The following is a 55,871-nucleotide window of genomic DNA, read 5'->3' on the forward strand; positions in this document are numbered from 1 at the left end:
ACCTTTCCTGCCAGCGGCAAGCGGTACTTCGCGAGTTGGCCGAGTCCGATGTTCCGGTATTCGGGCCTTGGTTTTTTCAATGCTTCAGCCACGTTAGACCCCTTCCCAATCTGATTGACGATTCGCGCGTCGTCGATACACGACACGGGCGGCACTCGTCCAGCCTGATCCGCCTCGAAAGCGCCCGGCGATGTAATTGGGGAAAAGTTTTTAGCCCGCGCACTGCGCGATAGCGGTATTTTGTCGCGCGATTGATATACTGTCCAATATCTATCTCGTCTTTCTGAAATATCTTTGACAGATATCGCATGGAACTGCGCCATATCCGTTACTTTCTGGCCGTAGCCGAGGAGCGCAACGTGACGCGCGCGGCGGAACGGCTCGGCATCGGCCAGCCACCGCTCAGCCAGCAGATTCATGCGCTGGAGGACGAACTCGGCGTACGGCTCTTCCGGCGCACCGGCCACGGCGTCGTGCTGACCGAAGCCGGCGAGGCGTTCGCCATCGATGCCAAGCGCCTGATGAACGACGCACGCCTCGCCGTCGAAAAGGCGCAGAGTGCGGGGCGCGGCGAGATCGGCCAGCTCAATATCGGGTTCACGGGGTCGGCCGCGTTCAATCCGGTCGTGTCGAAGCTGATCCGCTCTTATCGGCAGGCTTATCCGAACGTCACACTCACGCTTACGGAAGGTAATACGGCGCAACTGCTCGCTCATCTCGACGCGGGCCGTGTCGATGTCGCCTTCGTTCGTCTCGGCAGCCAGTCGCCCGCGGGCGTGCAGATCAATCACATCGCGATCGAGCCGATGAAAATCGTGTTGCCCGCCACGCATAAGCTCGCGAAGAAACGCAAGGTGCCGCTCGCGGCGCTGGCGGATGATCCCTTCGTGATGCTGCCGCGCGAGGCGAGCCCGACCTTGCACGACGTCATCATCGGCGCTTGCCGTGAAGCGGGGTTCGAGCCGGTCCCCGGGCAGCAGGCGCCGCAGCTTTCGTCAGTCGTGAATCTGGTCGCGGCCGAATTCGGTGTCTCGCTGGTGCCCGCGTCCGTCTGTCAGATTCAGGTCGACGGCGTCGCCTACACCGATGCGCTCGGCAGCGCGATCACGATCCGCCTCGCACTGGCCTCGCGCATCGACGCGACAGCCGCCAAGACCGCCAACTTTCTCGACATCGCGCGGCAGGTCGTTACGTCATCGACGTGACATTGTCATCAGAACAAGCGCGCATTGCATTCGACGCATTTTCGTCCAACACTTCAGTTCGCAAGAGAAGCGTCAAGAAGGCCCAATCCTTTGACATCGAGGAGCAAGGTCATGCGCGAAGAGGTAAAGCATCCGCTGCAATGCACGCCCGCGTGCCGCCGGGGTTTCCTCAGATCAGTTGCATCCGCAACTATCGCCGGGCTTGCCGGCCCGTCGCTTCTCATGACCTCGGCTCACGCCGATGCATTGACGCACGCGCAGCGCGACAGCATGACGCCCGAGCAGATCATCGCGTTGATGAAGCAAGGCAACGAGCGGTTTCGGAGAGGCGAGCGCAAGGACCGGAATTATCTGCGCGAGCAAAAGGCCAGCGCGAAAGGACAGTATCCCGCGGCCGTGCTGCTCAGTTGCATCGACTCGCGCGCGCCCGCGGAAGTCATCATGGACCTGGGCATCGGGGATATCTTCAATTGCCGCATCGCCGGCAATATCGAAAACGACGATATCCTCGGCAGCATGGAGTTCGCGTGCAAGCTGATGGGCGCGAAAGTAGTGCTCGTCATGGGGCACACGTCGTGCGGGGCGATCAAAGGCGCGATCGCCAATGCCGAGCTGGGCCATCTCACGGGTCTGCTTGCGCGCATCAAGCCCGCTGTCGATGCAACGCAGTACGACGGCGAGCGCACGGCGACCAACTACGCGTTCGTCGATAAAGTGGCGCGCAAGAATGTCGAACTGACCATTGCACAGATTCGCCGCGATAGCGCCGTGCTCAGCGAGATGGAAAGCCAGCATGGAATCAAGATTGCCGGGGCGATGTATAACTTGAGCACGGGGGCGGTCGAGTTTTTCGGCTCTTAAACTTCGACACGCTCTCGAACGCCTTCCTTTTGCTTCACGACATCGCGCCGCGCCGTCCAATACTCCGTCCGCACGCCGATATCCTCGGAAACAAACGCCCCGCCGCGCGTCGACCGATAGTTCGCAAGCGCCTTATATACGAGGCGTTGCCCGATCAGCAAAATCGGCACATCGAGCAGCACCATCACGATGTTCATCAGATCGGACAGCGCCCAGAGGTTCGGCAACTCGAGGCCGGCAAGCACTGTGAGCGCACCGAACGGCACGAACACGAGCGAGCCCACGACGCGGATACCAGTGATGAAGCCGCGACTACGCGAGATGAAGTCCGCCGATATCTCCGCGAACGAGATCATGCCGAGCAACGTCGTAAACGCGAAAAGCCCGTAACACACGCACATCACGATCTTGACGACGTGAGCGACGGAAACCGGCACGAGCGTTTCGACCGATGCGAGATAGACCGTGATCTTCGATGCCCTCACCGATTCCCACGCTTGCCCATCGACGGTGCCGGTCCAGACGTGCGCCATCACCACGATGAACCCCGTCATCGTGCAGATGACCATCGTGTCGAAGAACACGCCGAGACTCTGCACGAAGCCCTGTTCACAGGGGTGATCGTTGTCGGCGATCGCGGCGGCCATCGTGATGGTGCCCTGGCCCGCTTCGTTCGACATCAACCCGCGCTTGACGCCCTGCGCGAGCGCGGTGCCGATCGCTCCGCCGAAGAGCGCATGCGGTGCGAATGCGCCGACGAACACCTCGTGAAAGAAGTACGGAATCAGCGGCAGATTGATCAGGATGATGACGAACGACATCAGGCAGAACAGCGTCGCCTTGATCGGGACGAGGAGATCGGTATAGGCGGTCACGCGGCGAATGCCGCCCATGATGATGAACGAGCACGCAGCGATCAGCACGACCGCGATGACGTAATACACCGTCGACTGACGTGCGAGATGCGTACCGGTGACAGTATCGGCGATGGTGCCGATCGCAGTGAACACGTTGAACGTTTGCGGCGGCACGTTGAAAAGCGCATAGACGATGAACACGAGCGAAAGAAACGTGCCGACGATGCGCCTGTCGCCGAGAACGCGCCGCCCATAGAACGGCAGGCCGCCGACGAACTCATCGTGCTTCTTCTCCTTGAAAAGCTGCGCGAGCGTCGATTCCATGAATGCAGTAGCCATGCCGAAGAATGCGGCCACCCACATCCAGAACAATGCACCCGGCCCGCCGACCGAAATCGCACCCGTGATGCCGACGATATTGCCCGGCCCCGCGCGCATCGCGAGTCCGAGCATGAACGACGCAAGCGCACTGACGCCGGTCTTCGACGACTGTTTGCGCAACATGATGCGCACGATCTTGCCGACGTTCATCGTCTGGATGAAGCGCGTGCGGATCGTGAAATGGATGCCCACGCCGACGAGTAAAAGAATCGCGAACGAGAACTGCCCGAGCACGGGAATTCGCGAATATGCCTTGAAATTGGTGGGGAAATCCCACAAGAAATCCGACACGGGTGCAATGAAGGCAAACAATGCATTCACGGATTGGAAGAGACTTTCCACGCGAGGCGTTCCTTTCGTGCTTCGACCTGCTTCAAACAGGGGTTCGGAATGTTGATAAACCAGCGATGTTCGAAGCTGGCGGACGTGCCGGCGCGGGCACGCAATCTTTTGAGGCAGCGATTATACGGTTCGGGGACCCACCTTCCTCTTGATGGCCGATGGCGAAGCCGGGAAACGGATCGGGCCGATAGGACAGTTAGTTGCGACGTTGCGTCGTGCTTATCTCATTCTTCTGTTGGAGAGCGTCTCAGGAGAACACGAGGACCGGACGACTGCGAAGCCCTGCTCGCCTCGCTTGTCAGCTTCGGCAAACTGACGGACCATGGCAGCAACCACCTGGCAGGTCTGCTCCATGACGACCGGCGGCGAATGGTTCGGGATGTGGCGGTCGTAGCAATGGAACGGCCGGGAGAGCGCGTTTCGACTGCTTTACATTCAATTCATCGCCACCGCAGCAGCCGCCCCCACCGGCGAGCCTTCGATCGCCACCGACCTCTGCCCGTCCGGCCCGACCGGCACATCGCCGACGAGCGTCGTGCGATACAACTGGCGATCGAAGTCGAGATCGAAGATATCCGTGGGCGCGAGATGCGCGGTCGTGCGGTTGTCCCAGAACGCGATGCTGCCCGGCTCCCACTTGAAGCGCACCGTGAATTCCGGCCGCGTCACATGCTCCCAGAGCAATTCGAGCAACACCTGGCTTTCACGCGGCGCCAGTCCCGCGATGTGCTTGAGAAAGCCCGGGCTCACATACAGCGCGCGCTCGCCGGTCTCCGGATGCACGCGCACGAGCGGATGCTCGCTCACGAGCGTGTGGTCCGTCACGGCCTTCGTGAAAGCATCGGTGCCGCTCGCGCCTTGCGGCGGCGCAAAGCGATGCACGCCGCGCAAGCCATCGACGAAAGTACGCAGCGGCGCCGAGAGCTTCTCATATGCGATCACGAGATTGGTCCATTGCGTGTCGCCGCCATAGGGCGGAATCGTCACGCCACGCAGAATCGATGCAAACGGCGGATTCACCGCGGCCGTGACATCGGTGTGCCAGCCGGTCCAAGGGCGCAAGAGCGAAGGCCCTTCGAAGCGCGTCGCCTTGCGGAACTTCGAGATCGAATAGATCTCGGGGTGTCCATCGACATGCCCGAACACCGGATGCCCTACCGTAAGCTCGCCAAACTGCGCCGAGAATGCGATGTGCTGCTCATGACTCAAGAATTGCTCGCGAAAGAAAATCACGCGCCATTTGAGCAGCGCGGCGCGGATTCCGTCGACCTGTGCGGAAGACAGCGGACGCGTGAGATCGACGCCGCCGATCTCCGCGCCGATGTGCGCCGAGAGCGGACTGACGGTCAATTCTGCTTCTTTCTCGATGGCAGCGGCATTCATTTCGAATTCCTTTGTACGTGGGATTCATTGACGAGGCACTCAACTGCCTTGCGCGTTCGCATCGTCGGCGAAAAAGTAATCGCGCCACGACTTCGGCTCATGACGAATCACGCCGACCTTGTGCAGGAACGCGCCCAGTTGCAGCGTGTTTTGCGGCGTCGTGGCGAAGCTCGCTTCCTTGTCGCTCAAAATGCCTTCGACGAATGCGGGCGATAGCTTCGACCCGTCCTGACGAATGTAAATGGCCGCCGCCTGCGCCTTGTCCCTGTCGACGAGTTTCGCCGCATCGTCGAGCGCCGCGCGCACGGCCGCATACGTCTTCGGATTGTCCTTGCGCCATGCGCCGGAGGTGACGACGACACTGCCCGTAGAAGGACCGCCGAGAATGTCGGTGGAACTCGTCACCTTGTGAATCTTCGGATCTTCGAGCTCCTGATATTGATACGGCGCATTGGAGAAATGCAGATTGACGACCGAGTTGCCCGATAACATTGCGGTCGTCGCATCGGCGTGCGGCATGTTGACCTCGAAGCGATCCAGACGCGCATAGTCGGCATCGCCGAAAGCCTTGGCCGATGCCATCTGAAGAAGCCGCCCCTGCTGCGACACGGCGGCGGATACCACCGCGATGCGATCCCTCTCGCCGATATCCCGAATGCTGCGAATGCGCGGATCGTTCGTCACGAGATATACCGGCACCGCGCTTTGCGCAGCCATGGCGCGAAAGTCCTGACGCCCGCGCGTGCGGTCCCAGATCGTCATCAAAGGCCCGATGCCGATGGTCGCAATATCCGCCGCGCCCGACAGCAACGCCTCGTTCACGGCCGCGCCGCCCGAGAGCGTGCTCCATTGCACGTCGATAGCGAGTCCCGCGCGCGCGCCTGCTTTCTCGATGAGCTTCTGATCCTTCGCTACTTTCAGCAGCAACGAGCCGATGCCATATTGATCGACGATCTTCACGTTCCCTTCGGCGTGCGCGCGATGAATCGGCAAGGCGAGCATTGCCATCGACGCGAACACGGCGAAGAGACGCTGCAATGAAAATGTCGTCATGCGGGATATCGTGGAAGAGCGGCGAGCGATCAATGTACTCGCCGCTTAATCGCACGCGAACGAAGAAATCCCGATACGGATAGCTTCGTTCGCGATAAGCGCCAGGGCGGCGCTTAACGACAATTCGATGCAGCGCGCCCTCCGGAAGGCGCGGTGCGGTGAAGCGTGCTTACCAGTGATAGTTCATGCCGGCGAACACCTGACGCCCGTAGCCGAACGCGCACCAGCTGCCGTAGTAGCACGATGCGACATATTCCTTGTTGAAGAGGTTCTGCGCGTTCACGTAAAGCTCCGCACCCTTCAACTGCGTTGCGGCGCGTCCGAGGTCGTAGCGCAGCGTGGCATCGACGAGGAAGAAGCTCGACACCTTGAAGCTGTTGTCGCTGCTGTACGTCGTGCCGGTATAGCGTCCGCCCGCGCCCATCGAGAGACCGGCGAGCGGTCCGCGATTGATCGTGTAATAGCCCCACAAAGAGGCCTGATTCTGCGGAATGGCAGGAAGGAACTTCCCTTCGAGTCCGCTGTTGTCCTTCGTGTACTTCGTGTTGAGATATGTGTAGCTCGCGGTGACGTTCAATGAATCAGTGAGGCTCGCCTTCGCTTCGAGTTCGACGCCGAGCGATCTCGCCTCACCGACCGCCGACTGGAAGGCCGGGTTGTCCGCGTTGACGGTCAACAGGTTCTTGCGCGTCAGATCGAACAGCGCAGCCGAGAAGAACGCGTTATAGCCCTTCGGCTGGAACTTCACGCCGAGCTCGTATTGACGCCCGCGCTCGGGCGAAAACTGATTGCCGCTGATGTCCACGCCCGCTTGCGGCGTGAACGATTCGGTATAGCTGAAGTACGGCGCGATGCCGCTGCCGAACACGTACGTCAGACCGCCGCGGAACGTGAACGCGCGATCGAACTGATGCGACACGATGCCGTAAGTCGTGTTGTTCGAATCGCTGCTGGCCCAGTCCTCGCGTCCGCCGAGCGTGAGGATCACGTTGCCCCAGCGCGCCTGATCCTGCGCATAAACGCCATACTGCGTGCCGCTCAGCACCTGGTGATAGCGGTCAGGCGGCGTGATCGCCTGGTTGTAGTTCGGGGCGAACATGTCGAGCGTCGGTGCCGTGCCGAAGCCCGCGTCGAAGTTGCTCGCGTAGTGCTGATAGTCGAATCCGAACAGCACCGTATGATCGATCTGACCGGTCGAGAAATTGCCTTCGAGCTGATTGTCGAGCGAGACCGTATTCAGGTTGTCCTTCGAAGCCGCCGTGCCGCGATCGAGCGTGCGCAGGTCGTCCTCGAGCATGCTCGCATAGACGCTCTTGTAGTCCTGCGCGAGATGCAGCAAGCGGCCGTTCGAACGGAACGTCCACGCGTTGTTGAGCTTGCGGTCGAACCTGTAGCCGATCGCTTCTTCCACGCGATTGAAGCTCTCGAAATTGTGATCGCCGTCGTAGAAGTCGCTCGGCAGCTTGCCGTTCGGGTTGTAGAGGACCGTGCCTTGCGGCGGCACGCTGCCGTACGACGTGCTGCGCGGATCATGCTGGTACAGACCGTACAGCGTGAGCGAAGTCTTGTTGTCCGGGCGCCATGTGAACGACGGCGCAATCGCGATGCGCTTGTTGTAGGTCGACTGCACCTGCCCGTCTTCCGAGCGCGCGATGCCGGTGATGCGATACAGATAGCGGTCATCGCCCGCGATCGGGCCGGAGAAATCGAACTTGGCCTGCTTGTGCGCGTAGTTGCCGAATTCGATGCCCACTTCGTGCAGCGGCACGACCGTCGGCATCTTGCTTTCCTGATCGAGCAGGCCGCCCGCCGCCGCCTGGCCGTAGAGCACGGACACGGGACCCTTGAGCACTTCGATGCGTTCCATCATGTACGGGTCGATCTGCGGCACCGCGTACCACGCGTTATCGAGCAGCTTGAGGCCGTTCCAGTACTTGTCCGCATCGAAGCCGCGCACCTTCAGCATGTCATAGCGCGTCGCGATGCCGCCGCGCGTTTCAGGCGTTACGCCCGAGACATAGCGCACGGCCGCGTTGAGCGTCTGCGCGTTCTGCTGATCCATCTGCTCGCGCGTGACGACGGAGACGGACTGCGGCGTTTCGAGCAGAGACGGCGTGCCCTTCATCGCCGCCGACTCCTTCGCGACATAGCCTTTCGTCGGACCATACGGCTGGTCGACGGTTTGCGCGGTGACCTTTACCGCCGGCAGCGTGCTTTCTTCAGGCGCGGACGAAGCCGGCTCCGTCGACTGTGCATAGGCGAGCGGCGCCGCCGCAAACAGCAGCAGCGCCGCCACTTTCAGGGGCCGCATCGCGACCGGGCTCGTCTTACCAGATTTCATGCTCATTTTTCGTCGATACCGTTGCGTGTGTGAATGCGAATCGTTATTATTTGCGGCCGCATTGTCACCGAACGTTTTGTATTTGTAAAGAACTCATTCGAGCGTTTTTGTCGGGAGACAACGCGATCGGCGGAACGTATTCTGAAATTTTTGGGGTGCGAGTGGCTTTCAGCGCACAGCCGCTACCATGAATGCGCGGCCGTTGCCGCGATCACGCACATGCGAGGTCACGCCCATGAACCTTTCCCTCTCTTGCGCCGGCACCTACGTGCTCGGCCATTCGGATCCGGAAGTGCAGCGCCTCGAAAATCAGGCGCGTTTCGTCGCCGATCTGACTGAAGATGTCCTGCGCCGCGCGGGCCTCGCGTCCGGCAGGGCGTGCTCGACCTGGGCTGCGGCGCGGGCGATGTCTCGTTTCTGGCGGCATCGCTCGTGGGGCCGAACGGGTCGGTGCTCGGCATCGATCAGGCGCCCGGCGTGATCGGAAAAGCGCGCGAACGGGCGCGGCACGCGGACCTCGATAACGTGCGCTTCGACGTCGCGAGCGTGGCGGATTTCGATCTTGCGGAGCCCGTCGACGCCATCGTCGGCCGTCTCATCCTGCTGCATCTGCCCGATCCCGCCGCGACCTTGCGCCGCCTCGCCGAGCGCGCAGGCGCGGGCACGCTCTTCGTCTTCCACGAGATGGACATGAGCACCGCGCGCTCGATGCCCGAATCGCCGCTATGCGCGCAAGGCTTGCACTGGATCATGGAGACGTTTCGACGGGCGGGCGTCGAGACCGACATGGGATCGAAGCTCTATTCGACGTTTCGTCGCGCCGGCCTCCCCGGGCCGCAGATGCTGCTTTCGGCGCGCGTCGAAGGCGGTCCCGACTCGTTCGCGTATGAGTATCTGGCCGAGGTTATGCGCACGCTGTTGCCGCTTGCCGAGCGCTTCGGCATTGCAAGCGCGGATGCGGTCGGTATCGACACGCTGGCCGCGCGTCTGCGCGATGAAATCGTCGCGCTCGATGGCGTCATGCAGCCGCCGGCTTTCATCGGCGCGTGGACGCGCGTAGCTTAGCCCGCCGCTTTCTTCGTCGATTTCGATTGATTGAATTCGATCGCCGCGCGCACGAGATTTTTCAACGCACGCGCGTTGATCTTGTCGCCCTCGAAGAAATCGATCGCACGCCGCGCATTGCCTTCGAGACCCGCGTTGAAGAGCTTGTCGGGATCGGGAAGGCTCGCGCCGTTGGCGAACGTGAGCTTCACTTTGCCCTTATGTGCGTTAGCAACCGCGATCATGCCGTCGCGATACCACACCGGGCTGCCCATGTACTTCCACTCCTCGACGATCCCGCCATCCACCGCGAGAATGATCTTGCGCACATTGGCGAATGTCTCGCCGCGCCAGTCGGTGATGCCGGCAATCAGCGCGTCGATTCGTCCCGATGAATTCATGCGTGTCTCCGTGATTCTGCGTTCAAGTTATGGTTCTATCTCGGCGCCGATCATTCCAAGGTAGCGCCGTCAGCGTATGAGGCCCGGACTGCCGATCGTAATCTGCAACCGTTGAGCCTGATCGAGATGAAAGATGAACGACGGACGCGAGCGGATCAGGAGCGTGCGCACCTCCGCGCTGCGCGCCATGCGGATATAGCCATCTACGGTATTGACGAGCTTTTGCAGAAACGCCACTTCGCGATCGAGATACGCTTCATCGAAATCGTAAGTGCTCGTCTGGTCGAGATCCGCGATGTCGTCGATGCTTTGCTTCGTCAAAGCGTCGCTCGTCGCGCTGCGTTGCGGCTGCGTGCCGTATCGTTGCATCAGCGTGGCGATCTCCTGATTGACCTGCGCATGCTCGGACACGATCCGCTTCGCGAAGACCTGCAGGCTACTGGAACGCGTCCTGCGCAAGGCCAGACTGGCCGCGGCGATCTCCGCCTGATTCGCGACGAAAATGACGCCGAGCATTTGCTCATCGGAAAGCGGCTGCTCCTGCGCTTTTACGCAGACGGTCCACGTCAGCAGCAGCATCAACAGCGCCGCGATGCGTTTGCCGTTCATCGGAGCCTCCGGGTTATATCGACACCGATGACTCTACCTTGAAAAGCGCGCGTGTCCGTCCGTCGCTTGAAAGCCTTGCCGCAGCGCGAGACGGCATGAGCCTGCTTCACACCGTCAGCGTATTGCGACCCGCGAGTTTCGCACGATACAGCGCGACGTCCGCGCGTTGCAGCGCTTCCTGAAAGCCCGCATCGTTCGCACCGATCTGCGATACGCCGATGCTCGTCGTCCATTCCGGCATGCCTTCGGTGTATTTGCGACACGCAGCGTGGATCTGGTTCGCGCAGGCCTGCGCACCCGATGCGCGCGATGCCGGCACGATCGCGACGAACTCGTCGCCGCCGAGCCGCCCGAACTCGCCGCCCAGCGACGCGACTTCCGCGCCCGCCAGCCGTGCCAGTTCGATCAGCACGTTGTCGCCCGCAAGGTGACCATGCCGGTCGTTGATCTGCTTGAAATGATCGAGGTCGATGGCGAGCACCGTCGCACCGGGCGCGGCAAGGCGCTTCGCGTGGGCATCGAATCCGGCGCGGTTCCAGACGCCCGTCAGCGGATCGCGCAACGCGGCGTCGCGCAGGCGTTGCTGCGCGCGTTCGGCGGGAATCGCCAGCAGGCCGAGATTGAGCACGCCGAGGAGCAACTGGTCCGAGAGCATCGGAATCAGCGCGAGGTAATTGATGCCCGGTCCCGACCACGCATAAGCGGCGAGCGTCACTGCATAACCTGGCAGGTAGCCAAGCATCGCGAGACCGGCAATGCGGCGCGCGCGGCTCTCCTCGCGCCGCCCGCTCGACCAGAGGATGAGGCCGGTAGTCGCCGCCGAAATCGCGACGCTGATCGTGTCGGCCGCATGCGTCAGCATCGACGCTGCCGGACCATGACCGCCGATCCATCCCGGCAGGACATGCGCCGCGAAGCAGCCGAGGATCGGTGCGAGCATCCACGCGCGAAACGGCGGCTTGCCGTCGAAAGCGCGCAAGCCTGAAATGATCAGCATGTTGGTCGCCGCGAGTGCGCCCAGCAGCAGGCCGATCACAGCCGCATTGCCGCGGGCGGGCTCGAAACCGGTCAGCACGGCCGCGTAGAGGAACGAGCTCGCCGACCAGTGCACGAACTGCGGTTCGACTTTGCGGCCGAAGCGCACCAGCGCGAAGACAAGTCCGAACGCCGTGCTCGCAAGCACGCTGCAAAGGCGCAGTGTTTCTGTATCAGGTGTGTGGAACATGGAATAGCCCGCCACGTGCGATTGACCGGGACATCGGGCGTCATGGACGGCAGACCGCGCATCGCGACAAAACGGCCGAATCATACCTTTCGCCTTCGACCGCTGCGAACACGGCACTGTCGAATCAACGGCACGCGCTCAGCAAACTTTAGTGCCGCGCGGCGCTTGCGGCATAAGCCTTGCTCGCCGGATAACGTTCCCGCATCGCCATCACAGCAAGGAGACGCACATATGAAACTGTATTACGCACCCGGCGCATGTAGTCTCGCCGATCACATTGCGATGCATGAAGCAGGCCTGAATTTCGACCGCGTGGAGGTCGACCTCAAGGCGAAGGTCACCGAGGACGGCACGCCGTTCGCCGAAATCAATCCGAAGGGTTACGTGCCCGTTGTCGAGTTCGACGACGGCAAGCGGCTCACCGAGAACGTCGCGATTCTATGGTGGATCGCGCAGGAAGCCCCATCGCTCGCGCCTTCCGGCGACGACGGCGCACTGCGCCTCGTGGAAACGCTCGCGTTCATTTTGACGGAGATCCACAAGCAATTCGCCCGCGTGTTCCGGCCGTCGTCCGATGCGGAAGCCACTGCTGCACGCGAGAAAATCGCGCAACGCTTCGCCCTCGTCGCGAAGACGATGCGTGGCGAGTATCTCTTCGGCGACAAGGTGAGCGTCGCAGATGCCTATCTTTTCACGATGCTTACGTGGGCGCAGAAGATGAGCGTGGAACTGCCTCCCGAACTCCAGGCGTTCTACAAGCGCATGCGCGAGCGCCCGGCCCTGAATCTCGCGTTCGAGCACGAAGGGCTCGAATGATCTATCGCGCATGATGCATTGCGAAAACGCGCGCGTCATGCGGGCGGGTCCGGCCTTTGCTAAACGTAGTGAGGGCGCGCATCGCGCGGCCATCTCAATCTCGGAGGCCATCATGGAGCCAGGCAAGCCTGTGCCGCACGCCACCGCCGACGACATGGACGAACCCGTAGGCCGCGACGATTCGCCGCCGACGTCCTCGCAAGATACGAAGCAGCGTCAACTCGACGAAGGCGAAAAGCGCACGCATGAAGCATCGGAAAACGAGTTGCCGTCGACGCAGGAGAAGAACCCGGTCCCACCCGACTCCCACAAGCCGTGATTCCATGGCAAGCCGTCGTAATGGCAGCGCTGATGGGCGTGATCGTCTGCTACACGCACTATGAGATTCCAAGCTTCACGCGCGCTCAGGCGCCGTACGGCGCATCTCGTGCTGATCGTGGTGTCGCTTGCGTTCGGCGCAATGGGTGCTTACACGCTTGAGTTGCCGATGCCGTCATGGCTCGTGTTCGCGCTCGGCTTCGGCACGGTGCACGTGCCCGCGGCCGCGATCCTCGCACTCAAGCGAGCGCGCGGCGCGGGGATGTCCTGAACGCCGGTTACTCAACGAGAGGTCACATCATGTCTACCGAGACTTACGTTCGCAACGGGCATCGCGTCGAGATCACCATCGACCACGATCCGACTGGGCAGTTCACCTGGTCCTATACCATCGATGCAGACGGCTACACGGAAATGCGCGATCGTCCGCTGGAGAGTCCCGATGCGGCGATGGAAGCGGCCAAAAATCACGCAAATGCGAAGGCCGACATGCTGCCGGCCGGCGACGACGCGCAATGACGCTCATGCGTCACAGTACGACCTGAACGCCGCGTTCGACGACATTCTCACTTCGAGGTCCAAAGTATTGCGCGCTGGCATCCGTGGAGCCGGCGGCAATCGGCATTCCGCTCAAGAGATTCGAATGCTATCGCGCGCTTCCTTTCAATAACATTCGCGATCCGATTTACAGTCGCGCGTAATTGACGGTAAGCGTTGCTTACACATGCTCACGTCATTTTTCCACTTCGTTGCGTACAGTCCGGGCATCGAGAAACGTCCCTTCGCAACCTTCAAGAGGAAAAACATGAAGAAGAATCGAATCGTCGCCGCGCTGCTTTGCGCGACCATCGGACTGACGACGGGTGCGGTATTCGCGCAGCCCGCGCCGGGCGGCCCGGACGGCCATCACGAAATGAATCGCGGTCCCGTTGGCCTGGGCGCGCCCGGCCACGGCCCCGACATGAACGGCCGCAATGGATACGAGCACGACGCCCCGCGTGCGCCCGAGCATGCGAACAACGAGCCGCGCCATTCGGAGTGGCGCAAGGGCGAGCGCCTCTCGTCGGATTACCGCAATCACCAGTATGTCGTAGACGACTGGCACGGCCACGGCCTGCGCCAGCCTCCGCGCGGCTATCAATGGGTCGGCGTCGGTGCGGATTATTTGCTGGTCGCGGTTGCGTCGGGCGTCATCGCGCAGATCGTGATGTCGCAATAAGCTGCGCGCTCAAACCCTCGGTTTCTGAGGCATGAAACGCAAATTGCCCGCCTGTTCAGGCGGGCAATTTGCGTTCAACGACATGCAATCGAAGCGCACGTCCAAGGACTGCGTCACGGTTGAGAATCCGGCAATCAAGCCTTGCCGCGAATAGTATCAGTCGCGTCGCGCTGCTCATTCGGCCTCTCCGGCCTGTCCGGCGCCGTGACCGCCTGATCGAAAATGAAGCCCATCGCGATATGCTCGGTGTTCGCGGAGCCGCATGCGGGGCACCTGTCGTCTTCGAGAGCATCGTCGGAGTAAATGAGCTTGTTGCATGCCACACAGCGGATCAGCATCTTTACTCCCGAGTCGAGTGAAAGGTATCTCATTTATATGCCAAAACATGCGCACCGCCAATTGCTCTTTACACGTACCTGCCGAGCGTCGTATCCACTACATTCATCGATGCCGTAGCAAGCGTCGAGCCTACACCTGAGCAATTGCGCGGCATGCGCCTTGCGCGCAACCGCACGCGTATGACGCCGCATTGCGTGGCAAGTGACGCAAACGCGTTCACTCCTTTCGATTCTGGCTAATCGGAGACGTTCATCATGTCTACGACCGTGGGCGATTTTCTGATCGACCGCCTGCATGCCTGGGGCGTGCGCCGCATTTACGGCTATCCCGGCGACGGCATCAATGGTGTATTCGGCGCACTCAATCGCGCGAACGGCAAGATCGAGTTCATTCAGGCACGGCACGAAGAAATGGCGGCCTTCATGGCCTGCGCGCACGCAAAGTTCACCGGCGAGTTAGGCGTGTGTATCGCGACATCCGGGCCGGGCGCATCGCATCTCGTCACGGGTCTCTACGATGCGCGCCTCGACCACATGCCAGTCCTCGCGATCGCGGGCCAGCAAGCGCGCGCGGCGCTGGGCGGCCACTATCAGCAGGAAGTCGATCTCTCCGCCCTGTTCAAGGACGTGGCAGGCGCGTTCGTGCAGCAGGCGAGCGTGCCGTCGCAGATTCGCCACCTCGTCGATCGCGCGGTGCGTATCGCGATATCGGAGCGCAAGGTGACGGCGCTCATTTTGCCCAACGATTTGCAGGACCTCGAATACGAGCCGCCGGGCCGCAAGCACGGCACGCTGCATTCGGGCGTCGGCTATAGCGCGCCGAAGGTCGTGCCTTACAGCGACGATCTGCAACGCGCCGCCGACGTTCTCAACGCGGGCAAGAAGGTCGCGATTCTGGTCGGCGCGGGCGCATTGCAGGCGACCGACGAAGTCATCGCCATCGCGGAGAAGCTCGGCGCGGGCGTCGCCAAGGCGTTGCTCGGCAAAGCCGCATTGCCCGACGATCTGCCCTTCGTCACGGGCTCGATTGGCCTGCTCGGCACCGAGCCGAGCTACAAGATGATGACCGGATGCGACACGCTGCTCATGATCGGCTCGGGCTTTCCCTACGCCGAATTCCTGCCAAAGGAAGGCGCCGCGCGCGGCGTGCAGATCGACATCAAGGCGGACATGCTTTCCATCCGCTATCCGATGGAAGTGAATCTCGTTGGCGACAGCGCCGAGACCTTGCGCGCGCTCTTGCCCTTGCTGCAAGAAAAAACGGACCTCGCCTGGCGCAAGGATATCGAAGGCTGGATTAAAGACTGGTGGAAAACGCTCGAGAAACGCGCCATAGCACCCGCGAAAGGCGGCGTGAATCCCCAGCGCACCGTATGGGAGTTGTCGCCGCGCGTGCCTGCGAACGCGATCGTCACGAGCGATTCGGGCTCGGTCGCGAACTGGTATGCGCGCGATCTGAAGGTGAAGCGCGGCATGATGTGCTCGCTTTCGGGCGGCCTTGCTTCGATGGGCGCAGCCGTGCCCTACGCGATCGCAGCGAAGTTTGCATATCCCGAGCGGCCCGTAATTGCACTAGTGGGTGATGGCGCGATGCAGATGAGCAACATGGCCGAACTCATTACGGTCGCGAAATACTGGAAGCAGTGGGCGAACCCGCGCTGGATCTGCATGGTCCTCAATAACGAGGACCTGAATCAGGTGACGTGGGAGCAGCGCGTGATGGAAGGCGATCCGAAGTTCGAGGCGTCGCAGAGCATTCCGTCGGTGGCTTATCACAAGTTCGCGGAAATGATCGGCCTGAAGGGCTTTTATGTCGACGATGCCGAGCGCATGGCCGCCGTATGGGACGAAGCGCTGGCAGCGGATCGTCCTGTCGTGATCGAGGTCAAGGCCGATCCGGACGTGCCGCCGTTGCCGCCGCATATCACGTTGCAGCAGGCGAAGGCTTTCGCGACCACGCTCATGAAGGGCGATCCGAGCCAGAGTCACGTGATCGTCGATACGGCGAAGCAGGTGCTCGGCGCGGTTCTGCCGGGTCACAAGGACAAGTAACACGCAAACGGCATGGCCCGCAGCGATGCGGCTGCGGGCCTCTCCTATCTTATCGACGAATAGCGTTATCGCGGATTCGTCGCGATGAAGTTTTTCACTGCCGCATAAGTGGGTTTTTTCGTCACGCCGTCGTTCAGCATGATGCCGTACGGTCCTTGTCCTGTAGGCGGATCGTCGTAAAGTTCATAAACCTGAAGCGACTGAATGTTGTATTGCGGCGCAATCGCGAGCAGCGCGCCCATCATGCTGTTCGCCATGAATGTCCCCGCCTGATCGGGCGTGCCGGGGAAGTCGGGCCGCATGCCCACTTCATTGATCCAGATCGGCTTGCCGAACGATTGCAGCGTCCCGATCACGTTGTAGCACAGCGTTCCGCACGCGTGGGTTATATCGCCCTGCTCCGAATACCAGTGCCACGCGGTGATGTCCCACGCGACGACCGGATGCCCGCTCGTGCCATCTGGCTGCGTGCCGTTCGCGAGCATCACGTCCAGGCCCAGATGCGTCCACGTATTGCCCCCGATGATGATCTTGCCAACAGGATCGACCGACTTGATGCCCGCGATCAAGCCGCGTATGACACCGCGCGCGATCTGAAAGCAGTCGTTCTTGTAGTCGGTGCTCGTGGCGCCGTCGACCCAGCCGACGAGACACGTCGGCGCGAGTTCGTTGGTGACTTCGTAATAGGCGTAGTGCTGCACATTGACGATCTGCTGAGCGAGCGTGTAGCTCGCCTGATAAGCCGCATTCTCGTCGGGAAAATTGAGCTGCTGCAAGATCACCGGATAAACCGTCACGCCGGACTTCGCCATCATCTGGGCGATGCTCGAAAGTTTTTGCGCGCCTTCCACATTGGACACGTCGTTGCGATACAACGTGACATTGAGATCCTTGAGTTGCGCCAGCTGCTGCTCGGGCGTGGACTTCGTGTACGGACCGGCTAAATTGACATGACCGTTCATGCCATAAAACACGCTGCCCGAAGGCGCGATTGCAGGCAGCGCGGTGCTGCTTGCGCCGCTCTCCGAGGCAGTCGAAGGACTCGATGCGCCTGAAACGCCCGCCTGCGATCCGGCCGCCGTGGTCGCGCTGCCGCCGCTATCGCCACCGCCGCCCCCGCATGCCGCCAGCGTGAAGACGACTGCGAAACTCAGCAACATTGAAAGTCGTCCTGGAGAAGCGGAGCGGCGCGATCTGAAGATGCGCGCAATGGAGAGCGTGGAAAAGTTTCCTGTCATGGCAGCCTCGGAATTTTGAAAAAGATATCGAGCGCCCGGTTCATTGCCGGCTCTGAAACACCCACGTCGCGCGCATCGCGAACAGGTGCAAGCCGTGTTCGAATAATCACGAACGCGGCTTCGCTTCGATACAAGAGATAAGGGAGCACCCCGTTGGCCGATGCGCAAACAACGCGATGGCCCGGCATGGCGCTCACCGGATGCCACAAGAGATCCTCGCGCTGCTTGAACGTGAGCGCGAAGGATGATCGGAGTTTCGTCGACGACGTGAGCATGCAATCGGCATGCATGTCACGAACACGCTAGCACATCGTATCGACAGGGCCGGCATATTCAACGCCGTTCCGTCTTCCCCGATTCGACTGATGAAAGCTCGCAGTAAGGCGATCGTTAGGATCGCGGATTGCTTGAGGCGCATGTCATGGCGCATAAGACGCGCCGCATTTGATCCAGTCAGTCCAATCCTTCACGAGATGCATGCTCGCTTTCGATTTCGGCACCTTCCGGATGAAGGGCCGGCACATGGCGACGGGTCAGGCGAACGTGGAGGCCTACAACCGCAAACTACGCGACCTGATCGCCGCCGGCAAGGCGAAACCTTCGCAGATCATCTCGCACGAACTGTCGTTTGCGCAGGCGCCCGAAGGCTACAAGAACTTCGACGAACGCAAGGAAGGCTGGACCAAGGTCGCGCTCAAGGCCGCGGCCTAACAAGGAGAACACCATGACCGATACTGCTCAACCCGACTATCCCCGCGCGCCGATGCCGTCGCAGCAACAGGACAGGCGTCCCGGCCTCACCGCGCCGATGAACCCGCAGCCCGATCACGGCGAATCGACATATAAGGGCAGCGGCAAGCTCAAGGACAAGATCGCGCTCATTACAGGCGCGGACAGCGGCATCGGCCGCGCGGTCGCGATCGCCTATGCGCGCGAAGGCGCGGATGTCGCCATCGCCTATCTCGACGAGCATGACGACGCAAAGGAAACCGCGCGCTGGGTCGAGCAGGCGGGACGGCGCGCGCTACTGCTGCCCGGCGACATCACCGACCGCGCGCATTGCAGGCAGATCGTCGAGAATACCGCGCAGACGTTCGGGCGCATCGACGTGCTCGTGAACAACGCCGCCTATCAGGCGACTTACGACAAGCTCGAGGACATCAGCGACGACGAATGGGACAAGACCTATTCGACCAACATCGGCGCGATGTTCCGCATCACGAAGGCGGCGCTCGCGCACATGAAGCCCGGCAGCGCGATCATCAATACGACTTCCGTCAATGCCGACGCGCCGAATCCCGGCCTGATCGCGTATGCAAGCACCAAGGGCGCGATTCAGAACTTCACGGGCGGGCTCGCGCAGCTTCTGGCGGAGCGCGGCATACGCGCGAACTGCGTCGCGCCGGGGCCGATCTGGACGCCGCTCATTCCATCGACGATGCCGCCGTCGAGCGTCGAGAACTTCGGGAACCAGACGCCGATGAAGCGCCCCGGCCAGCCCGCGGAACTCGCCGCCGCCTATGTGATGCTCGCATCGGACGAGGCGAGCTATACGTCGGGCGCGACCATCGCCGTGACAGGTGGCAAGCCGATTATCTAATTGGCGGATGTTCAGGCGGCCGCCGACGCTTGAAACAGGCGTCGGTCGATGTCGTCCTTTCCGGCATTCAGCGCGTACGCGCGAGCGTCGTCGGCAGAAGCAAAATGTCCGAGCACGCCGCTCGCACGCTGAATGCCGTCGCCATCGCAGACGATCGTCATCGCCGCGTAGAGACCACCGTCGAACGCGGCCATCGGCGTAATGACGAAGCCGCGATAGGTGACCGTAGGTTGAAGCATGGCACCCTCTCTCTCATCTGATAGCTTTCTTCGCCCTTTTCGGCAGCATTCGCTGCCGTAGGGCTGCATGTCAGATTTTCCATTCGCGCAATGAGCCGACGATCGGGGAAAACCAGAAAAAAGGAGGGCGTGCCGTTTTTGAAAACGAATACATGAGGTCGGAAGACATTGCGCGCCAAGGTTGCGGCCTATTGCCCGAGCTTGCGCCCGCTCACGACTCTACGCTGAGTTCCCGTGCGTCGCGCCGATGAACCGCTCACCGCCGCGCTTCCGTCGCCATCCGCACCGCGAGACCGGCGAGCACCGTGCCCATCAGCCAGCGCTGAATCAGAAGCCATGCGGGCCTGCGCGCCAGAAAGACCGCGATCGATCCGGCGGTCATCGCGACGATCGAATTCACTGTGATGCTCAGCATGATCTGCACGACGCCGAGCGCGAGCGACTGGCCGAGCACGCCGCCGTGCGCGGGGTCGATGAACTGCGGCAGCAGCGACAGATAAAGCACGGCGATCTTCGGATTCAGCAGGTTCGTGACGAAGCCCATCGTGAAGAGCTTGCGCGGGCTATCGACAGGCAAATCGCGCACCTGAAACGGCGAGCGCCCGCCCGGCTTGACCGCTTGCCACGCGAGATACAGCAGATAGAGCGCGCCGCCGAAGCGCAGCGCGTCATAGGCGAACGGGATCGCGATCAGAAGTGCGGTGATGCCGAACGCCGCGCACAGCATGTAGAACACGAAACCGAGCGCCACGCCGCCGAGCGAGATCAGCCCCGCCGTGCGACCCTGGCAGATCGAGCGGGAGATCAGATAGACCATGTTCGGTCCTGGCGTGAGCGCCATCCCGAGCGCGACGAGAGCGAATGCGAGCAGTTGCGGCGTGTGAGGCATCGGACGGCTCCGGCTGAAGAGATCGATGCATCTTCTCGTGCGATACGCCGGGTCGCCAGATACAAATTTCAAGGCGCCCGTCGATACACTTGAGCGAAGCCGAAATACATCTGCAAGGCACCGTCCTGCATGAACCTCAACGCGTCACGATCTGCCTCAACGCATGCCGCCGCTCGCGATAAGGCTTTCGCCGGTCATCCAGCGCGCATCGTCGGATGCGAGGAATACCGCGATCGATGCGATATCGTCCGGCTGGCCGAGGCGTCCGAGCGGCGTTTGCGCGAGCGCTGCCGCATCCAAATCGGAGCCGATGATGCCCGCGCTATGCGTGCCTTCGGTCACCACGACGCCCGGATTGATCGAGTTCACACGGATCTTTCTCGCGCCGAGTTCGCGCGCGAGGACGCCGGTGATCGCATCGACGGCGCCTTTCGTGCCGCTGTACACCGCGCTCGTCGGCGGCGTGATTCGGGTCACGACCGAACTGACGTTGATGATGCTCGAGCCTTCGCCGAGATGCTTCGCTGCGGCCTGCGTCGTCAGAAGCGTGCCGAGAACGTTGATATTGAACTGCTTATGGAAGTGCTCTTCGGTGATCTCTTCGAGCGCTGCGAACTCGTAGACGCCCGAGTTGTTCACGAGGATATCGAGGCGTCCATAGGTTTCGATCGCTGCATTCACGATGCCCTGCGCATCGGCCGCCTTCGACACATCGCCGCCGACGGCGATCGCCTTTCCGTTCGATGCAGTAATGTCCGCGACGACCGCATCCGCGCCCGCCTTGCTGCTCGCATAGTTGACGACGACCGATGCGCCTTCCGCCGCGAGCGCCTTTGCAATCGCCGCACCGATACCTTTGGACGCGCCCGTGACGACCGCCACCTTGCCTGCGAGTTCGCTCATGATCGAATTCCTTGAAAAGATTATTTAATGCCCGGAGTGGCTGGTTGTGCCGGTGGCAAAACCGCCGTGACAGCTCTCAATGTAGACATCTCTTCGAACACGATAAAGCAGCGTAGAGTGAAAAGACTTGCGGGCTCATGCGAATAATCGAACATGGGAGCGTCTTAGTCATGAACACGTCACCACACGACACGCATTTCGCCGGCCATATTCCCGAGCTTTACGATCGCTATCTCGTGCCGATGCTCTTTGCGCCCTGCGCAGGCGATATCGCGCGCCGCGCCGCGGCGCTCGAACCATCGCGCGTACTGGAAACGGCCGCAGGCACCGGCGCGGTCACGCGCGCGCTGGCGCACGCGCTGCCCGCGCATGTCGATATCGTCGCGACCGATCTGAATCAGGCGATGCTCGATCGCGCCGCGATGACGCATATCGGCAGAACGGTGACGTGGCAGCAGGCCAATGCGTTGCAATTGCCTTTCGACGATGCGAGCTTCGATATCGTCGTCTGCCAGTTCGGCGCAATGTTCTTTCCCGACAAGACGGCCGCGTTCGCGCAGGCACTTCGTGTGCTGCGGCCCGGCGGCGCACTTCTCTTCAACGTGTGGGACCGCATCGAAGAGAACGAGTTTGCCGACACGATTACCGCCGCGCTAGGCCGCCTCTTTCCCGCCGATCCGCCGCTTTTCATGAAGCGCACGCCGCACGGCTATTTCGATCGGGACGCGATTTCGCACGACCTCGCAGCCGCGGGCTTCGATGCGAAGCCGCGCTTCGATACGATCACGCAACGCAGCCGCGCATCATCGGCGGACGTGGTCGCCATCGCTTATTGCCAGGGCACGCCGTTGCGCAACGAGATCGAAGCGCGCACCGGCGCGAGTCTGGAAGAGGCGACATCGGCATGTGCCGAAGCCATCGCGGCGCGCTTCGGATCGGGTCCCGTCGCTGGAAAGATTCAGGCGCATGTGATCGTCGTGCAGCGCTAAGGCGTGACGCCGCGGCCCAGCACGCGATCGAGCCATGCGATCAGCGCATCCGGTGCGCATCGCGCGCTTCGAAAGCCGATATGCCCATCCGGCCTCACGGCCCACACCATGCCGTGCTTCGCACCGAATGCATCGGCGAACTCGCCTGCGTTATCGCTCAGCGTTCGATAGTCTTCCCGCGCAGGCTCGAACGACGCCGCGTTCGCCACCTTCGGCGACACGATCGACACCGCGCTCGCCGCCGGGCCGAGCGCTGCGCGCCACGCATCGACGGCCGCATCGAACGCGGCGATGCGGGCTGCATCGGCATCGTCGTCCAAATAGCCGATGAGCGTGTGACGTCCGCGCCCGAGATGATCGTGCAAGCGCTGCGCATGTCCGATGAACGCCTCCACGAGACCGCCGGCCTGCGGCGCGCGATCGCCGGGCGCGGGCAATGCCGCGTCCATGTCGGGACATTCATCCATGACGATCGGACTGCTGCCGCGATAACCCACGAGCAGTTGCGTCTCGCGCATCGCGGGCTTGATTTCGCCGTGCGCGAGGACCGTGTTCAACGCGCGGCTCGTCGATTCGACGACATCGAGCCCGACCGGCCGCCGCTCCGCTTCGTAGCTGTCGAGCAGCGCTTCATGCGCGACGCCGCGCGCCGCCAGCGTGAGCTTCCATGCGAGATTGTGCGCGTCCTGCAAGCCGGTGTTCATGCCCTGCCCGCCGACGGGCGGATGGATATGCGCGGCATCGCCGGCAAGAAACACCCGCCCGCGCGCATAGTGCTGCGCGATCCGATGACTCACGCGATACACCGACGACCAGCGCATCGACGAAAGCCGCGTGCCCTTCGGCAGGATCGGCAGCATGATGCGTTCGATCTCGTTGAAATCGGGCGTGGAATTCAGGCCGTGCCGGGCGGCATCGTCGGGGAGCAGAACCATCGAGAGGCGATAGCGGCGCGCGGAGCCGCGCACCGGCAGCGCGGCGAGCGTGGTCGCCGCCGCGCCGCCCTCGCCCGACACGTTGAAGCGGTACATGCGGCCGCGCGGCAAATCCCAGTCGACATCGACATCGGCGAGCATGAAGGTCTGCGGATACTGATCGCCTTCATAGGCGACGTTCAACTGCCGGCGCACCGTGCTGCGCGCGCCGTCGCAACCGACGAGCCAGCGGCATCGAACGGTACGGCTCTCGCCGCATGCGTCCTGTATGCGCGCGTCGATCACGTCGCCGGATTCGGTGAAATCGACGAGCGTCGCGCCGTATTCGACGTGCCCGCCATTGCGCGCAAGCGCCGCTTCCAGAATGCGCTCGGTCTCGAACTGTGCGAGCGACAGCGCGCCATACGGCAGTCCGGCGCGCGGCACCTCCGCGCTGAACGCGAGCGCGCCGTCCTGAAACGTATCAGCACCCGTGATCCACACACCCGCATCGATCGCGTCGCGCGCGATACCCAGATTCTCGAAAATCTCCAGCGTGCGCGCCGTCACGCCGAGCGCCTTGACGAAGAAGACGCGCTCGTCATGCGCGTCGATCACACGCGCCTTCACGCCATCGCGGCGCAGCTCGGCGGCGAGCATCAAGCCGACGGGGCCCGCGCCGGCAATCAGCACATCGGTCTTATCGAACATGGTGCGATCTCTCCTGAGGAAACCGGCGAATGCCAATGCGCGCGACGTATCTTTTGTCGGCTGTCGTCAGGGAGAATAACCGTTAAGCGCTTGGCTGTGGCACGCGCGTCAGCCGCCAAGCGGCCCCACGCGCAGGCCGATCGCGCAGCCCGCCGCGATGACGGCGAGCACCGTCGCCGCGATCGTCACGTAGACATAGTTTCGTTGCCGCGCGAACACGGCGAGCATCACGACGACGCGCAGCACCGGCAGCAGAATGAACAGCGCGACGCCCGCCGTCAGCGCCTTCGTGCCGATGACCAATCCCGCGCCGGTCAAGACGCACGCGGCCCATGTGCCGCACTGAAAAAAGCGCGCGAGCACCCGATCCATCGAAGCCGGCGTGAAGTCTTTCATCGACCCGCACGCTCCAGAAGATCGATGCCGAATCCTTGCAGGAACATCTGGCACGCGACGAGCAGCAGCATCGACAGAAACAGCAGACGCAGGCGTTCGCTGCGGACTTTCATCAGCACGCGCGCGCCCGCGATTGCACCGATCACCGAGCCGAGCGCAACCGGCCCCGCGATGGCGCTCACGATCTCGCCGCGCAGAAAATAGGCGCTGGCGCTCGCGGCTGCGGTCACACCGATCATGAAGTTCGACGTCGCGGTCGATACCTTGATCGGCAGGCGCAATGCGTTGTCCATCGCCGGAATCTTGAGGATGCCGCTGCCGATGCCGAGCAGCGCGGAAACGACGCCGGCCGCGTACATCAGCGTGAGGCCGGCGGGCACGCGCCGCACTTCATAAGCGACATCCCGGCGCAGCGTGCTGTCCGGATAGCTCGAGTGAAGATCGAGCGCGGCGGCGAGTCCTCGCGATGGAATCGGCCTCGACATGTCGGCGTGCTCTTCGCGGCGACTGAACATCTGCCACGCCGATACGACCAGCACGCCCGCGAAAAGAAAGTTCAGCGCGGCCACAGGGACGATGCCCGCGAGCAGCACGCCCGTCAGCGCGCCGAGCGTCGTGCCGGTTTCGAGCACGAGGGCGAGCCGCACGTTGGTCAGGCCGGCGCGCAGGAAGGCCGCAGCGCCGCCGCACGAACATGCGATCACGGACACGATGCTCGTGCCGATGGCCGCATGCATGTCGATATGAAAGAACATCGTGAGGATGGGCACGATGAACAGCCCGCTCGCCATGCCAAGCATGCCGCCCGCCGCGCTCGCACCCATGCCCGCGCAGAAGAGCCAGAGGGTTGCTTCGAAGCTCATCGAATCGGTCTCGGTGAAGTATCGCACGTCATCAATATAACATGTCATAACAAGTGGAGAAAGCAGCGGACGGATGAAGGCCGATCGTCTCGCGCTATGATTCGCCATCGCACGACAAAAACGACAGCCGAACATGGCCCGACGAAGCAAACAGGAAGACATCCAGGCGGAGACCCCTGACACCACGGAAGATGACACGTCGCCCGGCGGCGGCTCCAGCTATCTCGTGCCGGGCCTCGAACGCGGCTTGCGGATCCTTGCCGAGTTCTCCGCGCGTGAGCCGGTGCTGGGAGCGCCCGAGTTGTCGCGACGCATAGGCATTCCGCGCACGACCACGTTCCGTTTGCTGCAAACGCTCGAAGCGCTCGGCTTTCTCGAACGAGTGAACGGCGACCGCAACTTCCGGCTGGGCGTCGCCGTGCTGCGGCTTGGTTTCGAATACGTGAACTCGCTCGAACTGACCGATCTGGGCACGCCGATTCTGGAGCGTTTGCGCGATGCCACCGGTCTATCGACGCATCTCCTGATCCGCGATCAGCGCGATGTCGTGTTCGTCGCGAAAGCGCAAAGTCATGAGCCGCTGTTCAGCTCGGTGAAGGTGCATGTCGGCACGCGGCTGCCCGCTCATGCGACCGTGCATGGACATGTGCTGATGGGCGATCTTTCGCTCGCCGCCCTCAAGGCGCTCTATCCCGAAGCGCAACTGGAAAAGTACACGGAGCGCACGCCCGCGACCGTCGACGAACTTTTCGAACGCGTGCAGGAGTGCGCGGCGCTCGGCTATGGATTGAGCGAGGCATCGTTCGAGCGCGGGATATCGGTCGTCACCGCACCCGTGCGCGATCATTCCGGCGCGATCGTCGCGGCCGTGACCGCGACGGTGCCGCGCTCGGACATCGGTGCGGAGGATGAGAAGTCGCGACTCGTCGAAATGATCTGCGCTGCTGCGATGGAGCTTTCCACGCGGCTCAACTATCGGCCGGCGCCGGATGATCCCACCGCTGCGCTTGCTTGAATTTCGCTTTTTTTGCCGGATCCCGGTTTCTTTCCGGTTTATTAGCGATTAGCGCCGCCCTCCCCAGGGCAACGCTGATTCCACGAAAAAAGTGCTGTCAGAACGAGTGATGAATACCCGCTAGCACGATGACCTGATTCGCGGTGCTCGACACGCCCGCCGTGAAGAACGCGGCCTTCGCACCGCCGGTCGCGTGCTCGTACAGCGCGTTCACATAGAGTTGCGTCGATTTCGACAACATGTAGATATCGCCGATTTCAAACTGCGTCCAGCGGCCACCCGCGAAGGTCGTCGTGGCCGCGCCGCCGGCAATCCAGTTCCACGCGACCGGCTTGAAAGTCAGCCCCGCATCGTATGACTGGAACGTGTCCGACTGACCGTTCGATTGCAACTTCACGCGCGTATAAAGACCGTGCACCACGAACTTGCCGATCTCATACGACGCGCCCGCGCCCATCACTTCCTGCTTGTCCGCCATGTATGTCGCGGCGGGCTGGCCCTGGAAAGTCGTAAGACCGGTCGTCGCGATTGCCGGCGTGCGATTGTGCTCGTTCGAATAAGTGGCCGCCGCCTTGAACGGACCGTTCGCATACGTGATGCCGAAGCCGTAGTTGCGGCCCGTCGAGAAGTTCGTCGTGTTGCCGAGGCCCATCATTGCGCCGGCGGAAAAGCCGTAGAAATTCGCCGAGCGGAATTTCACCGAGTTGTCGTAGGGCACGACGCCGGTGTCCGCGAGCTGGTCGATGTTGCCCGGATGGAACGCATACCAGCTCGCCGCGAGATACGCGGTGGAGAGGGGCCCGAGCATGTCGAAGCTGAACGGCGTCTGATGACCGAGCGTCAGCGTGCCGACGTTCTCCTGATCCAGCCCGAGATACGCCTGACGATTCCATAGCGTGCCGGCCTTCGCGAAATTGCCGCTGTTGGTATAGAAGCCGTTCTCCAGCTGCGCAACCGTCTTCAGGCCACCACCCAGATCTTCGACGATACGAAAGCCCCAGCGGTCTGGCTGCATGTTGCCCTGCTCCTCCATCCATTTCGGATGGCCGCCGACATTGTTGATATATGCGATGCCGGCATCGAGGCTGCCGTAAAGCGTGACCGTGCTCTGCGCGGCCGCCCCGGTCGCAACCCCGGCTCCGATGAGCCCCGCTGCAATGATGTGCTTCACCCTTCGCTCTCCTAACCGTGTGGTTCAAGGGCGGGCTGTGCCCGCTGTCCCGTTGCGGCTTGTCGCCGTTACTGCGCTTTATCCCGGTTCCCGATGGCCCTGCTTCGCACCGTCCGGGAGGCGTCTTGTTGATCGCCCGTTATGTTCCATATATGGATCAACGTACTGCCTATGGAAAGTATAGTGAGGTTTGCAGCGCCAAAACAATAAATTTTCAGACGACCTCGGGTAGACCCTTAAGGCACGTCGGATGCGTCTCGTTCGTAGCAAAAAGAGCTTACGAATCAATGTCGAACGGACGTTTATACGTCAGATCAGACGTAAGACGAACGCCTGAACGACCAGCAATCTAGTGTTTTCACCTAGATATCCACTTTTTTATTTTCCCGGGCTCAGACCACTCCTATAATGCCCATACACGAACTGATGTTCCTTTAGTGGAACACAGACGAACCAGAGGAAAGGGTGAGAGATGTCTGAACAATGGCGCTGCGCCGGGCATGCCGGCGATCTGTCGGAAGACGCACCGATCGAATTCAAGCTCGACGACGGCGCGGAGATCGGTATCTACAAAGTGGGCGACGAGCTGTATGCGCTCGAGAACATCTGCCCGCACGCATACGCGCTGCTGACGCAGGGTTTCGTCGATGGCGACACCGTCGAATGTCCGCTGCACGAAGCGGTGTTTCACATCCCCACGGGCAAATGCCTGAAAGAGCCCGGCGGCCGCGACCTGAAGACGTATTCGGTGCGCCTCGCCGGCGAGGAAATCCAGATCAAGGTGGCGTGACATGGAAAAAGTCGTGAACTTCAACCCGCATCTCAAGCCGTGGCTCGCGCCGCAGCCGAACAACGTCGCCGGCAAGGGCGTGATCGAGAAGCCGGGTCAGACCGAGAACTTCATCTGGCAAACGCGCAAGGCCGAGCCGACGCAATACGAAAACGACCTCGGCGATGCGCTCGAACGCGTCTTCGAAGCGGGCGCGCTGGAACTGGAGCAAGTGGTCGCGGGCTTGAACAAGGACGGCTTTCGCACGCCGGAAGGGACGACTTGGACCGCCGAGCGCCTCGTCACCGAGCTGCGCACGCTCGCCGATTAAAGAAGGAGCATTCCCATGACGTCCTCTCAGCAGACAACCGTCGCCGTCGATCCCGTTCAGGCTTATCTCGATCGCGGCTTGCGCAATTACTGGTATCCCGTCGCGCCTGGCTGGCAAGTGGCGAACGCGCCCATCGGCCTGACGCGCCTCGGCGATCAGATCGTCCTCTGGCGCGACAACGAAGGCAAAGTGCACGCGCTCGAAGACCGCTGCCCGCATCGCGGCGCGCGCCTGTCGCTCGGCTGGAATCTCGGCGGCAGCGTCGCGTGCTGGTATCACGGCATCGAAGTCGATGGCAGCGGCACCGTGCAGAAAGTGCCCGCCGTGTCGGCATGCCCGCTCGAAGGCCAGAAGTGCGTGAAGTCGTATCCGGTCGAAGAACGCGCGGGCGCGATCTTCCTCTGGTTCGGCGACGACGCCAACAAGGAACCCGCGCCGCTCGTGCTCCCCGAAGAACTCGTCGGCGATGAATACGCGAGCTTCCTCTGCATGTCCCACTGGAAGTGCAATTACCAGTACGCGATCGACAACGTGATGGACCCGATGCACGGCGCTTATCTGCACGCGACATCGCACTCGATGGCCGAAGGCGACAAGCAGGCCGACATGCGCGTGCGCAAGACCGAAACCGGCCTCATGTTCGAGAAGGTGAATCAGCGCGACGTGAACTTCGACTGGGTCGAGCTGGGCGAAACCGGCTGCCTGTGGATGCGCCTCGCGATTCCGTACAAGAAGAAGTTCGGTCCGGGCGGCAACTTCGGGATCATCGGCTTCGCCACGCCCGTCGATGAAGACAACTGCCAGGTCTATTTCTGGCGCACGCGCAAGGTCTCGGGATGGCAACGCGATGCGTGGCGTTTCCTGTATCGCAATCGTCTCGAAGGCCTGCACTGGGCCGTGCTGGAACAAGACCGCTACGTGCTCGAAAGCCTCGCGCCGAACGCGCGCGATCACGAGTTCCTCTATCAGCACGATGTCGGCATGACGCGTGTGCGCCGCATGCTGAAGCAACGTGCGCAGCAGCATCTCGCCGCCCTCGACGCGCTTGCGAAGAACACGGAGCACGTTCATGCGTGATGCGCTCGACGGCCGCCGCGTGCTGGTCACAGGCGGCGCTCGCGGACTCGGCGCGGCGTTCGTCCGGGCGCTCGTTGAGCGCGGCGCGCACGTCGCATTCGGCGATGTGCTGCATGCGGAAGGCGAGGCGCTCGCGCGTGAACTGCCCGAAGCGCACTTCTTCCCGCTCGATCTGAATGAGCCGCAGAGCATCTCCGCATTCGTCGATGCAAGCGTGAAAGCGCTGGGCGGCCTCGACGGCCTCATCAACAACGCCGCGATCACGAACTCGGGCGGCAAGTCCGCCGATGAACTCACGCCGCAAACGTGGGACGCCGTGATGAACGTCAACGTGCGCGGGTCGTGGCTCATGAGCGTCGCGTGCCTGCCGCATCTGAAGGCATCGGGGCGCGGCGCGATCGTGAACATCGCATCGGATACGGCGTTGTGGGGCGCGCCGAAGCTGCTCGCCTACGTCGCGAGCAAGGGCGCCGTGATCGCGATGACGCGTTCGCTCGCCCGCGAGTTCGGCACGAGCAACGTGACCGTCAACGCGATCGCGCCCGGCCTCACCGAAGTGGAAGCCACCGCCTACGTGCCCGCCGAGCGCCACGAGTACTACCTCAAAGGCCGCGCACTGACGCGCGCGCAAACGTCCGACGACGTGAACGGCCCCGTGCTGTTCCTGCTCTCGGATGCGGCGCGCTTCGTGACGGGCCAGTTGCTGCCGGTCAACGGCGGCTTCGTGATGAATTGATTCGCTCTATACAGAACCTGGAGAAAGCAATGGCAGATGCCGACATCGAACGTAAATCGTGGGATCAGCCCGCCGACGCGAGCTTCGAGCAATGGATGAACTCGCGCGTCGCGCGGCTCGAGACGCGCCGCTACGACTGGGACGCGCTCAAGTTCCAGGCCGATTACGACCCGAAGTATCGCCGCGCGCAGATGCGCTATGTGGGCACGGGCGGCACGGGCGTCGCGAAGGACATGAACACCGTCCCCGCAGGCAGCTTCACGTTTTCGACGATGGTCATTCCCGCCGGCAACATCGGGCCGAGCCATATTCATATCGACGTCGAAGAGATTTTCTTCGTGCTGCGCGGAAAGATGAAGGTGATCTGCGAGAAGGACGGACAGACGTGGGAAGCCGTGCTCGGCGAGCGCGATCTCATCTCCGTGCCGCCTGGCGTGTATCGCACGGAAATCAACATCGGCGACGAAGACGCGCTGATGTGCGTGATGCTCGGCGCGTCGAAGCCCATCACGCCGACGTATCCGCCCGATTCGCCCTTGGCCAAGCTGAAGCGCTGAGACTGCGATGAACATCGAGACGCTCGCGCGTTTTCCGGACATGCACATCGATACCGCTCAGGGCATCACGGGTTATCGCGAGGCAGGTGCGTCGCATCTGCGCACCCTGCCCGTCGTGCTGCTGCACGGGATCGGCTCCGGTGCGGCGTCGTGGGTTCGGCAACTCGACGCGCTCGGCGCGACGCGTCGCGTGCTCGCGTGGGATGCGCCGGGTTATGGCGTGTCCACTCGCGTCGCGAATGAATCGCCGGTTGCGGCCGATTATGCGCACGCGTTGTCCGCGTGGCTCGATGCGCTCGGCGTGAATCGCTGCGTGCTCGTCGGCCATTCGCTCGGCGCGATCATCGCGGGTTCGTTCGCTGCACATGCGCCGGAGCGTGTGGCGGGCTTGCTGCTGATTTCGCCCGCTGCAGGTTACGGCGCGGCCTCGAAGCAAGTGCGTGAATCGAAGCGCGATGCACGTTTGAAGATGCTCGACGAACTCGGCGCGCAAGGACTCGCACGCGAGCGCAGCGCGAACATGGTTTCGCAATATGCCGATGACACCGCGCGCGAATGGGTCCGCTGGAACATGGCGCGCATCGTCCCCGAAGGCTACGCGCAAGCGACGCATCTGCTCGCGAACGCGGACCTCGCAGCGGATATCGCGCGCTTTCATGGACGCATCGCGGTGGCAGTGGGCGCGGACGACGCGATCACGCCGCCCGCTGCGTGCGCGCCGATCGCGCAGGCCGCGCACGTCGGCCTGCAGGTCATTCCGCGTGCCGGCCACGCGGGTTATGTCGAATCCCCCGCCGTCCATACCGCGCTGATCGACTCGTTTTGCCAGGGCATCGAATGTCACATTAAAGACGGAGTACCGCAATGACATCCATTGCCACGGAAGAAGCCGATAAAGGCGAACCGACTTACATCGTGCCGGGGCTCGAACGCGGACTGAAGATCCTCACCGAGTTCTCGCCGCGCGAGCCCGTGCTCGGCGCGCCGGAACTGTCGCGGCGCCTCGGCATTCCGCGCACGACGGTGTTCCGGCTGCTTCAGACGCTCGAATCGCTCGGCTTTCTGGAGCGCGCGGACAAGGACCGCAACTACCGCCTGGGCGTGGCCGTATTGCGCCTCGGCTTCGAATACCTGAGCTCGCTCGAACTGACCGATCTGGGCCTGCCGATCATCGAGGCGCTGCGCGATGCGACCGGTCTCACGAGTCACATCCTGATTCGCGATGGCCGCGATGTCGTCTTCGTCGCCAAGGCGCAGAGTCACGCGCCGATCTTCAGCTCGGTGAAGGTGAACGTCGGCACGCGCCTGCCCGCGCATGCGACGACGCACGGTCACGTTCTGATGGGCGATCTGTCGCTCGATGAATTGCGCGCGCTGTATCCCGAACAGCATCTCGAGCGCTTCACGAAGTCGACGCCCGAAACCGTGGAAGAGCTGTTCGAGCGCGTGAAGGAAGACGCCGAACGCGGCTACGCGACGAGCCAATCGTCGTTCGAGCGCGGCATTTCGGTCGTCACCGCGCCGGTTCGCAACGACACGGGACGCATCGTCGCCGTCATCACGACAACGATCCCGCGTCCGGAAATCGATGCCGCATTGCTCGAAAGCGGCCTCATCGACAAGGTACGCGAAGCCGCCGATGCGCTCTCGCTGCGTCTCAACTATCGCCCGGCCGCGCGCGCAAGTGCATCGAGCCGATACATGAAGTCTCTGGGGTTGCAATGATTCAGATCGATCTTTCAGGGCAGGTCGCCGTTGTCACCGGCGGTTCGTCGGGCATCGGCTTCGCGACGGCGCGCCTGTTTTTGCAGGCGGGCGCATCGGTCGCCATTTGCGGACGCGACGCCGAACGCCTCGAAGCCGCGCAAGCCGCGCTCGCGACAGAATTCCCGCAGGCGCAATTGCTCGCTGCACGTTGCAATGTGCTCGATGAGAACCACGTGAACGCCTTCGCCTCACGCATCGAGGCGCGTTTCGGCCGCGTCGACATGCTCGTGAACAACGCGGGACAAGGCCGCGTGTCCACCTTCGCCGATACGGCCGACGACGCCTGGCGCGACGAACTGGAGCTGAAGTACTTCAGCATCATCCGCCCGACGCGCGCCTTTCTGCCGATGCTCAAAGACGCGCCCGCGCCCGCGATCGTCTGCGTGAATTCGCTGCTCGCGTTGCAGCCGGAACCGCACATGGTCGCGACCTCGTCGGCGCGCGCAGGCGTGCTGAGCCTCGTGAAGTCGCTCGCGACGGAACTCGCGCCGCAACGCATCCGCGTGAATTCGATTCTGATCGGCATCGTCGAATCGGGGCAGTGGAAGCGGCGTTACCAGGATTATCTCCAGCAAGCACAAGACCCGCGCCAGAGCTGGCAGGAATGGACGGGCGAGCTCGCGCGCAAGAAAAACATTCCGCTCGGCCGCTTCGGCCTGCCCGAAGAAGCGGCTCAGGCGCTCTTCTATCTCGCAACAACGCTGTCGTCCTACACGACCGGCAGCCATATCGATGTTTCCGGAGGCTTTGCTCGTCATGTCTGAAAAAACCACGGTCGGCGAACTGATCGCCGCGTTTCTCGAACAATGCGGCGTGCGCACGGCGTTCGGCGTGATCTCAATTCACAACATGCCGATTCTCGATGCGATCGGCCGCCGCGGCAATATCCGCTATGTGGGCGCACGCGGCGAAGCGGGCGCGTTGAACATGGCCGACGGCCTCGCGCGTGTCTCGGGCGAACTGGGCGTCGCATTCACGTCGACGGGCACCGCCGCCGGCAACGCGGCCGGCGCAATGGTCGAAGCCCTGACCGCGGGCACGGCGCTGCTCCACATCACGGGGCAGATCGAAACCGAATATCTCGATCGGGATCTCGCGTATATCCACGAAGCGCCCGATCAACTGACGATGCTGCAATCCATCTCGAAGGCCGCGTTCCGCGTGCGCACGGTCGAAACTGCACTGCCGACGATCCGCGAAGCCGTGCGCGTCGCGCTGACTGCGCCGGCCGGTCCGGTGAGCGTCGAGATTCCGATCGACATCCAGGCCGCCGCAATCGAATGGCCCGCCGATCTGGCCGCGCCGCACGTCGGCACGCTCACGCACGACAGCCTGCGCGTGAAGCAGCTCGCCGATGCGTTGACGAACGCCAGGCGCCCGCTGCTGTGGCTCGGCGGCGGCACGCGTCATGCGCGCAGCGCGGTCGAGCGGCTGGTCAAGCTCGGCTTCGGCGTGGTGACGAGCGTGCAGGGGCGCGGCGTGCTGCCCGAAGATCATCCGGCGACGCTCGGCGCGTTCAACGTGCATCCGTCGGTCGAAGCGTTCTACAAGACGTGCGATGCGCTCGTCGTCGTCGGCTCCCGTCTGCGGGGCAACGAAACGCTGAAGTACAAGCTCGCGCTGCCGCAACCGCTCTATCGCATCGACGCCGATGCGCTCGCCGACAGCCGCGGCTATCGCAACGAACTGTTCGTGCATGGCGATGCATCGCGCGTGCTGGACGAACTCGCGACGCTGCTCGAAGGCCGCATCCGTGTCGATCCGGCGTTCGCGGGCGATCTCGCCGCCGCGCGCGAAACGGCGGTCGCGGAAGTATCGAAGGGGCTGGGACCGTACAAGCGCCTCGTCGATTCCCTGCAACGCGCGGTCGGCCGCGATTACAACTGGGTGCGCGACGTCACGATCTCGAACAGCACGTGGGGCAATCGCCTGCTCAAGATCTTCAATCCGCGCGCGGGCGTGCATGCGCTCGGCGGCGGCATCGGCCAGGGCATGCAGATGGCGATCGGCGCGGCGCTTTCGGGCGCGGCGAAAAAGACCGTCGCGCTCGTCGGCGATGGCGGCCTCATGGTCAATGTCGGCGAACTCGCCACGGCCGTGCAGGAAAAAGCCAACGTGATGATCGTGCTGATGAACGATCAATGCTATGGCGTCATCCGCAACATTCAGGACGCGCAGTACGGCGGACGCCGCATGTTCGTCGATCTGCATCAGCCGGATTTCGCGCAGTTCTGCGCGAGCCTCGGACTCACGCATCGCCGCATCACGTCGCTCGATCAGGCCGATGACATCGTGCGCGAAGGGCTCGCCATCGACGGTCCGGTGCTCGTCGAAGTGGACATGCTGTCGGTCGGCTCGTTCGCGACCGCGTTCGCCGGCCCGCCGGTGAAGAGGGAAGAACCGAAGGAGCCGGAATATGCGTGATCCACGTCACGCGCCGCATGCGCTCGATATCGCGATGATCGGCTTCGGCGCGATCGGCTCGGCGGTGTTTCAGGCGCTCGAAAACGATCCGCTCGTGCGCATCTCGCATGTCATCGTGCCGCAGCGCGATCGCGCGCACGTGCGCTCGGTGCTCGGCGACCGGGTCGATGTCGTCTCGCACGTCGAGTCGCTCGCGAGCCATCCCGAGTTCGCGCTCGAATGCGCGGGACACGCGGCGCTCGTCGATCACGTCGTGCCGCTTTTGAAGTCGGGCACGGATTGCGCGGTCGCGTCGATCGGCGCGCTGTCCGAAGCCGGCCTGCTCGATGCGCTCTCCCGCGCCGCCGATGAAGGCGCGGCCACGATCACGCTGTTGTCGGGCGCGATCGGCGGCGTCGATGCGCTCGCCGCCGCGAAGGAAGGCGGCCTCGACGACGTGCAGTACACCGGCCGCAAACCGCCGCTCGGCTGGCTCGGCACGCCCGCCGAAAGCGTGTGCGATCTGAAGTCGCTGACCGCGGAACAGGTCATTTTCGAAGGGACCGCGCGCGACGCCGCACGGCTCTATCCGAAGAATGCGAACGTCGCGGCGACCATCGCGCTAGCCGGCCTCGGCCTCGACGGCACGCGCGTGAGACTGATCGCCGATCCGGCTGTCGAGCGCAACGTGCATCGCATCGTCGCGCGCGGCGCGTTCGGCGAGATGTCGCTCGAAATGTGCGGCAAGCCGCTGCCGTCGAATCCCAAGACATCCGCGCTCACCGCGTTCAGCGCGATCCGTGCGTTGCGCAATCGCGCCGCGCGCTGCGTCATCTGAAGGAGTTTTGAACGATGAATCATCCCGACACTTCGCTCGTGAGCTCCGGCGATATCTTTCTCGGCGGCGAATGGCGCAAAGGACGCGGCAATCCGTACGCGAGCATCTATCCCGCCGATCAGACCGTCAACACGGAAATCAGCACGGCGAATGCCGACGATGCGCGCGAAGCCGTCGAGATCGCGGATCGCGCCTGGAGGAAGGCGGACTGGGCCGGCCTGAAGCCGCATCAGCGGGCGGCCGTTCTGCATCGCATCGCCGGCCTGATCGAAGCGCGTCACGAAGCGCTCGCGCACTTGCAGCGGCGCGACAACGGCAAGCCGGTCAGCGAAACGCGCGCCCTCGTCACGAGCGCGGCGAACACGTTCCGCTACTTCGCGTCGTGCCTCGAAACGCTCGAAGAAGAACTCACCCCCTCGCGCGGCGACTATCTGACGATGAGCGTGCACGAGCCGCTCGGCGTCGTCGCGGCGATCACGCCGTGGAATTCGCCGATCGCTTCCGACGCGCAGAAGCTCGCGCCCGCGCTCGCCGCCGGCAACGCCGTCGTGCTGAAGCCCGCCGAAGTGACGCCGCTCGCGTCGCTGGCGCTTGCGCGCATCTGCGAGGAAGCGGGGGTGCCCAAGGGCGTCGTCAGTGTGTTGCCGGGCAAGGGCTCCGTGATCGGCGATGCACTCGTGCGCCATCCGCTCGTGAAGAAAGTCGCGTTCACGGGCGGCACGGAAGTCGGCCGCGGCATCGCGCGGCTCGCCGCGGAAAAGCTGATGCCCGTATCGCTCGAACTCGGCGGCAAGTCGCCGACCATCGTCTGCGCCGATGCCGATCTCGATCACGCGGTCAATGGCGTGCTGTACGGCATCTTCAGTTCGTCGGGCGAATCGTGCATCGCGGGTTCGCGGCTTTTCGTCGAACGCAAGGTGTATGGCGAATTCATGGCGCGGCTCGTCGATGGCGCGCGCAAGCTGCGCGTCGGCGACCCGGCGCGCGAGAACACGCAGATGGGCCCGCTCATCACGGGGCAGCATCGCGACAGCATCGAGCGCTTCGTCGCGCTCGGTCTGGAAGATGGCGGCACGCTCCTGTGCGGCGGCGAACGCCCGACGGGCGATGGCCGCGAAAAAGGCTTCTTCTACCTGCCGACGATCATCGAAGGTCTCACGAACGACGCGCGCATGTGTCAGGAGGAGATCTTCGGACCAGTGCTCGCCGCCCTGCCCTTCGACGACGAAGCCGCGCTTCTCGAACAGGCGAACGACAGCGTGTTCGGCCTCGCGGCAGGCATCTGGACGCGCGACTACAAGCGTGCATGGAACATGGCGCGTGCATTGAACGCCGGCACGGTCTGGATCAACACCTACAAGCAGTTTTCCATTTCGACGCCCTTCGGCGGCTGGAAAGACAGCGGCATGGGACGCGAGAAAGGCCGCCTGGGCCTGCGCGAATACATGCAGCAGAAGAGTCTCTACTGGGGCTTGAACGACGCCCCGCTGCCGTGGGCGAACTGAAGGAGTTGCCATGACGATTCTTGGCATTGAACGCATCACTTACGGCGTGACGGACCTCGACACCTGCCGGCGCTTCTTCGCCGACTGGGGCCTGAAGGAAGTCGCGCATGATGAAACCCGCGCGCGTTTCGAAACCCTGAACGGCTGCGAAGTGCTGCTCGCGCTTGCCGATGACCCCGCGCTTGCGCCCGCCTTCGAAGCGGGTCCGACGCTGCGCGAAGTCACGTGGGCCGTCGCGACGCGCGAAGAACTCGACGCACTGCGCCAACGCTTCGCGGGCCAGCCCGGCCACTTCGAAGCGGATGACGCAATTGGCTGCATCGACCCGAACGGCATGGCGATACGCGTCGAAGTCACGAAGAAACGCGACATCGACGTGAAGGGCTCGCCCTCGAACGTGTGGGGACAAACCTTGCGCGTCGATACGCCGAGTCCTGTCTACGAGCGCGCGGAGCCGGTGGAAGTGGGGCATGTCGTGTTCTTCACGAACTGCGTCGCGGAGCAGGAGAAGTTCTATCACGAACTGCTCGGCTTCGAGACCTCGGATCGTTATCCGGGCCGCGGCGCGTTCATGCGCTGCGCGCCGCACGGCGGTCATCACGATCTGTTTCTTCTGCAATTGCCCGATGGCAAGCGCGGCCTGAATCACGTCGCGTTCACCGTGCGCGATATCCACGAGGTCTTCGGCGGCGGCCTGCACATCAGCCGCTGCGGCTGGACGACGCAGCTCGGGCCGGGACGTCATCCGGTTTCGTCGGCGTATTTCTGGTACTTCAAGAATCCGGCGGGCGGTCTCATCGAGTATTACGCCGATGAAGACGTACTCACGCCCGAATGGCAACCGCGCGATTTCGAGCCTGGCCCGACCGTGTTCGCGGAGTGGGCCGTCGATGGCGGTCTCGACGGCAACACGCGCCGCCAGAAAGACGCGAAGGCGCCGGAAGGCAAGTTCATGACGGAGCGCAAAAATGGCTGATCTCCAAACGGTCGTGGTGATCGGCGGCGGCCAGGCGGCGGGATGGATCGTGAAGACGCTGCGCAAGGAAGGCTTCGATGGCCGCCTCGTGATGATCGCCGACGAGATTCATCTTCCCTATGAGCGGCCGCCGCTGTCGAAGGCCGTGCTCGCAGGCGATGCCGATATCGACACCGTGCGGCTCGTCGATCACGACGCGTTCGCCGCACTGAACGTCGAAGCGTGGCAGCCGGAATGCGCGGAATCGATCGATCGCGACGCGCGCATCGTGCGCACCGCGAGCGGACGCGAAGTGCACTACGACCGCCTCGTCATCGCGACCGGCGGGGCGGCGCGGCGGCTGCCGGCCTCGCTCGTGCAGACCTCGCATCTCGCCTATCTGCGCACGCTCGACGATGCAATGCTCATCGGCAAGCGCCTGCGCGAAAGCCATAGCAAGCGCTTGCTCGTGATCGGCGGCGGATGGATCGGCCTGGAAGTCGCGGCGACTGCGAAGAAGCTCGGCGTCGATGTCACGGTCGTCGAAGGCGCGCCGCGTCTGTGCGGACGTTCCGTGCCTGAAAGCGTGTCTGATTTCCTGTTGAAGCTGCATCGCGATAACGGCGTCGATGTGCGGCTGAATGCATCGCTCGTGTCGCTCGACGACTATGGCGACGGCGTGCGCGCGCAACTCGCCGACGGCACGACCGTAGAGGCCGATTTCGCGGTCGCGGGCATCGGACTGAAGCCGCATACGGGAATCGCGGAGCGCGCGGGCATCGACGTGAACGACGGCATCGTCGTCGATGAATTCGGTGCGACGAACGATGCGCACGTGTTCGCGTGCGGCGATGTCGCCAATCATCCGAACGCGTGGCTCAAGCGCCGCGTGCGCCTCGAATCGTGGGCGAACGCGCAGAACCAGGCAATCGCGACGGCGCGCGCGGTGCTCGGCGTGCGCACGCCGTATGCCGAGATTCCGTGGTTCTGGTCGGATCAGTACGACGTGAACCTGCAGATTCTCGGCGACGTTCCGCCGGGCGCCGTGCCCATCGTGCGCGGCGATCTGGACGCGCGTCGCGCATCGCTGTTCTTCTTGGATGGCGATGCATTGCGCGGCGTGATCGCGATCAACGCGACGCGCGATCTGAAGGTCGCGAAGAAATGGATGAGCCAGGGGCGCGCGGTCGATATCGCGGCGCTCGCGGACACGGCGAAGGCACTCGCATAACACACGGACGGGAGCAGGCATGAGGAGCATGGGCAATACGGCGGTTCAACACGGCGGCACCGCCACGACAGTCGCCGACGCGGCCACTGCCGCTCACGCGGTCACGAAGGGATCGATCATCGCGCGCATCGAGCGCCTGCCCGCCAACGCGATGCAGGTGCGCGCACGTATTCTGATCGGCGCGGCAACTTTCTTCGATGGGTTCGATGTCATCGTCATCGCGGCGACGCTGCCGCTGCTCATCCAGAAGTGGGGGCTGACGCCGGGGCAGGTCGGCTTTCTGATCGCGTCGGGATCGATCGGGCAACTGATCGGCGCGTTCCTGTTCCCGTCGCTCGCGGAACGTTATGGACGCGTGCGTTCCATCGCGTGGAGCTCGGGCATCATCGGCCTGACGAGCATCGCGTGCGGTTTCGCGCCTTCGTTCGCGGTATTCGTCGCGTTGCGGATCGTGCAGGGACTCGGGCTTGGCGGCGAATTGCCCGTCGCGGCGACTTACATCAACGAGATCACGCGTGCCCATGGGCGCGGCCGTTTCGTGCTGCTCTACGAGATCGTGTTCCCGATCGGCCTGCTCGCATCGAACGCGCTCGGCGCATGGGTCGTGCCGCGCTTCGGCTGGGAAGCGATGTACTTCATCGGAGGCGGGCCGCTCGTGCTCTTCTTCCTGCTGCGCGCGCTGGTGCCGGAATCGCCGCGCTGGCTCGGCGAACGCGGCCGCATGAGCGAAGCCGGCGACGCGCTCTGCGCGTTCGAAGCCACCGTGAAGCAGCCGCTGCCGCCGCTCGGCAATCTCGCCGATTTCGAAGCGATGGCGAACCGTCATCCGAAGCGCCGCCGCCTGGATCTGATCGGACCGGCGTATCTCAAGCGCACGATCGCGGTCGCGCTCTTGTGGATGACGTGCGGCGTGCTCCAGTACGGCCTCTCGACGTGGCTGCCGACGATCTACAAGACCGTCTATCACGCGCCGTTGCAACTCGCGCTGAATCTGGCGGTGGCGGCTTCCGTGCTCGGCGTGATCGGCTCGCTGACGTGCGCGCTGATCGTAGACAAGGTCGGGCGCAAGCCGGTCATCAACTGGTCATTCGTGTTGTGCGCGGTGTCGCTCGTGTTCGCGGGCGTGTTCGTCACGCAGTCGGTGTATGTGGTCGCAACCTTCTGCGCCCTCGCGCTCGGCTTCATGGCATGCGGCTTCATCACCGCTTATGTGTATACGCCCGAGCTTTATCCGACGAGCATCCGCGCGTTCGGATGCGGCCTCGGCGGTGCATGGCTCAAGATCGCGGCGATCTTCGCGCCGGCGCTCGTCGGCAAGACGCTGATGGGCGGGAACATGAATGTCGCGTTCTATGCGCTCGCTGTCGTGCCGCTCGTCGCGGCGGTCGCGGTGCATTACATGGGCATCGAAACGAAGGGCAAGGTGCTGGAGCAGCTTGAAGTGTGATGCTTTGCTGTTCAGGGCCGGCGCTTTGTATCGCCGGTCCTGAACTTGGCGCTACTGGAATTTGACGGGGACGGGCCGCGTCAGCAGATCGACATAGAACTTGAAGAATCGATCGTTGTCGTAGCGCGTCACGTAGGTGATCTTCAGCGGCGACGCACCGGCCTGCGGCGCGTCCGGATACACCTTCACATGTCCCTGATCCTCGCCGGGCGTCGTGTCGATGTCGAGATACGCGCTTTGCGTCTGCGTCGCGTAAGTCGGATCGAGGAAATAACCAATCGTCAGCGTGTCGTAGATATCGGTGTTCGTCGAGAATGCGCCCGCGTTCGCAATCGCGTAGACCTTCGTCACCGCTGTCTGTCCCGTCGGCGGATTGACGATCTGGTTGTAGACCGATTCGGTGAGCGGCACGGTGTTGGTCACGTCGAGAGGAATCACTCTCTGCGGGATCGTCGTCTGCAAAAGCGTCCGTACCGCGACGGGATCGAACCACCAGTTCAGTTCGCCCACCGCGTTCGCGTTGCCCGGCACGTTCATCGCGCCGCCCATGTAGACGATTCCCTTGATGAGCGGAACGATCTGCGGTGCTTTGCGCACGGCGGTCGCGAGATTGGTCGGCGGCCCGACTTCGATGATCGTCACCTGGTTCGGATAGCGCTTGACCGTATCGACGATGAAGTCGGCGGCGCTCTGGCTTTGCAGCTTGGCCGATGTTGCGAAGCCGTCCGGCGGCGCGCTCAGTTGCGACTGGCTGGTCGGCTCGGGACGCATCCATGCGCCGAAGTAGCCGTTCGGATTCGCGGCCTGCTGCGCGCGAATGCTCGCGACATCGTATTGCAGCGGATAATTCGCGCCGGCATAGACGCCGACCTTGTCCTGCACGCCCATGCGCTCGACCGCCTTCAGTGCGTCGGCTTCTTCCTGCAGCAGCCAGTCGTTGCCGGTCACGACGCACAGGCCGAGCAGATTGACCTTGCCCTCGCCCATCAGTTGCGTCGACATGGCGAAGAGCTGGCCGTCGTCGCCCATCGTATTGAAGTCCGAATCGATGATGATCTTCGGCGCGCTGGAAAAGGCGGGTTGATTGTCGTCGTCGGAGCCGCCGCAACTGGCGAGCATGGAGGTGATGACAACAGGAAAGATCAGGAATGCCGCGCTGCAACGTCGCATGATGTCGTCTCCCGAATCGAATTGTGTAGTCGGTGCGCCGTTGCATGGCGCAAGTCATTCTACGATCGATCGGAAGCGCGCGTCGGACGGCCCTGAAACGACGACGCCGGGACGGCCCATGAGCCGTCCCGGCGTTTCACACGATGCGCTATCGCGAGAATCAGCTCTTCGCCTTGGGCATCTGCGAAACCAGCGACAAGCCGATGTCCATGCCTTCCACCTGGAAGTGCGGCACGATGAAGAGCTTGATGCGGAAGAAGCCGGGGTTGTCCTCGATGTCCTCGACCATCACCTTCGCCTCACGCAGCGGATGCGACGCCTGCAACTCGTCGCCCGGATCCTTCATCTCGGTGACGAGGCTCTTGATCCAGTTGTTCAGTTCGAGTTCGAGCAGACGCCGGTCCTTCGTCGTACCGATGTTCTCGCGCTGAATCAGCTTCAGATAATGCGCGATGCGCGAGAGCAGGAAAATGTACGGCAGGCGCGCATTGATCCGGCTGTTCGCGGTCGCTTCCTTGGTCTCATACAGCGCGGGCTTTTGCGTCGAGTTGGCCGAGAAGAAGCACGCGAAATCGTGGTTCTTGTAGAACGAGAGCGGAATGAAGCCGAGATTCGCAAATTCGAATTCACGCGTTTCGGGAATCAGCACTTCGGTCGGGATCTTCGGCTGCACGCCGGTGCCGAGATCGTACAGGTGCACCGGCAGATCCTCGACCTTGCCGCCTGCCTGCGGACCGCGGATCTGCACGCACCAGCCGTTGTTCACGAAGCTGCGCGTCATGTTCGCCGCGAACGCGAAAGACGCGTTCACCCACAGATAACGATCGTGGTCCGGACCCTTCACCTGCTCTTCGTAGTTGAAGGCGCGCACAGGCGTGGTGTCCTTGCCGTACGGCAGGCGGCCGAGCACGCGCGGCATCACGAGGCCGACGTAGCGTGCGTCGTCCGTGTCGCGGAAGCTCTTCCACTTGATGTACTCGGCACGGTCGAAGTAGTTGCCGATGTCCTGAATCGCCGCGACTTCTTCCATCGATTTCTTGCCGAAGAAGGCCGCACCCACCGCACCGATGAACGGCATGTGCGCCGCCGCCGCCACCTTCGAGATATTGCGCAGCAAGGCCACGTCCTGCGGCGAGTTGGCGAATTCGAAGTCGCTGACGAGCGCGCTGATCGGCTGGCCGCCCGGCGTATCGTATTCCTCGATGTAGGTCAGGCGATACAGGCCGCTCTGAATCAGTTCCGGCGCGTCGTCGAAGTCGCGGATCAGCGCGTCCTTCGACACGTCCAGCACTTCGATGCGCGCGTTCTTGCGGAAATCCGTGCGCGACACGAGCATCTTCAGGCCACGCCAGCGGCCTTCCAGCGCCTGAAACTCAGGGTTGTGCATCACCGAATCGAGCTGTTTGCTGATCTGGCGGTCCAACTGCCCGATGAAGAAATCGAGCAGCGACTTGTCGAGACGGTCCACGGGCTTGCTCGTCTGCGCGACGAGGTCGAGGAACGCGCCCATGCCGCGCGCGAGGCGCTCGTCGGCCGACGCTTCGGAAAGCATGTCGTTGTCGCGAAATGCCTCGAGCGGACGCGCCTGTTGCACCGGGCTCAGGTTGATCTTGTTGCACAGCGATGCATAGACGCTGTCGCCATACGACTCTTGCGGAGCGTCGAGCACGACGGATTCGCCTGCGGCGCTTGCGCGGACTTCTTTCTTACTCATCGATTGTCCTGTCTGGGAAGCTTGTCGGTTGAAGGCTGAAGGGGCTCAGGCGTGGCCTTCGGGCTGCGTCGCCGCCGTCGCGATCTGCGAGAGCTCGCCGCGCAGCTTGTCGGAGAGTTCCTTGTTCTTCAGGATCTTTTCGAACTCGCGACGGAACGTACCGTTGTCCAGCAAATTCGATTTCAGATCGCGCAGCAGATTACGCACGGCGAGCAGCGCCTGCAGTTCCGGGATCTGCCGGGCCACCTGCTCCGGCTCGAAGTCCTTCATCGAGCGGAAGGAGAGGTTCACCGGCATGTCGGAGCCGTCGTTCGCGAGCGTGTTTTCGGTGGCGAATTTCAGGTCCGGCGCGTAGTCCGCCAGAACCGCGTCGAAGTTGTTCTTGTCGATATTGACCTTCTTGCGCTCGGAAAGCGGCGCCTGCTCGCGTCCCGCGCTGAAGTCGCCCGCGACGAGCAGCTTGAGCGGCAATTCGACCTTTTTTTGAGCGCCGCCGGTATGCAGATCCAGCGTGATCGAAACACGGCTCTTGGGAATCTCCCTCTGAAAGCTATCCATCAATAATCCTTATCAAATAGATGACATGCATCTCAATATAGAGAAAGCGGGACCGCAGTTTTTGGGGCTGCCCGACCGAGCGAAGCAAACCCAGTCTACGAATTTGACTGTTCGAACGTCATTAGGGTCCTATTAGAACAGGTTTCACATCATTAAAAAAGTATCGTCATCTTGACAGTATGTTCTGCAAAGCAGATGCGCAGAACCCGCTCATGACGTTGATCGAGAAAGGATTTCCAGGCGCTTCTTCTGGCGCTCCCTCGAATTCGCAAGTCGCGGCGTACCTCCGGTGCCGACACTAATTGACATTTCACACTCGAACGCAACCCATCTTGAAAATAAGCCGTATGCAGGATGACATGTGGCAAGTTGTTGTTATCAAGCGATTTCATATTCCCTGATCGGCAATCAAGGTTTTTTAACGAGTAGGTATACGAATTAAATGGTGGAATATAGAATCCCCTCCCCGATATAGACGAATAGCCTCACCCAAATACACATATGCGGATCGATAAACCGCTCTGGCACGAAGGCCTGATTCTCACGCAGCAGCATTTTCAGCAGCAGGAGCGGTGGACGGAATTCGCCTTGCGCCAGTTCACGACGGCCGCGCTCGCGCAACCTTGGGGAACGCTCGACGTCGAGGTAGACGAAGACGCACTCGCAGCCGGCCGCTTCAAGCTGTCGCGGCTCAGGCTGCGTTTTCCCGACGGCACGCCCATCGACACGTCGCTCGCGCAGGCGCTGCCGCCCGCGCGCGATCTCACGCAAGGCGTGAGCGCCGAACGGCAAAGTGTGACCGTGCTGGCCGCGCTCGCTTTGCCCGACGCCAATGGCAACAACTGCCGCATGGACGAAACGGCGCTCACGCGGCCGCGCCGCGCCTATCGCGAATTCGTCAAGGTGGTCGACCTGAACGGGACGGACGAAACCGAGATCGCCGCGGAGCGGCACGCCGTGCGCCTGCTTCTCGACTTCGAGCCACATGCCGATGACACCGTTTGCGCCATCGCGCGCCTGACGCGTTCGACGAGCGGACAGTTCCAGCTCGACCGGCGCTACGTGCCCCCTTGCCTGTCGTTGAGCGCGCATACGCTGCATGTCGAGCGCATCGGCCGGATAGCCGACATCCTGCTGGCGAAGAGCCTTGCGCTCGGCGCACGACGCAGCGAACGCATCGAGCAGGTCGCCGAATACGGCGTGGCCGACGTGCAACTGTTCTGGCTCCTGCACTGCATCCATGCGGCCTGGCCGAAGCTGCGGTTCCTCGCGTCGAATCCGAACCTGCCGCCCGAGCGGCTGTATTCGGTTCTGGCCGAGCTCGCCAGCGCGTTGATGACGTTCTCCACGAGCGCACAGCTCACGGATATCCCCGCCTACGATCACGTGCGCGCGGACGAAGTGTTCGCGGAGCTCGAATCGATGATCCGCAATCTGCTGGACGCGATCATTCCGTCGCGCGTCGTGCCGATCGATCTTGCGCACGACAACGCGACGACGTGGAGCGGCAAGATTCTCGACACGCGCATCGCCGACGGCGCCGCCGACTGGTATCTGTCGGTCAACTCGACGCTGCCCGCCTTCGAACTCATCGAGCGAATCCCGCGCCTGTGCAAGATCGGCGCCCCCGACGAGGTCGATCACATCGTCAATTCCGCGCTCGCGGGCATCCCGCTGAAGGCCGTTCAGCGCGTGCCGGCGGCGATTCCCGTGCGGCTCGACAACCAGTACTTCGCGCTCGATGCCGCGAGTCCGGCGCACGCGCGCATGCTGGCCGCGCGCGCATGTCAGGTTTATCTGCCGACCTCGGTGCCGGACGTCTCGCTCGAACTCTACGCGGTGCTGCGCTCATGAACATGCTGTCCACGTCTCCCGCTCATCCCGGCCTCGTCGGACCGGCGCCGGGTATCGCACCGGCCCATGTGAGCGGCATGCGCGATCTGCTCCGCGACACGGCGCTCTTCGTCGCGAATCTGTCCACCGGCGGCAGGGCGGGGGATTTCACTGCGTTGCGCGCGCGTTGCGCGTCGATGGTTGCGGAACTGAGCGCTGCGCTCGAACGCCGCGGTTATCCGGAAGACGTGTGCGACGATGCCGTGAAGGCGCAATGCGCGCTGCTCGACGAAACCGCTCTGCTGCACCTCTCCGACCACGACAAGCCGCTATGGTCCGCACAGCCTTTGCAGGTCGAGAAATTCAAGCAGCACGATGGCGGCGAGCGCGTGTTCGAGCGGCTCGAGTTCCGCATGCGCGAGCGTGCGCCCGAGGTCGATCTGCTCGAATCCTATGCAGCCATTCTCGGCCTGGGATTTCTCGGCCGATACGCGGTTCACGGTGAAAACGAGCGGCAGGCGCTCATCGCCGAGCTGAATACGCTGATCGGGCGCCTTCGCCCCGAAGGCGAGCGCTCGCTCGTCATCGATCAGCCGGGCCGGCGCTTCGGCGACTGGTTGCGGCGCGTCTCGCCGTGGGCTATCGCCGGACTCGGCTGCGCCGCCGCGCTCGTGACGTGGACGATCTGGCACATCGCGCTCGATGTGCAACTCGCCGCGTTGATTCCCCACGCCGTCAAGCCGTGAGCAACATGCCAAGGTTGGGTTATCCGGCGCGCACGATCGTCGTGCTCGCAGCGCTTCTCGCGCTCGCCGTGCTGTGGTTCGTGCAGCCGTTCGGCAAGGAATGGAACTGGCCTTGCGCGGCCGGCATCGTGATCGCCGCGGCCGCCTTCATCGCCTGGCGCACGCGGCAACTCGCACGTGCGCGCAAGCGAAGCGCGCCTATCCTGCGCGCGCTGGGCGCCGCGACCGTCGACATTCCGTTGAATCTGCGTGCCCGCATGCCGCTCGTGCTCGTCACGGGCGATGCGCTCGCCGCGCTTTTCGATCACGGTGCGCGTGAGCCGCGCCTGGTGTACATCGGCGATGGCGCGATCTGGCTGCGCGTGGATCGTCCGCAGGATCTTCCCGAGGTCGCGCTCGCGATGCGGCAATGGCGCGACGGCCATCCGCCCGACGGCGTCGTGCTGAGCATCGCGCCGTCGCTCCACGCCGACGCGGACGCGCTCTCACAACGCCTGCGCGTGGCGCGTCAGGCGCTCGCCGATGCCTCGCGCATCGTCAGCACGCGCCTGCCGGGTTACGTCGCCGTCTATCAGCGCCTGACGAACCTGCCGCCACGCGATGCGAACCTCACGCGCCAATGGCACAGCGCGTCGGCCGGCGCGCCGATCATCGACGCGGGGCGCTTCGAAGCCGTCATCCGGAATGCGGAAAGCGAGGCCTCGCGCCACGCCGGAGATCGCTACACGGCCGTCCATGCCGCCGCGCTGGCGTCGATCATCGGCTGGACGCAGCGTGTGGTCTTCGGCACGCTCACCGATCCGCGTCAGCCGGCCGCGCCCTGGGCGCTTCACGGCGCGGGCTGGATCGATTGCGGACCCGCGAGCGATGCGTCCAGGCCGTGGGAGCAAGACGTTCAATTGCAGACGCGCATTGCGCCCGCGAACCTCGATGCAACGCCCGCGCCGTGGCCGCTGCCGCAATCGCTGCTCGAAGCGATGCCGCGCCGCGCCGCCATGTCGCCGCGCGTCGCCGCCTTCGCGCACGCGATCGGCATCGCCGCGCTGGCCGCCAGCGCCGCGTTTCTCGGCGCGGGTCGCCACAACGCGGAATTGCTCGATCGCGTCCATGCGGACCTGGATCGCTACGCGTCCATCACGCCGGATCGCGACACCGCCCGGCGCGATGCGCTGCGCTCGCTCGCCGCCGATCGCGACGAACTGGATCGCAACGCCCGCACCGGTGAGCCGCTCAACTTATCGTTCGGCCTGTATCACGGCGCGCAACTGCTGCCGGCCTTGAATGCGGCAATCGCAAGCTATCAGCCGCCGCCTCCGCCGCCCGCCGTGGTGACGCTCGACAGCATGTCGCTCTTCGACAGCGGCAAGGCGCAGTTGAAGCCCGGCTCGACGCGTGCGCTCGTCGCGGCCCTCGAAATGATCAAGGCTCATCCCGGCAAGCGGATACTCGTCGCGGGGCACACTGACAACGCGGGCGATGCCGCCAGCAATCTGAGGCTATCGAACGCGCGCGCGGCGGCATTGCGCGACTGGCTGATCGACGCCTCGGGCATTCCGGCGACGCAGTTCGCGGTGCAGGGCTACGGCGACACGCGCCCGATCGTCGCCAATGACACGCCCGAAGGCCGCGCAAAGAATCGCCGCGTCGAGATCACGCTGGTGCCGGACGAAGCCAATAACGCGAAGTAACATCGCGAATCGAATCCCCGGGGTTCTCTCTCCGGGATCTTGTCGCTCAGGATTCTTCCTGGGCATCGCTTGGCAGTACCAAAGAGGAGTAGTAAATGGCAATTCCTGCATACATGTGGCTCAAGGATGACGGCGGCGCCGACATCAAGGGTTCCGTCACGGTGCAAGGCCGCGAAGGCAGCGTCGAAATGGTCGCGTTCGACCACGGCGTGCACATCCCGACCGATGGCAACACGGGCAAGCTGACCGGCACGCGCGTGCACGCGCCGGTCACGCTGACCAAGGAAACCGACGCATCGACGCCGTACCTGTACAAGGCAGTGACGAGCGGTCAGACGCTCAAGTCCGTCGAGATCAAGTGGTACAAGATCGACGACGCGGGCAAGGAGAAGGAATACTTCAACACCAAGCTCGACAACGTCAAGGTCGTCGCCGTGCGTCCGAAGATGCTCGACATCAAGAATCCGGATTACGAGAAGCACAACCATCTGGAAGAAGTCGAACTGCGCTACGAACAGATCACCTGGTCGTACAAGGACGGCAACATCATCCACAAGGACACGTGGAACGAGCGCGCGTAAGCGCCTCATGACGACGTGAGTCGTCCAAGCCAGCCCGCCTCGCGGGCTGGCTTTTTCTTCTGCGATTTCAACAGCCCCGCACGCCCTCTTTCATTCCCTCGTCACCGGACTTCATATGACAATGCGCGACTCCACTCATCTGCTTCGCCGGCTCAATCCGCACTGCGCCCGCACGCTCGAAGCGGCCGCGAGCCTGTGCCAGACGCGCCTTTCCGATGAAATCACCGTCGAGCATTGGCTCTTGAAGCTGATCGAAGCGGATGAAGGAGATATTCCCGCGATCCTGCGTCACTATGAAATCGACGTGGATGCGATCTGGAACGCGCTGCTCGCCGCGATCGATCGTCTGCCGCGCAACCTGCGCGGCATGCCGTCGCTGTCCATCCAGCTCGCGAGCGTGCTGCAGGATGCATGGAATCTCGCCTCGCGTGAGGATATGGAAGGCACGATCCGCTCGGCGCACCTGCTGCGCGCGATCATCGCCGCGCCGCACGTGATGCGCACGCAAGACGCATGGCCGCTTTTCTCGCTGTCCGGCGCGCAGATCGAACGTCTTGTGCCGCGGCTCGCGCGCGCGTCGTGCGAGAACGCGCCCGCGCAGGAAGACGATGCAGCCGATGAAGCAAGTGCGCCGCTCTCCGATACGAAAGCGGCCGCGCAATCGACGCCGCCACGCTCGACCGAAGGCGAAGCACTCGAACGCTTCGCCATCGATCTGACGGACAAAGCGCGTCGCGGCGAAATCGATCCCGTGTTCGGCCGCGATCGCGAAATCCAGCAGATGATCGACGTGCTCGTGCGCCGCCGCAAGAACAACCCGATCCTCGTCGGCGAGCCGGGCGTCGGCAAGACGGCGCTCGTCGAAGGGCTCGCACTGCGCATCGCCGAAGGCACGGTGCCGTCGCTGTTGCGAGAGGTGCGCATCCTCACGCTCGATCTCGGTCTCCTGCAAGCCGGCGCGGGCGTAAAGGGCGAGTTCGAGCAGCGCCTGAAAAACGTGATCGACGAAGTAAAGGCTTCGGCGACACCGATCGTGCTCTTCATCGACGAAGCGCATACGCTGATCGGCGCGGGCAACTCGGCCGGCGGTTCCGATGCGGCCAATCTCTTGAAGCCGGCGCTTGCGCGCGGCGAACTGCGCACGATCGCCGCGACGACGTGGACGGAATACAAGGAATACTTCGAGCGCGATGCGGCGCTGGAGCGACGCTTCCAGATGGTGAAGGTCGAGGAGCCGGACGACGATGCCGCCTGCCTGATGCTGCGCGGCCTCGCGACCCGATACGCGAAGCATCACAACGTGCATATCCGCGACGAAGCGCTCGTCGCGGCGGTCAGGCTCTCGCGCCGTTACATCCCCGCACGCCAGTTGCCGGACAAGGCCGTCGATCTGATCGACACGGCCGCCGCGCGCGTGCGCATGGGTCTCGATACGCCGCCCGCCGAATTGCAGCGCGCCCGCGCGGCCGTGGCGGCGCTTGCGCTCGAACGTGCGACCATCGACGCGGACGAGCGCGCGGGCATCGACGATACGGCCACGCGTCGCGACGCGCTCGAAGCCGCGATCGCACAGGCCAACGAGGATCTCGCGGAGATCGAAGCGCGCTATGAGCATGAGCTGTCTCTGGTCCGCACGCTGCTCGAACAACGCGGCGACGGTGCGACAAAGCCCGACGCCCACGCCTTTGCCGCCGCCAAGAGCGCGCTCGCCGAAGCACAGGGCAAGACGCCGCTGATCTTCGCCGATGTCGATGCGCAAGCCATCGCGCGCGTGGTCGCCGAATGGACCGGCGTGCCGGTCGGCAATCTCCTAGAAGACGAACTGCTGAACTTGCTCACGCTCGAGGACCAGTTGCAAAAGCGCGTGGTCGCGCAAGACGACGCGCTCGGCATGCTTGCGCAAAGCCTGCGCACCGCGAAGGCGGGACTCAAGAGCGAGCATGCGCCGCTCGGCGTGTTCCTGCTGACAGGAACATCGGGCGTTGGCAAGACCGAGACGGCGCTCGCGCTCGCCGACGTGCTCTTCGGCGGCGAAGCTGCGCTCACGACGATCAACATGTCGGAGTATCAGGAAGCGCACACGGTATCGCAGTTGAAGGGCTCGCCGCCGGGTTACGTCGGTTACGGGCGCGGCGGCGTTCTCACCGAAGCCGTGCGCCAGCGCCCTTATAGCGTCGTGCTGCTCGATGAAGTCGAGAAAGCGCATCGCGATGTGCTCGACATGTTCTATCAGGTCTTCGACCGCGGCTCGATGCGCGATGGCGAAGGCCGCGAGATCGACTTCCGCAACTGCGTGATCCTGATGACGTCGAACCTCGGCAGCGAACAGATTCACGATGCGACCACCGACACCCCCGACATCGCGCACGCCGCGCTGCTCGACGCCGTTCATGATCCGCTCGTGAAGCACTTTCAGCCTGCGCTGCTCGCGCGCTTCCAGACGCTCGTCTACCGGCCGCTCGACGTGAGCGCGCTCGGCCGCATCGTGCGGCTGAAGATCGCGAAGATCGCGGCTCGCCTGAAGCGTCAGCATGACGTGACGCTCGTGTGCGACGAGTCGCTGATCGCATCGCTCGCCGAGATGTGCCTGTCGCGCGATTCGGGCGCGCGCAACATCGACGCGTTCCTCGATCAGCGCATCCTGCCAACGGTCTCGCGCGAATTGCTCACACGCATGGCGAGCGCCGCCGCGCCTGCCGAGATCCGTCTCGCGCAATCCGAGGAAGGCAATCTGACGATCGAGTTCATCGATCGCGGCGAGTCGGCGCAAGCAGCCGTCTGAAGCGAGCGACAATGCCAGCCGGTCCATCCCTCTATGAAATGCTGCTCGGTCAGATCGACGGCGAGCCGCTCAGCGACTTCGACGACCGCACGCTCGAAGTCCTGAGCGTGCAGCAGAACGTGCGGCGCATCCTGAACACGCGGGCCGGGGCGCTCAAGCATCTGCCCGACTACGGGCTGCCCGATCTGACCAACATCTACAAGGCGCTGCCCGCGTCGTCGCAGGCGCTCAAGGAGCAGATGGAAGCGACGCTCGTGAAGTACGAGCCGCGCATCCGGGCGATCGACGTGGAGATGGTCGACACGCCCGAGCCGGGCTTGCAGGTGAGCTTCGAGATGACCTGTCACCTGAAGCGCACGGGTCTCGTGCGCTTCGGGACGTACTTCGTTCCGCCAGGCGTGTTCAGGCTGGAGCGGCGCGTGCGCGAGGGGAAGATCTGAGCGCGCCTCTTGCGTGTTCAATCGCAGGAGTCCCGCCGGCGACCGATCAACTCACGCAGATCATCCCCGATCCGCGTGATGACCGGCGCCCACTCATGCAAGCGCGCCTGCCGATACAAGCGCATGTCCGGATACCACGCCGTTTGTTCGCCTTGCCGCCCCCAGCGCCATTCCGGCGCGGCAGGAAGTATCGCCCAGGCGCGCTTGCCGAGGGCGCCTGCCAGATGCAATGGCGACGAGTCCACGGAAATCACGAGATCGAGATGATCGACGAGGCCGGCCGTGTCGGCGAAGTCGTCCCATTGGGATGACAGATCGTGCGCGCGGATGCCGGATTGTCTCGCCAGATGCGTTCGTCTGATTCTTCTGCAGGATGAACCACTCGACGCCTTCGATTGAGGACAGCGGCCCGAGCGCGCGCGCCGGCACGAAGCGGTCGATGCCGCTGAAGTTATGCGGCCCGCTGAACCAGCACAGTCCCACCTTCAGCTTGTGCTCGTATGGCTGCATGTACGCATCCCAGCGCGAGCGCGCCTCGGGCGGCGTGCGGATGTATCCGTGCCCGGCGCCGCACATGCCCGCCCTGCCCAGGTAAGCGGGCAACAGATAGTCGAACACCCAGTAATCGACATGAGCCAGTTCGTCCGTTCGCCAGCCGGACGCGACGCTTTGCGCGCCGTCGAGATCCCGAAACAGCCGATGCAATTCGGGCCGACACACGAAATGCACCGACGCGCCCGCATCCGCAAGTTGCCTGGCGTAGCGCGCCAGCATCAGATTGTCGCCTATGCCCGCATGGTACGCGACGAGGATACGCTTACCTTGCAGCGGCTCGCCGCGCCATTTTTTCGCGAGATGCGGCGCGATGTCCGGATAGTACGCCAGCACATGCTCATCGCTCGCGAGTCCTTCGAGCACGCGCCAGCCTTCCTGCTCGCGTCCGAGCAAAATGAGCGTATCGCCCAAACCGCCGATGGCCTCCACGCTGGACGGCTCGCTCTCCACGACACGTTTGAACGCATCGAGCGCCTCATCGAAACGGCACTGCATATAGAGCGCCTTGCCGAGCATCATCCGGATGTCGGCATCGCCGGGTGCGGCTGCGAGCATCGAGCTGGCCTGTTCGATGACCCCGCCGTGATCCGAGAGAAACCGACCGCGAAGACGCAGCGCGCTCTTGCCGTCGGCCCTGATGAGCGCCTGCTTCGCATGAAAGCGCATCAACTCCGGTTGACTCGCGAACAGATAGATCTGGGCAAGCGCCGCGTGCGCATCATGATTGTCCGGGTCGATGAAAAGTGCTTCGGCCAGGCACTCGATCGCGCTGTCGCGATCCGAACAGTTGTTCAGATAGACGATCCCGCGCTGCACGCGAATGAGCGCGTTGTCCGGGTTCCGTGCAATCCATTGCGCGCAGACATCGAGCGCGAGCGACGGCTCACCCATTCCGGCCAGATCATTCGTCGATGCAATGGCGTAATGCACTTCGTGCGGTTCGAGCTCGATCGTCTCGCGCCACAGGGCGAGCGCCCGATCACGGTCGCCGCGCTGCGCCGCCGCCTGGGCAGCGGCGGCAAGCGACACCGCCCGCTCCCTGATGTCATGCTCCGTACTCATCTTCTCGTCGCCAGTCAAAGGACGATGGAGCGTAACAGAGGGACCTTGCCGAATCGACATAATTCGTCGGGCGATCACCCGGCGCGCGCGCTACTCATGCCACTGTCCGGCCCCGCCCGCGAACGCGGGCACGCCCATGTCGCCACGATTCTGCGCCTCGCGCGCTTCATCGGCTTCGACCGTCTTGCTCGTATCGATGAAGAGCGCCGCGAACGCCCCAACCGCAAGCAATGCCGCCGAGATCGTGAACGGCACGTTGTAGCTGCCCGTCTCCTGGATCAGGTAGCCGAACACCACCGGCGACGCCATGCCGGCGAGACCGAAGCCCGTGTTCATCATGCCGCCCGCCGTGCCCGCATATTTGCCCGCGATATCGAGCGGCAGGGTCCACAGCACGGGATTCGTGATCTCGAGGAAGAAGAACGATCCGGTCAGGAACCATACCGCCGCGATGGGACTCGGCGCATTGACCATCGGTATGAGGAACGCGAGCGAGCCGCCCATGCCGACGACCAGAATGCTGCAACGCGCGAGCCGCAGCCGCCCCGTCATCTTGTAGATGCGGTCCGATATCACGCCGCCGAGCGTATCGCCGATCACGCCCGCGAGCAGCGGCAGCGCGGTGAAGAGGGCGAGATGCTTCAGATCGAAGCCGCGCGATTCCTTCAGGTACGAAGGCAGCCACGTCAGATACACCCACAGCAGCCAGCCGTAGCAGAAGTCGACGAACGTCACGAGCCACATGCGATGAATCAGCTTGCGCCACGGCGTCGGGTTCTTTCTCGCACGCGCGCATTCGCCCGCGCGATAGCCGATTTCAGCGGTCTCCTCGGGCGTTACGCGGCGGTTCTCATCGGGTGAATTGGTGAAGACGAAGAGATACAGCGCCGTCCATGCGAGGCTCGCGATACCGAGCAGAATGAACGCCTCGCGCCAGCCGCTCGTCGCGACCACCGCGAGCACGAGCGGCGGCGTCACCGCGCCGCCCAGCCGCGCGAAGCTATGCGTGATGCCTTGCGCGAAGCCGCGCTCGTGCACCGGCATCCAGAACGTGAAGGCGCGCGTCGCGGTCGGGAACGCGCCGCCCTCGCCGATGCCGAGCGCGAGACGCAACAGCACCAGCATGCCGATGCTGCCCGCGAAGCCCGTCGCGAGCGTCGCCGCGCCCCAGATGAGCGAGAGCACGGTGAGCACGAGCTTCGGCCCGAAACGATCGGCGAGCCATCCGCCGATGATCTGCATCACCGCGTACGGATAAGCGAACGCGGAGAACACGAGGCCGAGCTGCACGGACGTCAGACCCATCTCCTGCCGGATCAACGGTCCCGCCACGGCGATGTTCACCCGGTCGATGTACGAAATGAAGTACATCAGGCACATGACGCCGAGAATGATATGGCGCGTCTTCACGCGCTGACGATGCTTGTTCACAGTGTCTCCTTCAGTCCATCTGATGTGGAATGTCGTGTGAGTGAATCCGCTTCTGCCTATCCCGCGGGCTGCGGATCCTGAACGAGCTTCAGGCGTTGCACCTTGCCTGACGGGCCGCGCGGCAATGCATCGGTGAAGCGGAATTCACGCGGCGTTTTATAGCGGCCGAGCTCGCGCAGGCAGTGCGCGCGCAGTTCCGCCACGTCGAGCGACGTGGCGCCGCCGCTCGGCACGATGTACGCGACGATGTCCTGCCCATACGCCGCATCGGGCACTCCGACCGCGGCCGCTTCGAGCACGCCCGGATGACGCAGGAGCGCTT

General features: G+C 63.2%; 55 protein-coding genes and 4 pseudogenes (1 of these 59 running past the window's edge). 34 read left to right on the plus strand and 25 right to left on the minus strand.

Features of this window, described 5'->3' with window-relative positions:
* Nucleotides 1-92, minus strand: a pseudogene (locus NCT32_RS28325) (succinate dehydrogenase, cytochrome b556 subunit); the annotation flags it as partial.
* Between the two features lie 216 nt (nucleotides 93-308).
* Between NCT32_RS28325 and NCT32_RS28330 the strand changes: the two are divergent.
* Entirely contained in the window at nucleotides 309-1,205 is an 897-nt protein-coding gene (locus NCT32_RS28330) for a LysR family transcriptional regulator (RefSeq protein ID WP_061119439.1), read from the plus strand.
* Between the two features lie 111 nt (nucleotides 1,206-1,316).
* Complete coding sequence (locus tag NCT32_RS28335; protein WP_061119440.1) at nucleotides 1,317-2,066, plus strand: carbonic anhydrase family protein; 750 nt, start codon at nucleotides 1,317-1,319, stop codon at nucleotides 2,064-2,066.
* On the opposite strand, the gene NCT32_RS28340 is transcribed toward NCT32_RS28335, so the two are convergent.
* On the minus strand, nucleotides 2,063-3,646 hold the full coding sequence (locus NCT32_RS28340; protein ID WP_250490769.1) for an amino acid carrier protein: 1,584 nt from the start codon (nucleotides 3,644-3,646) through the stop codon (nucleotides 2,063-2,065). The genes NCT32_RS28335 and NCT32_RS28340 overlap by 4 nt on opposite strands.
* Before the next feature lie 322 nt (nucleotides 3,647-3,968).
* Here NCT32_RS28340 and NCT32_RS28345 point away from each other — a divergent pair, with 322 nt between their 5' ends.
* Nucleotides 3,969-4,040, plus strand: a complete 72-nt coding sequence (locus NCT32_RS28345) for a DUF2165 family protein (RefSeq protein ID WP_143756368.1) — start codon at nucleotides 3,969-3,971, stop codon at nucleotides 4,038-4,040.
* Nucleotides 4,041-4,081: 41 nt separating this feature from the next.
* Here NCT32_RS28345 and NCT32_RS28350 read toward each other — a convergent pair whose 3' ends face one another.
* The 3 genes from NCT32_RS28350 to NCT32_RS28360 all read right to left on the minus strand — a co-directional run bounded on the left by NCT32_RS28350 (nucleotide 4,082) and on the right by NCT32_RS28360 (nucleotide 8,423).
* Complete coding sequence (locus tag NCT32_RS28350) at nucleotides 4,082-5,029, minus strand: TauD/TfdA family dioxygenase (protein WP_250490770.1); 948 nt, start codon at nucleotides 5,027-5,029, stop codon at nucleotides 4,082-4,084.
* A 39-nt stretch (nucleotides 5,030-5,068) separates the two neighbouring features.
* Complete coding sequence (locus tag NCT32_RS28355; RefSeq protein WP_250490771.1) at nucleotides 5,069-6,082, minus strand: ABC transporter substrate-binding protein; 1,014 nt, start codon at nucleotides 6,080-6,082, stop codon at nucleotides 5,069-5,071.
* Nucleotides 6,083-6,251: 169 nt separating this feature from the next.
* Nucleotides 6,252-8,423, minus strand: coding sequence for a TonB-dependent siderophore receptor (locus NCT32_RS28360; RefSeq protein WP_250490772.1), 2,172 nt, complete (start codon nucleotides 8,421-8,423; stop codon nucleotides 6,252-6,254).
* A 375-nt stretch (nucleotides 8,424-8,798) separates the two neighbouring features.
* On the opposite strand from NCT32_RS28360, the pseudogene NCT32_RS28365 reads away from it, so the two are divergent.
* A pseudogene (locus NCT32_RS28365) lies at nucleotides 8,799-9,488 on the plus strand (class I SAM-dependent methyltransferase); the annotation flags it as partial.
* On the opposite strand, the gene NCT32_RS28370 reads toward NCT32_RS28365, so the two are convergent.
* The 3 genes from NCT32_RS28370 to NCT32_RS28380 form a co-directional block, all read right to left on the minus strand.
* Nucleotides 9,485-9,868 (minus strand): DUF1801 domain-containing protein, encoded by a 384-nt coding sequence (locus tag NCT32_RS28370; RefSeq protein WP_250490774.1) that lies wholly within the window; start codon nucleotides 9,866-9,868, stop codon nucleotides 9,485-9,487. The pseudogene NCT32_RS28365 and the gene NCT32_RS28370 overlap by 4 nt on opposite strands.
* A gap of 69 nt (nucleotides 9,869-9,937) precedes the next feature.
* Nucleotides 9,938-10,477 carry a DUF4142 domain-containing protein gene (locus NCT32_RS28375; RefSeq protein ID WP_250490775.1) on the minus strand — a complete coding sequence of 180 codons (540 nt, stop codon included), beginning with the start codon at nucleotides 10,475-10,477 and terminating at the stop codon, nucleotides 9,938-9,940.
* A 106-nt stretch (nucleotides 10,478-10,583) separates the two neighbouring features.
* Nucleotides 10,584-11,702, minus strand: coding sequence for a diguanylate cyclase (locus NCT32_RS28380; protein WP_250490776.1), 1,119 nt, complete (start codon nucleotides 11,700-11,702; stop codon nucleotides 10,584-10,586).
* A gap of 231 nt (nucleotides 11,703-11,933) precedes the next feature.
* On the opposite strand from NCT32_RS28380, the gene NCT32_RS28385 reads away from it, so the two are divergent.
* The 5 genes from NCT32_RS28385 to NCT32_RS28405 all read left to right on the plus strand — a co-directional run bounded on the left by NCT32_RS28385 (nucleotide 11,934) and on the right by NCT32_RS28405 (nucleotide 14,055).
* A complete protein-coding gene (locus tag NCT32_RS28385; RefSeq protein WP_250490777.1) occupies nucleotides 11,934-12,518 on the plus strand; it encodes a glutathione binding-like protein in 585 nt (194 codons plus the stop codon).
* 112 nt (nucleotides 12,519-12,630) lie between these two features.
* Nucleotides 12,631-12,837, plus strand: coding sequence for a hypothetical protein (locus NCT32_RS28390; RefSeq protein WP_250490778.1), 207 nt, complete (start codon nucleotides 12,631-12,633; stop codon nucleotides 12,835-12,837).
* 60 nt (nucleotides 12,838-12,897) lie between these two features.
* On the plus strand, nucleotides 12,898-13,107 hold the full coding sequence (locus NCT32_RS28395) for a hypothetical protein (RefSeq protein ID WP_250490779.1): 210 nt from the start codon (nucleotides 12,898-12,900) through the stop codon (nucleotides 13,105-13,107).
* A gap of 29 nt (nucleotides 13,108-13,136) precedes the next feature.
* Nucleotides 13,137-13,355, plus strand: a complete 219-nt coding sequence (locus tag NCT32_RS28400) for a hypothetical protein (protein WP_061119452.1) — start codon at nucleotides 13,137-13,139, stop codon at nucleotides 13,353-13,355.
* 286 nt (nucleotides 13,356-13,641) lie between these two features.
* Nucleotides 13,642-14,055, plus strand: a complete 414-nt coding sequence (locus NCT32_RS28405; protein ID WP_250490780.1) for an RcnB family protein — start codon at nucleotides 13,642-13,644, stop codon at nucleotides 14,053-14,055.
* A gap of 134 nt (nucleotides 14,056-14,189) precedes the next feature.
* Here NCT32_RS28405 and NCT32_RS28410 read toward each other — a convergent pair whose 3' ends face one another.
* A complete protein-coding gene (locus tag NCT32_RS28410; protein WP_250490781.1) occupies nucleotides 14,190-14,393 on the minus strand; it encodes a hypothetical protein in 204 nt (67 codons plus the stop codon).
* Nucleotides 14,394-14,648: 255 nt separating this feature from the next.
* On the opposite strand from NCT32_RS28410, the gene NCT32_RS28415 reads away from it, so the two are divergent.
* Nucleotides 14,649-16,445 (plus strand): thiamine pyrophosphate-requiring protein, encoded by a 1,797-nt coding sequence (locus tag NCT32_RS28415; RefSeq protein WP_250490782.1) that lies wholly within the window; start codon nucleotides 14,649-14,651, stop codon nucleotides 16,443-16,445.
* A gap of 65 nt (nucleotides 16,446-16,510) precedes the next feature.
* On the opposite strand, the gene NCT32_RS28420 is transcribed toward NCT32_RS28415, so the two are convergent.
* Nucleotides 16,511-17,605 (minus strand): hypothetical protein, encoded by a 1,095-nt coding sequence (locus tag NCT32_RS28420; RefSeq protein WP_250490783.1) that lies wholly within the window; start codon nucleotides 17,603-17,605, stop codon nucleotides 16,511-16,513.
* A 74-nt stretch (nucleotides 17,606-17,679) separates the two neighbouring features.
* The gene (locus NCT32_RS28425) at nucleotides 17,680-17,958 is read right to left on the minus strand and encodes a hypothetical protein (RefSeq protein WP_250490784.1); all 279 of its coding nucleotides are present in this window, start codon (nucleotides 17,956-17,958) and stop codon (nucleotides 17,680-17,682) included.
* A gap of 205 nt (nucleotides 17,959-18,163) precedes the next feature.
* Here NCT32_RS28425 and NCT32_RS28430 point away from each other — a divergent pair.
* Both NCT32_RS28430 and NCT32_RS28435 read left to right on the plus strand, forming a co-directional pair.
* Nucleotides 18,164-18,394: pseudogene (locus NCT32_RS28430) on the plus strand (aldehyde dehydrogenase); the annotation flags it as partial.
* Between the two features lie 13 nt (nucleotides 18,395-18,407).
* The gene (locus tag NCT32_RS28435) at nucleotides 18,408-19,283 is read left to right on the plus strand and encodes a glucose 1-dehydrogenase (protein WP_061119457.1); all 876 of its coding nucleotides are present in this window, start codon (nucleotides 18,408-18,410) and stop codon (nucleotides 19,281-19,283) included.
* A gap of 11 nt (nucleotides 19,284-19,294) precedes the next feature.
* Here the strand turns inward: NCT32_RS28435 and NCT32_RS28440 are convergent, their stop codons facing one another.
* From NCT32_RS28440 to NCT32_RS28450, 3 genes are all read right to left on the minus strand, one after another.
* Nucleotides 19,295-19,591 (minus strand): hypothetical protein, encoded by a 297-nt coding sequence (locus tag NCT32_RS28440; RefSeq protein WP_250490785.1) that lies wholly within the window; start codon nucleotides 19,589-19,591, stop codon nucleotides 19,295-19,297.
* Nucleotides 19,592-19,778: 187 nt separating this feature from the next.
* Nucleotides 19,779-20,411, minus strand: a complete 633-nt coding sequence (locus tag NCT32_RS28445; RefSeq protein WP_061119459.1) for a LysE family translocator — start codon at nucleotides 20,409-20,411, stop codon at nucleotides 19,779-19,781.
* A gap of 156 nt (nucleotides 20,412-20,567) precedes the next feature.
* Entirely contained in the window at nucleotides 20,568-21,314 is a 747-nt protein-coding gene (locus tag NCT32_RS28450) for a glucose 1-dehydrogenase (protein ID WP_250490786.1), read from the minus strand.
* Nucleotides 21,315-21,484: 170 nt separating this feature from the next.
* Here NCT32_RS28450 and NCT32_RS28455 point away from each other — a divergent pair, with 170 nt between their 5' ends.
* Nucleotides 21,485-22,303 (plus strand): class I SAM-dependent methyltransferase, encoded by an 819-nt coding sequence (locus tag NCT32_RS28455; protein WP_250490787.1) that lies wholly within the window; start codon nucleotides 21,485-21,487, stop codon nucleotides 22,301-22,303.
* Here NCT32_RS28455 and NCT32_RS28460 read toward each other — a convergent pair.
* The 3 genes from NCT32_RS28460 to NCT32_RS28470 form a co-directional block, all read right to left on the minus strand.
* Nucleotides 22,300-23,928, minus strand: a complete 1,629-nt coding sequence (locus NCT32_RS28460; RefSeq protein ID WP_250490788.1) for an FAD-dependent monooxygenase — start codon at nucleotides 23,926-23,928, stop codon at nucleotides 22,300-22,302. The genes NCT32_RS28455 and NCT32_RS28460 overlap by 4 nt on opposite strands.
* A 108-nt stretch (nucleotides 23,929-24,036) precedes the next feature.
* Nucleotides 24,037-24,324, minus strand: coding sequence for a DUF1634 domain-containing protein (locus NCT32_RS28465; protein WP_250490789.1), 288 nt, complete (start codon nucleotides 24,322-24,324; stop codon nucleotides 24,037-24,039).
* Entirely contained in the window at nucleotides 24,321-25,187 is an 867-nt protein-coding gene (locus tag NCT32_RS28470) for a sulfite exporter TauE/SafE family protein (RefSeq protein WP_250490790.1), read from the minus strand. The genes NCT32_RS28465 and NCT32_RS28470 overlap by 4 nt, the downstream gene beginning before the upstream one ends.
* A 133-nt stretch (nucleotides 25,188-25,320) precedes the next feature.
* Here NCT32_RS28470 and NCT32_RS28475 point away from each other — a divergent pair, with 133 nt between their 5' ends.
* Complete coding sequence (locus NCT32_RS28475; protein ID WP_061119463.1) at nucleotides 25,321-26,202, plus strand: IclR family transcriptional regulator; 882 nt, start codon at nucleotides 25,321-25,323, stop codon at nucleotides 26,200-26,202.
* A gap of 97 nt (nucleotides 26,203-26,299) precedes the next feature.
* Here NCT32_RS28475 and NCT32_RS28480 read toward each other — a convergent pair whose 3' ends face one another.
* Nucleotides 26,300-27,373, minus strand: coding sequence for a porin (locus NCT32_RS28480; RefSeq protein WP_061119464.1), 1,074 nt, complete (start codon nucleotides 27,371-27,373; stop codon nucleotides 26,300-26,302).
* Nucleotides 27,374-27,845: 472 nt separating this feature from the next.
* On the opposite strand from NCT32_RS28480, the gene NCT32_RS28485 reads away from it, so the two are divergent.
* From NCT32_RS28485 to NCT32_RS28550, 14 genes are read left to right on the plus strand one after another with little or no spacing between them, the layout of a single operon-like run.
* Nucleotides 27,846-28,163, plus strand: coding sequence for a non-heme iron oxygenase ferredoxin subunit (locus NCT32_RS28485; protein WP_250490791.1), 318 nt, complete (start codon nucleotides 27,846-27,848; stop codon nucleotides 28,161-28,163).
* A 1-nt stretch (nucleotide 28,164) separates the two neighbouring features.
* Entirely contained in the window at nucleotides 28,165-28,473 is a 309-nt protein-coding gene (locus NCT32_RS28490; RefSeq protein WP_250490792.1) for a recombinase-like helix-turn-helix domain-containing protein, read from the plus strand.
* 15 nt (nucleotides 28,474-28,488) lie between these two features.
* Nucleotides 28,489-29,550 (plus strand): aromatic ring-hydroxylating dioxygenase subunit alpha, encoded by a 1,062-nt coding sequence (locus NCT32_RS28495; RefSeq protein ID WP_061119466.1) that lies wholly within the window; start codon nucleotides 28,489-28,491, stop codon nucleotides 29,548-29,550.
* Complete coding sequence (locus NCT32_RS28500) at nucleotides 29,543-30,286, plus strand: SDR family oxidoreductase (RefSeq protein ID WP_061119467.1); 744 nt, start codon at nucleotides 29,543-29,545, stop codon at nucleotides 30,284-30,286. The genes NCT32_RS28495 and NCT32_RS28500 overlap by 8 nt, the downstream gene beginning before the upstream one ends.
* A gap of 29 nt (nucleotides 30,287-30,315) precedes the next feature.
* A complete protein-coding gene (locus NCT32_RS28505; RefSeq protein ID WP_061119468.1) occupies nucleotides 30,316-30,843 on the plus strand; it encodes a cupin domain-containing protein in 528 nt (175 codons plus the stop codon).
* Between the two features lie 7 nt (nucleotides 30,844-30,850).
* Complete coding sequence (locus NCT32_RS28510) at nucleotides 30,851-31,711, plus strand: alpha/beta fold hydrolase (protein ID WP_409241547.1); 861 nt, start codon at nucleotides 30,851-30,853, stop codon at nucleotides 31,709-31,711.
* Nucleotides 31,708-32,568, plus strand: a complete 861-nt coding sequence (locus NCT32_RS28515) for an IclR family transcriptional regulator (protein WP_061119470.1) — start codon at nucleotides 31,708-31,710, stop codon at nucleotides 32,566-32,568. The genes NCT32_RS28510 and NCT32_RS28515 overlap by 4 nt, the downstream gene beginning before the upstream one ends.
* Nucleotides 32,565-33,374 (plus strand): SDR family oxidoreductase, encoded by an 810-nt coding sequence (locus tag NCT32_RS28520; RefSeq protein ID WP_250490793.1) that lies wholly within the window; start codon nucleotides 32,565-32,567, stop codon nucleotides 33,372-33,374. Before NCT32_RS28515 ends, NCT32_RS28520 begins: the two co-directional genes overlap by 4 nt.
* Nucleotides 33,367-35,034, plus strand: coding sequence for a thiamine pyrophosphate-binding protein (locus NCT32_RS28525; RefSeq protein ID WP_250490794.1), 1,668 nt, complete (start codon nucleotides 33,367-33,369; stop codon nucleotides 35,032-35,034). The genes NCT32_RS28520 and NCT32_RS28525 overlap by 8 nt, the downstream gene beginning before the upstream one ends.
* Nucleotides 35,027-35,851, plus strand: coding sequence for an aspartate dehydrogenase (locus NCT32_RS28530; RefSeq protein WP_061119473.1), 825 nt, complete (start codon nucleotides 35,027-35,029; stop codon nucleotides 35,849-35,851). Before NCT32_RS28525 ends, NCT32_RS28530 begins: the two co-directional genes overlap by 8 nt.
* A 14-nt stretch (nucleotides 35,852-35,865) precedes the next feature.
* Entirely contained in the window at nucleotides 35,866-37,356 is a 1,491-nt protein-coding gene (locus NCT32_RS28535; protein WP_250490795.1) for an aldehyde dehydrogenase, read from the plus strand.
* A gap of 10 nt (nucleotides 37,357-37,366) precedes the next feature.
* The gene (locus NCT32_RS28540; protein WP_250478052.1) at nucleotides 37,367-38,332 is read left to right on the plus strand and encodes a VOC family protein; all 966 of its coding nucleotides are present in this window, start codon (nucleotides 37,367-37,369) and stop codon (nucleotides 38,330-38,332) included.
* Entirely contained in the window at nucleotides 38,325-39,542 is a 1,218-nt protein-coding gene (locus NCT32_RS28545) for an NAD(P)/FAD-dependent oxidoreductase (protein WP_250490796.1), read from the plus strand. Before NCT32_RS28540 ends, NCT32_RS28545 begins: the two co-directional genes overlap by 8 nt.
* Before the next feature lie 28 nt (nucleotides 39,543-39,570).
* Nucleotides 39,571-40,989, plus strand: coding sequence for an MFS transporter (locus NCT32_RS28550; protein WP_061119477.1), 1,419 nt, complete (start codon nucleotides 39,571-39,573; stop codon nucleotides 40,987-40,989).
* A 51-nt stretch (nucleotides 40,990-41,040) separates the two neighbouring features.
* Here the strand turns inward: NCT32_RS28550 and NCT32_RS28555 are convergent, their stop codons facing one another.
* From NCT32_RS28555 to tssB, 3 genes are all read right to left on the minus strand, one after another.
* Nucleotides 41,041-42,159 carry a nucleoside hydrolase gene (locus tag NCT32_RS28555; protein WP_250490797.1) on the minus strand — a complete coding sequence of 373 codons (1,119 nt, stop codon included), beginning with the start codon at nucleotides 42,157-42,159 and terminating at the stop codon, nucleotides 41,041-41,043.
* 160 nt (nucleotides 42,160-42,319) lie between these two features.
* Nucleotides 42,320-43,873 (minus strand): type VI secretion system contractile sheath large subunit, encoded by a 1,554-nt coding sequence (tssC, locus tag NCT32_RS28560; protein ID WP_061119479.1) that lies wholly within the window; start codon nucleotides 43,871-43,873, stop codon nucleotides 42,320-42,322.
* Nucleotides 43,874-43,918: 45 nt separating this feature from the next.
* A complete protein-coding gene (tssB, locus tag NCT32_RS28565; RefSeq protein ID WP_061119480.1) occupies nucleotides 43,919-44,431 on the minus strand; it encodes a type VI secretion system contractile sheath small subunit in 513 nt (170 codons plus the stop codon).
* A gap of 501 nt (nucleotides 44,432-44,932) precedes the next feature.
* Between tssB and tssK the strand changes: the two genes are divergently transcribed.
* The 6 genes from tssK (at nucleotide 44,933) to tssE (ending at nucleotide 52,501) form a co-directional block, all read left to right on the plus strand.
* Entirely contained in the window at nucleotides 44,933-46,285 is a 1,353-nt protein-coding gene (gene tssK / locus NCT32_RS28570; RefSeq protein WP_061119481.1) for a type VI secretion system baseplate subunit TssK, read from the plus strand.
* Nucleotides 46,282-47,010: a DotU family type IV/VI secretion system protein gene (locus NCT32_RS28575; protein WP_250490798.1), complete on the plus strand. Its 729-nt coding sequence runs from the start codon at nucleotides 46,282-46,284 to the stop codon at nucleotides 47,008-47,010. Before tssK ends, NCT32_RS28575 begins: the two co-directional genes overlap by 4 nt.
* A 5-nt stretch (nucleotides 47,011-47,015) precedes the next feature.
* Nucleotides 47,016-48,698: an OmpA family protein gene (locus tag NCT32_RS28580; RefSeq protein ID WP_250490822.1), complete on the plus strand. Its 1,683-nt coding sequence runs from the start codon at nucleotides 47,016-47,018 to the stop codon at nucleotides 48,696-48,698.
* Nucleotides 48,699-48,793: 95 nt separating this feature from the next.
* Nucleotides 48,794-49,279, plus strand: a complete 486-nt coding sequence (locus tag NCT32_RS28585; RefSeq protein WP_250490799.1) for an Hcp family type VI secretion system effector — start codon at nucleotides 48,794-48,796, stop codon at nucleotides 49,277-49,279.
* A 115-nt stretch (nucleotides 49,280-49,394) separates the two neighbouring features.
* Complete coding sequence (tssH, locus tag NCT32_RS28590; protein WP_250490800.1) at nucleotides 49,395-52,061, plus strand: type VI secretion system ATPase TssH; 2,667 nt, start codon at nucleotides 49,395-49,397, stop codon at nucleotides 52,059-52,061.
* An 11-nt stretch (nucleotides 52,062-52,072) separates the two neighbouring features.
* Nucleotides 52,073-52,501 carry a type VI secretion system baseplate subunit TssE gene (gene tssE, locus NCT32_RS28595; protein ID WP_061119485.1) on the plus strand — a complete coding sequence of 143 codons (429 nt, stop codon included), beginning with the start codon at nucleotides 52,073-52,075 and terminating at the stop codon, nucleotides 52,499-52,501.
* 17 nt (nucleotides 52,502-52,518) lie between these two features.
* Here the strand turns inward: tssE and NCT32_RS37670 are convergent, their stop codons facing one another.
* From NCT32_RS37670 to NCT32_RS28610, 4 genes and pseudogenes are all read right to left on the minus strand, one after another.
* On the minus strand, nucleotides 52,519-52,755 hold the full coding sequence (locus NCT32_RS37670; RefSeq protein WP_409241548.1) for a hypothetical protein: 237 nt from the start codon (nucleotides 52,753-52,755) through the stop codon (nucleotides 52,519-52,521).
* Nucleotides 52,756-53,440: 685 nt separating this feature from the next.
* Nucleotides 53,441-54,178: pseudogene (locus tag NCT32_RS37675) on the minus strand (tetratricopeptide repeat protein); the annotation flags it as partial.
* A 30-nt stretch (nucleotides 54,179-54,208) separates the two neighbouring features.
* Nucleotides 54,209-55,549 (minus strand): MFS transporter, encoded by a 1,341-nt coding sequence (locus NCT32_RS28605; protein ID WP_409219313.1) that lies wholly within the window; start codon nucleotides 55,547-55,549, stop codon nucleotides 54,209-54,211.
* Nucleotides 55,550-55,605: 56 nt separating this feature from the next.
* A protein-coding gene (locus NCT32_RS28610) for an AMP-binding protein (RefSeq protein ID WP_250490802.1) crosses the window boundary here: on the minus strand, nucleotides 55,606-55,871 show its 3' portion. 1,369 nt of this gene lie beyond the right edge of the window; the window shows 266 of its 1,635 coding nt (coding positions 1,370-1,635); its start codon lies beyond the right edge, outside the window — the gene reads right to left on this strand; the stop codon is at nucleotides 55,606-55,608.

Source organism: Caballeronia sp. INML2 (assembly GCF_023631365.1).
Classification (GTDB): Bacteria; Pseudomonadota; Gammaproteobacteria; order Burkholderiales; family Burkholderiaceae; genus Caballeronia; species Caballeronia turbans.

Bases quoted from the DNA above. Each gene is read 5' to 3' on its own strand.
- NCT32_RS28330 (WP_061119439.1), top strand. From the start codon at position 309: ATGGAACTGCGCCATATCCGTTACTTTCTGGCCGTAGCCGAGGAGCGC.
- NCT32_RS28335 (WP_061119440.1), top strand. From the start codon at position 1,317: ATGCGCGAAGAGGTAAAGCATCCGCTGCAATGCACGCCCGCGTGCCGC.
- NCT32_RS28350 (WP_250490770.1), bottom strand. From the start codon at position 5,029: ATGAATGCCGCTGCCATCGAGAAAGAAGCAGAATTGACCGTCAGTCCG.
- NCT32_RS28355 (WP_250490771.1), bottom strand. From the start codon at position 6,082: ATGACGACATTTTCATTGCAGCGTCTCTTCGCCGTGTTCGCGTCGATG.
- NCT32_RS28360 (WP_250490772.1), bottom strand. From the start codon at position 8,423: ATGAAATCTGGTAAGACGAGCCCGGTCGCGATGCGGCCCCTGAAAGTG.
- NCT32_RS28370 (WP_250490774.1), bottom strand. From the start codon at position 9,868: ATGAATTCATCGGGACGAATCGACGCGCTGATTGCCGGCATCACCGAC.
- NCT32_RS28375 (WP_250490775.1), bottom strand. From the start codon at position 10,477: ATGAACGGCAAACGCATCGCGGCGCTGTTGATGCTGCTGCTGACGTGG.
- NCT32_RS28380 (WP_250490776.1), bottom strand. From the start codon at position 11,702: ATGTTCCACACACCTGATACAGAAACACTGCGCCTTTGCAGCGTGCTT.
- NCT32_RS28385 (WP_250490777.1), top strand. From the start codon at position 11,934: ATGAAACTGTATTACGCACCCGGCGCATGTAGTCTCGCCGATCACATT.
- NCT32_RS28390 (WP_250490778.1), top strand. From the start codon at position 12,631: ATGGAGCCAGGCAAGCCTGTGCCGCACGCCACCGCCGACGACATGGAC.
- NCT32_RS28395 (WP_250490779.1), top strand. From the start codon at position 12,898: ATGAGATTCCAAGCTTCACGCGCGCTCAGGCGCCGTACGGCGCATCTC.
- NCT32_RS28400 (WP_061119452.1), top strand. From the start codon at position 13,137: ATGTCTACCGAGACTTACGTTCGCAACGGGCATCGCGTCGAGATCACC.
- NCT32_RS28405 (WP_250490780.1), top strand. From the start codon at position 13,642: ATGAAGAAGAATCGAATCGTCGCCGCGCTGCTTTGCGCGACCATCGGA.
- NCT32_RS28410 (WP_250490781.1), bottom strand. From the start codon at position 14,393: ATGCTGATCCGCTGTGTGGCATGCAACAAGCTCATTTACTCCGACGAT.
- NCT32_RS28415 (WP_250490782.1), top strand. From the start codon at position 14,649: ATGTCTACGACCGTGGGCGATTTTCTGATCGACCGCCTGCATGCCTGG.
- NCT32_RS28420 (WP_250490783.1), bottom strand. From the start codon at position 17,605: ATGTTGCTGAGTTTCGCAGTCGTCTTCACGCTGGCGGCATGCGGGGGC.
- NCT32_RS28425 (WP_250490784.1), bottom strand. From the start codon at position 17,958: ATGCTCACGTCGTCGACGAAACTCCGATCATCCTTCGCGCTCACGTTC.
- NCT32_RS28435 (WP_061119457.1), top strand. From the start codon at position 18,408: ATGACCGATACTGCTCAACCCGACTATCCCCGCGCGCCGATGCCGTCG.
- NCT32_RS28440 (WP_250490785.1), bottom strand. From the start codon at position 19,591: ATGCAGCCCTACGGCAGCGAATGCTGCCGAAAAGGGCGAAGAAAGCTA.
- NCT32_RS28445 (WP_061119459.1), bottom strand. From the start codon at position 20,411: ATGCCTCACACGCCGCAACTGCTCGCATTCGCTCTCGTCGCGCTCGGG.
- NCT32_RS28450 (WP_250490786.1), bottom strand. From the start codon at position 21,314: ATGAGCGAACTCGCAGGCAAGGTGGCGGTCGTCACGGGCGCGTCCAAA.
- NCT32_RS28455 (WP_250490787.1), top strand. From the start codon at position 21,485: ATGAACACGTCACCACACGACACGCATTTCGCCGGCCATATTCCCGAG.
- NCT32_RS28460 (WP_250490788.1), bottom strand. From the start codon at position 23,928: ATGTTCGATAAGACCGATGTGCTGATTGCCGGCGCGGGCCCCGTCGGC.
- NCT32_RS28465 (WP_250490789.1), bottom strand. From the start codon at position 24,324: ATGAAAGACTTCACGCCGGCTTCGATGGATCGGGTGCTCGCGCGCTTT.
- NCT32_RS28470 (WP_250490790.1), bottom strand. From the start codon at position 25,187: ATGAGCTTCGAAGCAACCCTCTGGCTCTTCTGCGCGGGCATGGGTGCG.
- NCT32_RS28475 (WP_061119463.1), top strand. From the start codon at position 25,321: ATGGCCCGACGAAGCAAACAGGAAGACATCCAGGCGGAGACCCCTGAC.
- NCT32_RS28485 (WP_250490791.1), top strand. From the start codon at position 27,846: ATGTCTGAACAATGGCGCTGCGCCGGGCATGCCGGCGATCTGTCGGAA.
- NCT32_RS28490 (WP_250490792.1), top strand. From the start codon at position 28,165: ATGGAAAAAGTCGTGAACTTCAACCCGCATCTCAAGCCGTGGCTCGCG.
- NCT32_RS28495 (WP_061119466.1), top strand. From the start codon at position 28,489: ATGACGTCCTCTCAGCAGACAACCGTCGCCGTCGATCCCGTTCAGGCT.
- NCT32_RS28500 (WP_061119467.1), top strand. From the start codon at position 29,543: ATGCGTGATGCGCTCGACGGCCGCCGCGTGCTGGTCACAGGCGGCGCT.
- NCT32_RS28505 (WP_061119468.1), top strand. From the start codon at position 30,316: ATGGCAGATGCCGACATCGAACGTAAATCGTGGGATCAGCCCGCCGAC.
- NCT32_RS28510 (WP_409241547.1), top strand. From the start codon at position 30,851: ATGAACATCGAGACGCTCGCGCGTTTTCCGGACATGCACATCGATACC.
- NCT32_RS28515 (WP_061119470.1), top strand. From the start codon at position 31,708: ATGACATCCATTGCCACGGAAGAAGCCGATAAAGGCGAACCGACTTAC.
- NCT32_RS28520 (WP_250490793.1), top strand. From the start codon at position 32,565: ATGATTCAGATCGATCTTTCAGGGCAGGTCGCCGTTGTCACCGGCGGT.
- NCT32_RS28525 (WP_250490794.1), top strand. From the start codon at position 33,367: ATGTCTGAAAAAACCACGGTCGGCGAACTGATCGCCGCGTTTCTCGAA.
- NCT32_RS28530 (WP_061119473.1), top strand. From the start codon at position 35,027: ATGCGTGATCCACGTCACGCGCCGCATGCGCTCGATATCGCGATGATC.
- NCT32_RS28535 (WP_250490795.1), top strand. From the start codon at position 35,866: ATGAATCATCCCGACACTTCGCTCGTGAGCTCCGGCGATATCTTTCTC.
- NCT32_RS28540 (WP_250478052.1), top strand. From the start codon at position 37,367: ATGACGATTCTTGGCATTGAACGCATCACTTACGGCGTGACGGACCTC.
- NCT32_RS28545 (WP_250490796.1), top strand. From the start codon at position 38,325: ATGGCTGATCTCCAAACGGTCGTGGTGATCGGCGGCGGCCAGGCGGCG.
- NCT32_RS28550 (WP_061119477.1), top strand. From the start codon at position 39,571: ATGGGCAATACGGCGGTTCAACACGGCGGCACCGCCACGACAGTCGCC.
- NCT32_RS28555 (WP_250490797.1), bottom strand. From the start codon at position 42,159: ATGCGACGTTGCAGCGCGGCATTCCTGATCTTTCCTGTTGTCATCACC.
- tssC (WP_061119479.1), bottom strand. From the start codon at position 43,873: ATGAGTAAGAAAGAAGTCCGCGCAAGCGCCGCAGGCGAATCCGTCGTG.
- tssB (WP_061119480.1), bottom strand. From the start codon at position 44,431: ATGGATAGCTTTCAGAGGGAGATTCCCAAGAGCCGTGTTTCGATCACG.
- tssK (WP_061119481.1), top strand. From the start codon at position 44,933: ATGCGGATCGATAAACCGCTCTGGCACGAAGGCCTGATTCTCACGCAG.
- NCT32_RS28575 (WP_250490798.1), top strand. From the start codon at position 46,282: ATGAACATGCTGTCCACGTCTCCCGCTCATCCCGGCCTCGTCGGACCG.
- NCT32_RS28580 (WP_250490822.1), top strand. From the start codon at position 47,016: ATGCCAAGGTTGGGTTATCCGGCGCGCACGATCGTCGTGCTCGCAGCG.
- NCT32_RS28585 (WP_250490799.1), top strand. From the start codon at position 48,794: ATGGCAATTCCTGCATACATGTGGCTCAAGGATGACGGCGGCGCCGAC.
- tssH (WP_250490800.1), top strand. From the start codon at position 49,395: ATGACAATGCGCGACTCCACTCATCTGCTTCGCCGGCTCAATCCGCAC.
- tssE (WP_061119485.1), top strand. From the start codon at position 52,073: ATGCCAGCCGGTCCATCCCTCTATGAAATGCTGCTCGGTCAGATCGAC.